General features: G+C 62.8%; 48 protein-coding genes (2 of these 48 cut by a window edge). 15 read left to right on the top strand and 33 right to left on the bottom strand.

What is annotated here, in order from left to right; genetic code table 11:
• The 6 genes from PPGU16_RS29300 to PPGU16_RS43420 all read right to left on the bottom strand — a co-directional run.
• Positions 1-552, bottom strand: the 5' portion of a protein-coding gene (locus tag PPGU16_RS29300) for a hypothetical protein (protein ID WP_180726258.1). The gene continues 363 nt to the left of window position 1, outside the view; only the first 552 of its 915 coding nucleotides appear in the window; it begins with the start codon at positions 550-552; the stop codon falls past the left edge of the window.
• Entirely contained in the window at positions 533-2,263 is a 1,731-nt protein-coding gene (locus tag PPGU16_RS29295) for a GspE/PulE family protein (RefSeq protein ID WP_180726257.1), read from the bottom strand. Before PPGU16_RS29295 ends, PPGU16_RS29300 begins: the two co-directional genes overlap by 20 nt.
• 14 nt (positions 2,264-2,277) lie before the next feature.
• Positions 2,278-3,480: a type II secretion system F family protein gene (locus tag PPGU16_RS29290; RefSeq protein WP_180726256.1), complete on the bottom strand. Its 1,203-nt coding sequence runs from the start codon at positions 3,478-3,480 to the stop codon at positions 2,278-2,280.
• A gap of 20 nt (positions 3,481-3,500) precedes the next feature.
• Positions 3,501-3,950, bottom strand: a complete 450-nt coding sequence (gspG, locus tag PPGU16_RS29285) for a type II secretion system major pseudopilin GspG (RefSeq protein ID WP_243460763.1) — start codon at positions 3,948-3,950, stop codon at positions 3,501-3,503.
• Between the two features lie 156 nt (positions 3,951-4,106).
• On the bottom strand, positions 4,107-4,799 hold the full coding sequence (locus PPGU16_RS29280; RefSeq protein WP_180726254.1) for a response regulator: 693 nt from the start codon (positions 4,797-4,799) through the stop codon (positions 4,107-4,109).
• Positions 4,800-4,822: 23 nt separating this feature from the next.
• Positions 4,823-5,413, bottom strand: a complete 591-nt coding sequence (locus tag PPGU16_RS43420) for an SCO family protein (protein ID WP_408430130.1) — start codon at positions 5,411-5,413, stop codon at positions 4,823-4,825.
• A gap of 703 nt (positions 5,414-6,116) precedes the next feature.
• Here PPGU16_RS43420 and PPGU16_RS29270 point away from each other — a divergent pair.
• Positions 6,117-7,250, top strand: coding sequence for a sensor histidine kinase (locus PPGU16_RS29270; RefSeq protein WP_180726252.1), 1,134 nt, complete (start codon positions 6,117-6,119; stop codon positions 7,248-7,250).
• Positions 7,251-7,292: 42 nt separating this feature from the next.
• Here PPGU16_RS29270 and PPGU16_RS29265 read toward each other — a convergent pair whose 3' ends face one another.
• A complete protein-coding gene (locus PPGU16_RS29265) occupies positions 7,293-8,084 on the bottom strand; it encodes a response regulator (protein WP_180726251.1) in 792 nt (263 codons plus the stop codon).
• Positions 8,085-8,638: 554 nt separating this feature from the next.
• Here PPGU16_RS29265 and PPGU16_RS29260 point away from each other — a divergent pair.
• Positions 8,639-9,277, top strand: a complete 639-nt coding sequence (locus PPGU16_RS29260; RefSeq protein ID WP_180726250.1) for a lytic transglycosylase domain-containing protein — start codon at positions 8,639-8,641, stop codon at positions 9,275-9,277.
• A 21-nt stretch (positions 9,278-9,298) separates the two neighbouring features.
• Here the strand turns inward: PPGU16_RS29260 and PPGU16_RS29255 are convergent, their stop codons facing one another.
• The 7 genes from PPGU16_RS29255 to PPGU16_RS29225 form a co-directional block, all read right to left on the bottom strand.
• Positions 9,299-10,957 (bottom strand): c-type cytochrome, encoded by a 1,659-nt coding sequence (locus PPGU16_RS29255; RefSeq protein ID WP_180726249.1) that lies wholly within the window; start codon positions 10,955-10,957, stop codon positions 9,299-9,301.
• Positions 10,958-10,962: 5 nt separating this feature from the next.
• Entirely contained in the window at positions 10,963-11,796 is an 834-nt protein-coding gene (locus PPGU16_RS29250) for a LolA-like protein (RefSeq protein WP_180726248.1), read from the bottom strand.
• Between the two features lie 24 nt (positions 11,797-11,820).
• Positions 11,821-12,630, bottom strand: coding sequence for an outer membrane lipoprotein-sorting protein (locus PPGU16_RS29245; RefSeq protein WP_180726247.1), 810 nt, complete (start codon positions 12,628-12,630; stop codon positions 11,821-11,823).
• A gap of 32 nt (positions 12,631-12,662) precedes the next feature.
• On the bottom strand, positions 12,663-13,151 hold the full coding sequence (locus tag PPGU16_RS29240) for a hypothetical protein (RefSeq protein ID WP_180726246.1): 489 nt from the start codon (positions 13,149-13,151) through the stop codon (positions 12,663-12,665).
• The gene (locus PPGU16_RS29235) at positions 13,148-21,319 is read right to left on the bottom strand and encodes a cadherin-like domain-containing protein (RefSeq protein WP_180726245.1); all 8,172 of its coding nucleotides are present in this window, start codon (positions 21,317-21,319) and stop codon (positions 13,148-13,150) included. Before PPGU16_RS29235 ends, PPGU16_RS29240 begins: the two co-directional genes overlap by 4 nt.
• Positions 21,320-21,338: 19 nt before the next feature.
• Complete coding sequence (locus tag PPGU16_RS29230) at positions 21,339-22,928, bottom strand: multicopper oxidase family protein (protein WP_180727084.1); 1,590 nt, start codon at positions 22,926-22,928, stop codon at positions 21,339-21,341.
• A 79-nt stretch (positions 22,929-23,007) separates the two neighbouring features.
• The gene (locus PPGU16_RS29225; protein ID WP_180726244.1) at positions 23,008-24,567 is read right to left on the bottom strand and encodes a multicopper oxidase domain-containing protein; all 1,560 of its coding nucleotides are present in this window, start codon (positions 24,565-24,567) and stop codon (positions 23,008-23,010) included.
• 544 nt (positions 24,568-25,111) lie between these two features.
• Here PPGU16_RS29225 and PPGU16_RS29220 point away from each other — a divergent pair.
• A complete protein-coding gene (locus PPGU16_RS29220; RefSeq protein WP_180726243.1) occupies positions 25,112-25,648 on the top strand; it encodes a hypothetical protein in 537 nt (178 codons plus the stop codon).
• 194 nt (positions 25,649-25,842) lie between these two features.
• Here PPGU16_RS29220 and PPGU16_RS29215 read toward each other — a convergent pair whose 3' ends face one another.
• A complete protein-coding gene (locus tag PPGU16_RS29215; protein WP_180726242.1) occupies positions 25,843-26,211 on the bottom strand; it encodes a hypothetical protein in 369 nt (122 codons plus the stop codon).
• Between the two features lie 328 nt (positions 26,212-26,539).
• Positions 26,540-27,454, bottom strand: coding sequence for a transcriptional regulator (locus PPGU16_RS29210; protein ID WP_180726241.1), 915 nt, complete (start codon positions 27,452-27,454; stop codon positions 26,540-26,542).
• Between the two features lie 549 nt (positions 27,455-28,003).
• On the opposite strand from PPGU16_RS29210, the gene PPGU16_RS29205 reads away from it, so the two are divergent.
• Both PPGU16_RS29205 and PPGU16_RS29200 read left to right on the top strand, forming a co-directional pair.
• Complete coding sequence (locus PPGU16_RS29205) at positions 28,004-28,834, top strand: YkgJ family cysteine cluster protein (protein ID WP_180726240.1); 831 nt, start codon at positions 28,004-28,006, stop codon at positions 28,832-28,834.
• A gap of 69 nt (positions 28,835-28,903) precedes the next feature.
• Positions 28,904-29,623 carry a DUF1223 domain-containing protein gene (locus PPGU16_RS29200; RefSeq protein WP_180726239.1) on the top strand — a complete coding sequence of 240 codons (720 nt, stop codon included), beginning with the start codon at positions 28,904-28,906 and terminating at the stop codon, positions 29,621-29,623.
• Between the two features lie 72 nt (positions 29,624-29,695).
• On the opposite strand, the gene PPGU16_RS29195 is transcribed toward PPGU16_RS29200, so the two are convergent.
• The 8 genes from PPGU16_RS29195 to PPGU16_RS29160 form a co-directional block, all read right to left on the bottom strand.
• Entirely contained in the window at positions 29,696-30,460 is a 765-nt protein-coding gene (locus PPGU16_RS29195; RefSeq protein WP_180726238.1) for a bestrophin-like domain, read from the bottom strand.
• Between the two features lie 16 nt (positions 30,461-30,476).
• A complete protein-coding gene (locus PPGU16_RS29190) occupies positions 30,477-31,763 on the bottom strand; it encodes an anaerobic sulfatase maturase (protein WP_180726237.1) in 1,287 nt (428 codons plus the stop codon).
• 67 nt (positions 31,764-31,830) lie between these two features.
• The gene (locus tag PPGU16_RS29185; protein ID WP_180726236.1) at positions 31,831-32,913 is read right to left on the bottom strand and encodes an HAD family hydrolase; all 1,083 of its coding nucleotides are present in this window, start codon (positions 32,911-32,913) and stop codon (positions 31,831-31,833) included.
• Positions 32,914-33,003: 90 nt separating this feature from the next.
• Positions 33,004-34,689 carry an arylsulfatase gene (locus tag PPGU16_RS29180; protein WP_180726235.1) on the bottom strand — a complete coding sequence of 562 codons (1,686 nt, stop codon included), beginning with the start codon at positions 34,687-34,689 and terminating at the stop codon, positions 33,004-33,006.
• Positions 34,690-35,006: 317 nt separating this feature from the next.
• Positions 35,007-35,993, bottom strand: a complete 987-nt coding sequence (locus tag PPGU16_RS29175) for an NAD(P)H-dependent flavin oxidoreductase (protein ID WP_180726234.1) — start codon at positions 35,991-35,993, stop codon at positions 35,007-35,009.
• Positions 35,994-35,996: 3 nt separating this feature from the next.
• Positions 35,997-36,575, bottom strand: coding sequence for a cytochrome b (locus PPGU16_RS29170; RefSeq protein WP_180726233.1), 579 nt, complete (start codon positions 36,573-36,575; stop codon positions 35,997-35,999).
• A gap of 44 nt (positions 36,576-36,619) precedes the next feature.
• A complete protein-coding gene (locus tag PPGU16_RS29165) occupies positions 36,620-38,293 on the bottom strand; it encodes a cation acetate symporter (RefSeq protein WP_180726232.1) in 1,674 nt (557 codons plus the stop codon).
• The gene (locus PPGU16_RS29160; protein WP_180726231.1) at positions 38,290-38,604 is read right to left on the bottom strand and encodes a DUF485 domain-containing protein; all 315 of its coding nucleotides are present in this window, start codon (positions 38,602-38,604) and stop codon (positions 38,290-38,292) included. Before PPGU16_RS29160 ends, PPGU16_RS29165 begins: the two co-directional genes overlap by 4 nt.
• Positions 38,605-38,866: 262 nt before the next feature.
• On the opposite strand from PPGU16_RS29160, the gene PPGU16_RS29155 reads away from it, so the two are divergent.
• The 3 genes from PPGU16_RS29155 (at position 38,867) to PPGU16_RS29145 (ending at position 41,868) form a co-directional block, all read left to right on the top strand.
• Complete coding sequence (locus PPGU16_RS29155; RefSeq protein ID WP_180726230.1) at positions 38,867-39,877, top strand: TIGR03571 family LLM class oxidoreductase; 1,011 nt, start codon at positions 38,867-38,869, stop codon at positions 39,875-39,877.
• A gap of 977 nt (positions 39,878-40,854) precedes the next feature.
• Entirely contained in the window at positions 40,855-41,565 is a 711-nt protein-coding gene (locus PPGU16_RS29150; protein WP_180726229.1) for an SDR family NAD(P)-dependent oxidoreductase, read from the top strand.
• A gap of 66 nt (positions 41,566-41,631) precedes the next feature.
• Positions 41,632-41,868, top strand: coding sequence for a tautomerase family protein (locus PPGU16_RS29145; protein ID WP_180726228.1), 237 nt, complete (start codon positions 41,632-41,634; stop codon positions 41,866-41,868).
• Between the two features lie 789 nt (positions 41,869-42,657).
• Here the strand turns inward: PPGU16_RS29145 and PPGU16_RS29140 are convergent.
• The 3 genes from PPGU16_RS29140 to PPGU16_RS29130 form a co-directional block, all read right to left on the bottom strand.
• A complete protein-coding gene (locus tag PPGU16_RS29140; protein ID WP_180726227.1) occupies positions 42,658-43,320 on the bottom strand; it encodes an MOSC domain-containing protein in 663 nt (220 codons plus the stop codon).
• Between the two features lie 27 nt (positions 43,321-43,347).
• Positions 43,348-44,448: an NAD(P)H-dependent flavin oxidoreductase gene (locus tag PPGU16_RS29135; RefSeq protein WP_180726226.1), complete on the bottom strand. Its 1,101-nt coding sequence runs from the start codon at positions 44,446-44,448 to the stop codon at positions 43,348-43,350.
• 224 nt (positions 44,449-44,672) lie between these two features.
• Positions 44,673-45,422, bottom strand: coding sequence for a creatininase family protein (locus tag PPGU16_RS29130; RefSeq protein WP_180726225.1), 750 nt, complete (start codon positions 45,420-45,422; stop codon positions 44,673-44,675).
• Positions 45,423-45,826: 404 nt separating this feature from the next.
• On the opposite strand from PPGU16_RS29130, the gene PPGU16_RS29125 reads away from it, so the two are divergent.
• The 4 genes from PPGU16_RS29125 (at position 45,827) to PPGU16_RS29110 (ending at position 49,579) form a co-directional block, all read left to right on the top strand.
• Entirely contained in the window at positions 45,827-47,179 is a 1,353-nt protein-coding gene (locus tag PPGU16_RS29125) for an acetamidase/formamidase family protein (RefSeq protein WP_180726224.1), read from the top strand.
• A 106-nt stretch (positions 47,180-47,285) separates the two neighbouring features.
• Positions 47,286-48,197, top strand: coding sequence for a LysR family transcriptional regulator (locus PPGU16_RS29120; RefSeq protein WP_180726223.1), 912 nt, complete (start codon positions 47,286-47,288; stop codon positions 48,195-48,197).
• 33 nt (positions 48,198-48,230) lie between these two features.
• Positions 48,231-49,148, top strand: a complete 918-nt coding sequence (locus PPGU16_RS29115) for a LysR family transcriptional regulator (RefSeq protein ID WP_180726222.1) — start codon at positions 48,231-48,233, stop codon at positions 49,146-49,148.
• A gap of 119 nt (positions 49,149-49,267) precedes the next feature.
• Positions 49,268-49,579 (top strand): hypothetical protein, encoded by a 312-nt coding sequence (locus PPGU16_RS29110; protein ID WP_180726221.1) that lies wholly within the window; start codon positions 49,268-49,270, stop codon positions 49,577-49,579.
• An 11-nt stretch (positions 49,580-49,590) separates the two neighbouring features.
• Here the strand turns inward: PPGU16_RS29110 and PPGU16_RS29105 are convergent, their stop codons facing one another.
• The 4 genes from PPGU16_RS29105 to PPGU16_RS29090 all read right to left on the bottom strand — a co-directional run bounded on the left by PPGU16_RS29105 (position 49,591) and on the right by PPGU16_RS29090 (position 52,545).
• Positions 49,591-50,013, bottom strand: a complete 423-nt coding sequence (locus PPGU16_RS29105; protein WP_180726220.1) for a BspC domain-containing protein — start codon at positions 50,011-50,013, stop codon at positions 49,591-49,593.
• A gap of 128 nt (positions 50,014-50,141) precedes the next feature.
• Positions 50,142-50,564, bottom strand: coding sequence for a rubredoxin (locus PPGU16_RS42730; protein WP_243460714.1), 423 nt, complete (start codon positions 50,562-50,564; stop codon positions 50,142-50,144).
• A gap of 540 nt (positions 50,565-51,104) precedes the next feature.
• On the bottom strand, positions 51,105-51,305 hold the full coding sequence (locus PPGU16_RS29095) for a hypothetical protein (RefSeq protein ID WP_180726219.1): 201 nt from the start codon (positions 51,303-51,305) through the stop codon (positions 51,105-51,107).
• Positions 51,306-51,492: 187 nt separating this feature from the next.
• Positions 51,493-52,545, bottom strand: a complete 1,053-nt coding sequence (locus PPGU16_RS29090) for an FUSC family protein (RefSeq protein WP_180726218.1) — start codon at positions 52,543-52,545, stop codon at positions 51,493-51,495.
• Between the two features lie 126 nt (positions 52,546-52,671).
• Between PPGU16_RS29090 and treF the strand changes: the two genes are divergently transcribed.
• The 3 genes from treF to PPGU16_RS29075 all read left to right on the top strand — a co-directional run bounded on the left by treF (position 52,672) and on the right by PPGU16_RS29075 (position 55,633).
• A complete protein-coding gene (treF, locus tag PPGU16_RS29085; RefSeq protein ID WP_434064441.1) occupies positions 52,672-54,480 on the top strand; it encodes an alpha,alpha-trehalase TreF in 1,809 nt (602 codons plus the stop codon).
• A gap of 184 nt (positions 54,481-54,664) precedes the next feature.
• The gene (locus PPGU16_RS42725; protein ID WP_224028822.1) at positions 54,665-54,904 is read left to right on the top strand and encodes a hypothetical protein; all 240 of its coding nucleotides are present in this window, start codon (positions 54,665-54,667) and stop codon (positions 54,902-54,904) included.
• A 252-nt stretch (positions 54,905-55,156) separates the two neighbouring features.
• Entirely contained in the window at positions 55,157-55,633 is a 477-nt protein-coding gene (locus PPGU16_RS29075; RefSeq protein ID WP_180726215.1) for a hypothetical protein, read from the top strand.
• A 60-nt stretch (positions 55,634-55,693) separates the two neighbouring features.
• Here PPGU16_RS29075 and PPGU16_RS29070 read toward each other — a convergent pair whose 3' ends face one another.
• Together PPGU16_RS29070 and PPGU16_RS29065 are read right to left on the bottom strand one after the other, a co-directional pair.
• Positions 55,694-56,404: a lysophospholipid acyltransferase family protein gene (locus tag PPGU16_RS29070; protein WP_180726214.1), complete on the bottom strand. Its 711-nt coding sequence runs from the start codon at positions 56,402-56,404 to the stop codon at positions 55,694-55,696.
• A 391-nt stretch (positions 56,405-56,795) separates the two neighbouring features.
• Positions 56,796-57,671: the 3' end of a putative bifunctional diguanylate cyclase/phosphodiesterase gene (locus PPGU16_RS29065; protein WP_180726213.1), read on the bottom strand. Its footprint extends 1,209 nt past the window's final position; only the last 876 of its 2,085 coding nucleotides appear in the window; its start codon lies beyond the right edge, outside the window; the stop codon is at positions 56,796-56,798.

Raw genomic sequence — 57,671 nt, 5'->3', positions numbered from 1 at the left:
CGTCCGGTTGAGCATTTCAGGCAGGCACAGTTTCAACGCCAGCATGCGGGCGCCGGCCGACGCACTCGCCTCGCCCATGCCATCCACCAGCGCACGCGGCAACGCGCTGGCAAACATGGCGCGTCCGCCACGCTGCATGCATGTGCGCACGGCGACGGTCTCTCCATCGACGCCATAGATATCGACGAAATGCGCGCGCGCGATCTCGTCGACTTCGCGCGCGCGCAACGTGCGGAAATCGCCACGCAATATCGCGTGATTGCCCCAGAAATCGTCGAGCACGATATGGGCGCCGCGCGTTCGCGACGGCACGCGCGGCGCTTGCGGCGCATCGCTATCCGGCGCGGGCTCGAGCGCTGCGCGCAGTGCGTCGAACACACCCGCTTGCGTGAACCATTGCGTTTCGGGCATCGGCACACTGCGCGAGCCCGCGGGTGAAGCGGGCTTGCGCGCCGGCATCCAGCGCGGCCTGCACGGCCCTACGGCGACCTCGCGTGTGCCGATGCCGATGTTGAGGTCCGCGCCGCGCGAATCAATCGACCATGGTGACACGGTTGATCTCCTCGAGAGTCGTTTCGCCCTGCCGCACGAGCTTGACTGCCGCACTTCGCAGCGTCTTCATGCCCTGCCGGAATGCGGCCGCCTTGATCTGCATAAGCGGCGCGCGTTCGGACAGCAATTGCCGCAGTTCGTCGTCCATCCGCAACGCTTCCGCGACGGCGCGCCGTCCGCGATAGCCGCTGCCGCGGCAGGCTGCGCAGCCCATACCGCGCCGGAACAGATAGCCGCCCGCCGTGTCCGGATCGATGCCCGATCGCGCGAGCGCATCGGCATCGACGGTATCTTCGGCGACACAGTCCGGGCAGCACTGGCGCAAGAGCCGTTGCGCAATCACGCCGTTCAGTGCCGATACGAAGCTGTAAGGGTCGACGTCCATGTTCGTGAAACGGCCGATCACGTCGAACACGTTGTTCGCGTGCACGGTCGTGAAAACCTGGTGGCCCGTCAATGCCGCCTGCACGGCAATCTGCGCGGTCTCCGGATCGCGGATTTCACCGACCATGATCTTGTCCGGATCATGGCGCAGGATCGAGCGAAGCCCGCGCGCGAAGGTCAGCCCTTTTGCCTCGTTGACGGGAATCTGCAGAATGTCGCCCAGCTGATACTCGACGGGGTCTTCGATGGTCACGATCTTTTCGAGTCCGTCGTTGATCTCCGTGAGGATCGCGTAGAGCGTCGTCGTCTTGCCGCTGCCCGTCGGCCCCGTGACGAGCAGCATGCCGTAGGGCATCGCCGCAACCGTGCGCATGAAACGCGTATCTTCCTGCTGGAAACCGAGCGCTTCGAGCGTGAGTCCGCCCGACGCCTGCGACAGCTGATAACGGTCCAGAATGCGCAGCACCGCGTCTTCGCCGAACTGGTTCGGCATGATCGACACGCGAAAATCGATCTCGCGGCCCGCATAGACGGCCTTGAAACGGCCGTCCTGCGGCACGCGGCGCTCGGCGATGTCGAGCTCGGAAATGACTTTCACGCGCGACAGCACCTGATCCGCGACGTCGCGCCCTTCGACGCGCCCCACCACCGTCAGCACGCCGTCGACGCGGCATTTGATCATCAGCCCATGCGCGCGGCATTCGAGGTGGATGTCGCTCGCCATCATTTTCAGGGCGTCGTAGATCGTCGAATTCAGCAGGCGCACGACGGCGCTGTCGTCGTTGCTGATGCCTTGCAGCGTCAGCGCGAGCGACGCGGGATCGGCGGCATGCTGGGTCGTCTGATCGAACGCGAGCGAGTCCATCGCGCGCACGTCCTTCTCGCGCACCGCGAGCCACGCGGTGATGTCGCCGATGCTCGCGAGCGCCCAGCGATACGGCACGGCAGGCCGCGCGCGCATGCGTTGCTCGATACTGCCGCGCGTGCGCCGGTCGAGCGGATCGGCGATCACGAACAACAGGCCGCGTCCCCCGGCGGAATCTTCGGCCTCGCGAAAGCAGATGCACAGGCGGGTCGTCGCCTCGACGAACGGTACGACGTCGAAATCCGGTTGCAGCGCGTTCAGCGCCTGCATCGTGACCGGCTGCATGTGGCATTGCACGGCGAGTTGCGCCAGCGCCTCGTCGGGGCTGATGGGCATTTGCGTAAGCAGATCTTCGAGCGCGCGCAGACCCGAGCCATGACGCTCGGCGAGGGTGCGCAGCGCGTCGCGCAGGTCGACGCCGCCCGTCCCGCCGATGCCGTTCGCCATGCTCGCCGTGTCCATGACATCCTCGCCTGCTATTGAACGCTCGATGCGATTTCGAAGATCGGCATGTACATCAGCACGACAATGCCGCCGATCACAATGCCAATGAAGATCATCATCGCGGGCTCGATCAGCCGTGAGATCAGATCGATTGCACGCGCCACCTGTGATTCCTGAAACGCCGCGATCCGGTCGAGCACGGGGCCGAGCCCGCCCGTTTTCTCCGCGACGGTCAACAGCCGATACGTGATCGCATCAGCCAGCGACGCCTGCTGGAACGCGTCGGAGATCTTTGCGCCGTTGCGCACCTGGTCGAGCGCACCCGCAAGCGATGCCTGATCGGAACGACCGACGAGTCCGCGCGCGAGATCGAATGCACGGATGGCCGGGATGCCGCCGTCGACGAGCATCGCCGTGGTGCGGAAGAATTGCGATTGACGGAACACACGAAAGTATTCGCCGATGCCCGGCAACGCGAGCATGCGGTCGGCAATCCAGTCGCGCGCGGAAGGACGGCGCAGCACGATCGACGCAACGAACGCGAACACGGCAAAGCCGATTGCGAGTTCCTTGCCATGCGCGTGAACCATGCTGCCCCACGCGATCAGCAGTTGAGAAAGAAGCGGTAGTTCGCGCCCGCTATGTTCGAGCAGCGTCGCGAAGCGCGGGACGACGAAGCCCAACAGAAAGAGCACGACTACCGCGCCAACCACGAGCAGCACCGTCGGATAGATCGCCGCGGACACGACCCGTCCTCGCAGTTCATGCAGCATCGCGCTGTTGCGCGAATAGCGCGTGAGACTGTCTGCAAGACCGCCCGTCTGCTCGCTCGCTTTCACACAGGCGACGAGCACGGCGGGGAACACGTCGCTGGCCTGTTCGAGCGCCGCCGACAACGACTGACCTTCTTCGAGCCGTCGCAACAGCCCGCGATACACGGCGGCGGAACGTTCGCGGCGCTCGTTGCTCGCGAGCGTGCGCAACGCATCGACCACACCGACGCCCGCCGAAAGCAGCGCCGCGAGTTCGCGCGCGAACAGTTCGACATTGAACTTGCCGCGCGCGAGCGCAGGCGTGCGCAGGCGCAACCGCGCGCGGCCGCGCTCGCCGCGCACCGATACGACACGCAGCCCGCGCGCGCGAGCGAGAGACGCGGCCGCCGCCGTCGAATCGCTCTCGACGTGCACCGTCTGCACCGCCCCGTTCGTATCGAAGACCCGCAGCACATACTTCACGTCGCTTCTCCTCGCACCGTTCACCAGGACGTCACGTCCGAGTTCTCGCCCGAGCCGCCCGGCTGGCCGTCCTTGCCGTACGAATACAGGTCGTAGTCGGCGTGTTCGCCGGGCGCGCGATACTGATAGGGGCGGTCCCACGGATCGGGCGGCACGGCCTTCTGCAGATAGGGGCCGCTCCAGTGCGGCGCATCTTGCGGCTTTGTCATCAGCGCCTGCAGGCCCTGTTCCGTGGTCGGATACGCGCCGACGTCGAGCCGGAATTGATCGAGCGCCTTGCCGAGCGATTCGATCTGCGCGCGCGCGATCTTCGTGTTCGACTTGCCGATCTGCTCGAAGTAGCGCGGAGCGACGAGACCCGCCAGCAGGCCGATGATGACCATGACCACCAGCAGTTCGAGCAGCGTGAAGCCTTTCTCGCGCACTGCTTGCCGTGCATGCGTATCGATGGATCTGCCGCATGTGGACATGAACGGGATGTCGCTCACGGTGTGGTCCTCCCTGTGGAATGCCGCGCGTGTCGCGCAGGCCGGACGCCTGTGAGCATTCTTGTTCAGGCCCGCATGGGCGCGAAGTAGGGAGACTCGTGCAAACAGATGGGTAAAGACCCTCCAGTTCTTTGCCGTTCAAACGAAGTAGTTCAACCCATTGCCCGTATCCTCGGGCAGCGCGAGCACGCCGAGATCGAGCGCCGCGTGCACGAGCCCCGTCGCATTCGATACGCCGAGCTTGCGCATCAGGCTGGCGCGATGTTTCTCGATGGTTTTTGGACTCAGGCGCAGTTGCTCGCCCACTTCGCGATTGGTGCAGCCCTCGGCAACGAGACGCAGCACGACGCGCTCGCGGCAGGTCAGCGCGCTCCACCTCTGCGCATGCTGCCCGTCCGGAGGCTGGCCACGCGGCTCGCGCTGCCGTGCGCCGTATTCGTCGAGCGTGGCATTGCGCTGGCCGAGCATGACCAGACGCATCGCCTCGACAAGCTCGTCGAACGCCGCGTCCTTGAGCACATAGCCATCGACACCCGCCGCCAGCGCCTCGCGCATATGCATATCGCTCGCGTGAATGGTCAGCGCGATGATCCTGATCTGCGGCGCCTGCCGCTTGATATGCGCGATCGCCTCGACGCCGCTTCTGCCGGGCATCGACAGGTCCATCAGGATCAGGTCTGGCATCAGCGTCGCGGCGAGGCTGCACGCCTCGACGCCGTCGCCCGCCTCGCCTGCGACGCTGTAGTGCTGCAACGCGCGGACCATCGAGCACAGCCCTCCGCGCAGCAGCGGCTGGTCTTCGGCGATCAGCACCCGGTGGATCTTCTCCACGTTGACACCTCCGCGCGGCGGGTTCACGAACCGTTGCGGGCGACGATTTCGTGGTAGGCGCTCAACAGTTCGTCGGGAGTCGCGAGACCGTCCAGGCGCAGCCACGGCTTGCCCGGCGCGGCGCGGAAGAACGCGACGGCCGTGTGGTTCATCTTGTCGCCGCGATAGACGTTGAAGGCGCGCTGCGCGGCGACGCTCGCTTCCACCGTGCCCGTGTAGTACTGCCATTCCGGCCCCGCACCGAAGCGCTCAGCGTAGGCCTTGAGGCGCGCGGGCGTGTCCTCTTCGGGGTCGATCGAGATCGACACCATATGCACGTTGTCGCGCTCGCTGCCGAGTTCCTCCTGCAATTGCTCGAAAGTCTGACTGACCATCGGGCAGATCGTCGTGCACGACGTGTAGATGAACGTCAACACCACGGGGCGGCCGTCGTTCAGTTCGTCGACCAGCGAAACGGACTCGCCGTCGTCGCGCACCAGCGTGACGGGCGGCAACGCGTAGTCCGCCGTGGTGCGTGTCGTGCCTGGCGCCATGTCGTGATGATGCGCATGCATCTCGTGCTCGCCGGACATCGAGTGAAGCTTGTCTTTCGACTGTTCGTCGTGCGTGGGCATGGCGTCCGCGGGCGCGGCCGTGTCATGCGCGGCGGGCATCGGCATGTTGTCCATCGGCATGTCTGCCGGCATTGCGTGGGCCTCGTGCGCGGCGGCGGCGTCCGTCGCGATGTCTTTTTCTTCTGTGGCTTTTGCTGCTGCCTGCGCCGCTGCCGCTTCCTTCATCACGCGTTGCTTCGCCGTCATGCCTTGTAGCGCGGCACTGTTCGGCGCGTTGTCTTGCGCTGCCTTGTCTTTGGCAACCGTCCCGGCGATCGGGTCATCGCCTTTCGCCTCGTCCATGTTCATCGAGGCATCGTGATGTTGCGCCGTCATCGCCGCATCGGCTGCGGGCGCCTGTTCTTCCCCGGCGCTCAACACGGGTAGCGCCGTCAATCCCGCGCCCGTCAGAATGAGCGCACCGATTACGAGCCTGTGGGTGTTCATCGCGACCTCCTCTTCATGAAGCAACGGGCTGCGAACCAGGGCACGGCGCGCAATTCGCCCTTGCTCGACCAGTCTCGTCAATCGTGTGGGGGACGTCATTGGATGAAGCTCCCCAAAGCACAGTAGGAGAGTTCTACCAGCGTAATACCCCGCGTAAGACGGTGCGGGTGTTCCCCGTACGAAACGCAGCACGTGCCCCGTTGCCGCGGGCGTGGCGCGCGGCCTACAATCCGATGGCGGCTTCAGAGTTTTTCAGGTCAACCAGACGGGAGCGCCCATGCATGCCACTACGTCGCCTGAACCGCCCCTCAAGCTGCGTGATCTGATCGACGCGATGCGCAAGCTGGGCAACGCCATGCGCCATACGCAGCAGACGGCGCACGTCAGCGACGCGCGCGGCGCCGCGCTCGCCCTGACGACCAGCGAAGGCGCGATCGTCAGCACGAATCGCAGCGCCGCCGCGCTACTCGGTTATGCGAGCGCCGATCTCGCCGGCAAGCGTCTCGCGGACCTCGCGCATGAAGAAGATTGCGCGGCCGTCGAAGCGCAGATGCGCGACAGCGCGGATCACGTGTTCCGCACATTCGACGTCACGCTCACGGGCCGCACCGGCCATCGAATGCCTTTGCACGTGTACCAGCAGACGTTTGCACCGAGCCAAGGCGGTGCGCTGCTCCGGCTGATGCTGTTCGCCGAGCCGCTCCCGTCGCTGCGCGGAGAGAAGTCCCGAAGCGCCCAGCCGCCTGCCGACGACGCGCGCCAGCCCACGACCTGGCTCACCATGGGACAGCAGCGCGAACGCGAGCGTCTTGCCGCCGAGCTTCACGACGGCATGGGCCAGGCGCTGACGCTGATCAAGCTGATGGTGGAAGACGCGCGTATGCGTTTGCGCCGGGGCCAGGCCGACGACGCAGCGCAACTGCTCGACGCAACCGTCCTGCAGATACGCGACACCATCGGCGAAATGCGGCAGATATGCGGAGAACTGAGGCCGCTCGCGCTGGAGCGCCTCGGCCTGCCTGCCGCGTTGAGTGCGCTCTGCCGGCGTGTTCAGCAAAGCATCGAAACGCTGCGAGTGATGTTTTCATGCGGCATCGAAGACGGCGAAATTCCCGATCATCTCAAGGCGGATATCTTTCGCGTGGTGCAGGAAGCGCTCAATAACATCGTCAAGCATGCGGCTGCTTCGGAGATTCGCGTCGAGCTGCAGCGCAACGCATCGCACCTGCTGCTGACCATACGCGACAATGGAACGGGCTACGACGCACGCCCGCTTCGCACGGACGACGCCCGCTCGAACGGCCTGGGTCTGACGGGCATGCAGCATCGCGTCGAAACGCAAGGCGGCACGTTCGCCGTGAACGCCATCCGGGACGACGGCACCGAAGTCTCGGCATGCTGGCCTCTGTAGCGCCTCGCGTGGCATGCCGCGTGAAGCGCACGCATGTCCCGGCTAGCCCGCCGCCGTGCCGCTCATGTGCGGCAATGCACCTTTCTCCGCTTCGCCCGCTGCGCCGTCCGTCTGTGTGCCTGCAACGGGCAAGCGATACAGCCCGCCGTCCGTCTCGGGCTCCGCGCATTTCGACGCGAGTGAAGTCAGCAGGCCCATGCTGATCGCCGCAAGCACGAGCTCCGTCACGTTCTCGATCGCAAGCTTGTGCATCACGCTCGCGCGATACTTCTCGATCGTTTTCGGACTCAGGTTCAGATACTGGCCCACCTGCCGGTTGGTCCGCCCTTCCGCGATCAGCTTCAACACGCTGCGTTCGCGGGCCGTCAACAGGTCCCATGCTTTCTTCGGCGCGGCGATCTCGCGACCCGTCACGAACGAATCGACCATGAAGCCATAGACGTCCGCGCTCAGATGTTTCTTGCCCTGCATGACCGTGCGCATCGCGAAGAGCAGTTCGTCGAACGACACATCCTTCAGCACGTAACCGTCGACACCCGCGCGCAACGCCTCGCGCACGTATTCCTCGCTCTGATGCACGGTCAACGCGATGATGTGCACGAGCGGCGAGCGACGCTTGATCGCTGCCGTCGCGTCGATGCCGTTCATGCCGCGCATCGACAGATCCATCAGGATCAGGTCGGGTGCCAGCGACATGGCGAGCTGACACGCTTCCTTCCCATCGCGCGCCTCGCCCACTACTTCATATTCGCTTTGCGCCGACAGCATCGAACGCAATCCGTTGCGCAGCAGGTCGTGGTCCTCTGCGATGATCACGCGATGTTTGATGTTCACGGTCGGCTCCTCGTCTGGTAAGTGTGCGTGCCATACATAGCGAGCACAAAATTCTTCTTCTTTCGATTGTTACTTTCTCGAACATTACGTATATATTTCGTTATGCTAACGCATGCCGGCAATACCCTGTCAGGCCTGCGCCCGGCTCAGAAAGAGCAAGGAGCTTGCCATACGCGCAGAACCTGCATGCGTGCCTGACTATTTGAAAACCGTCAAAGATCGGTAATTTTTGCGCGCAAAAACGTTTCAATCCTGATCAATTTCTTTCCGTTTCACGCGCCCGTAATACTTTGGAAAAAGTCCCGTTCAGCAGTGAGATGCGAGTTAACAGGTAGTTTTCACCCCAACGGTATGCTCCGCTTCGGGTTTCTTTCTTTGCGCGCCCATGCGCGCCAAAACTCCCGACGAATTCGCCCTTGCGGCAACCGCCTCACCTGTAACGTTTCTGTACAGTGGGTGAAAGCCCTCCGCGTTCGCCTCAGAAAAAGGGGAGATCGCCCCATTGCTGGCGTCTGGACTGCGCACCACAATCAGAGCACGAGCGGAGATCCATCATGCGCGTGCACGCAGCGACACGACCGGCACCTATGGCATCCGCGCCATTCGTTTTGTCGGCCGTCGTGCTCGGTCTGGCTCTGGCGCAGTCCGCGCACGCCGATATTTTCGGCAAGGTCGACAGCACGGGCGCAATCGTGCTGACCGATATGCCGGGCAAGACGGGCATGTCGGTGATCGTCGCGTCGCCGCCGTCACCGGGCCGCGCGAAACAGCCCGTGCAATCGACGCATGTCGATGCCTCGCAATTCGAACCCGTGATTGCCGAAGCCAGCGAAACCTTCCATCTGCAGCCCGAACTGTTGCGCGCGGTCATCGACGTCGAATCGCGCTACAACCCCAACGCTGTCTCCGACAAAGGGGCACTGGGCCTCATGCAGTTGATGCCGGACACGGCGCGCCGCTTCTCCGATGGCGACATGTTCAATCCGCGCGACAACGTGCTTGCGGGCGCCCGCTATCTGCGCTTTTTGCTCGATCTCTTCAAGGACGATATGGAACTGGCGCTCGCTGCGTACAACGCGGGCGAGAACGCGGTGATACGCGCGGGCTACAGGATTCCGTCGTTTCCCGAAACGCGTTCGTATGTGCCGCGCGTGCTCGACAAATACCGGCGGTTGCTGCCTGCGAGCAGTTGAACATCGCCACTGCGACCAACGCTACGGCACGATCCAGTCGCTGTCCGCGACCACGCGCAGTCTGTCCGGCTCGGCAAAGCGCACGATGTATCCGCCCTTCGATGCATAACGCTGCCCAGGTGCGAGCGTGAGGCGCGGATAGTAGCCGGTGAGAATGCGATGTTCGAGCATGTCGTCGATACGTTCGACGAGGTAGTCGCGTACGAAGGCATCGACCATATGGCTCAGCGTTTCGGCGAGCAGCCCGCACGCCAGATAGGTATCGGCCTGCACACGTTCGTCGACGACGGGAATATGGCGTATCGCGAACCAGCCGAACGCATAGTCGACGCGCACGCGCCGGCCTTGCGGCAGATCGACGGGATACGCGAGCCTTGCGTTGTCGCGCCAGTGCGCTGGCAGCGGTACGCGGTCGAGCCCGCCCATCAGCCCGGACACATACACGGCCACCGAGGCAGCCGGCGCGTCGCCGAGCGCGGCAAGGTCGGGCGGCCTGAGCCATAGCACGAGCACATCCGCGTGCGACGCGCTTCGCAGCGCCGACGCTACGTGCGCGTTCGCTGGCATCGCGCGATTCTCGACGGCGATGCCCTGCTTCTTCAGATCCGCGGCAAGCGCCTGCGCCGCGGCCTCGCCGCTATCGCCCGCGCGATACACCTGCAGCACGGCCTTGACCGGTCGCGCCGCAGCAGAACTGGCGGGCTCGCGAATCCGCTTTGCAATCAGTTCCGCTTCGAGCAGCACGCCTCGCGAGAAATACATCGAATAAAAGTCGTGTTCCCTTTCGACTGGCACCTCGACGTTCGGAAACAGACACGGCACCTGCTCGCGCTCGCAGAAATCATGGACAGGTGCCCAGTTCCTGCCACCGAGTCCCGACAGCACGGCGAACACCGGCTGCTTCGCAAGATACTCCCGCAATTGCGCCTGCCACGTCTCGGGCGGCCCGTGGAGTTCCCATACATGCAGTTCCCAGCGCCGGTTGACCATGAACATCATCTTGCGCGACGAGCGCAACGCGGGCGTCGCACCCAACGGCGCAGCGTTCTTGTCAGCGAAGTAATGTTCGAGCACATCGAGCATGCCGCGCCGCTTCACAGGGTCGGCGTCGGGCGTGATGATCGTTGCGAAGTGCAGCACGGTGTCCGTGACGCCGAGCGCCCTGCGTCTGTCCAGTGTTTTCAGATAGCCGATCAGCGCATGCATGTCCGCATCGCTCAGATCGAATTGCGGCATCAGATAGCCGAGCGGCTTGCCTTCGGAATCGATGCCTTCGCGGATTGCGCGCGCGAGTGTCGCTTCCGTGTACGGCTCGCGACTGGTACGCATGCCGTCGATGAACGGCACCGTCAACTCATCCGGGTTGTTCGTGGCTGGATGAAACAGATACTGCGCGGCAATGGGCGGAATGACCGTGTTGCCTTCCTTCGCGCCAAGCCCGCTGCGTCGATGGCAGTTCATGCAGGCGGCCGTTGCGCCTCGCATCGCGAGTTGCCCCTGATGCGTCGCTTCGACGGGGCGGCCGTCGCCGGCAATGCCTTCCCGAAAGATCGCTTCGCCGGCGTCGACGGGCGGCGCCCCGAACGCGTGATGTGCGGACACCAGCAACGCGGCCGCCAACGCGCTCGCAACGAGCAGCCGCCGTGCAAACACAGTGGCCGTTGCGACGAGGCCGGGCATGATCGTTACTGCGCCGGAGCAAACGCGGAACGCGGCGCAGGCATACCGCCCGCGCCGACTGCCACCGACGCGCGCCGCCCCGGCACCAACGGCTTGACGAACATCGCGTCTTCGAGCGGCGGATTCAGGGACACCCGCTCGAGCACGAGCCGGTCTTTCTTCGCCGCGCCCGCCACACCGCTTTCGATCGCGAACGGCACCTGCACGCCGTCGACCTCGCGATAGTCGCGATACGTCACCTCGATCTTCACAGGCGCGCCCGACAGACCCGGCGCTTCGCGATCGTACCTGACGTCGAGAAACGAAGCGGCGTCGACCCATACATGGCGATGCGCGCCCGACGGCAGCGTGACGGCAAGCCGGTAAGCGTCCTTTCCTTCGATGGCATCCATGCCGTCGAGCGATACGGCAATGCCCTTTGCCACGTGATCGAGCAGCGGGCCGTCGATCACCTGTTCGTCGCGCGCATAACGGACTTCTGCGGGCGCGTAGGGCTGCACATCGGGCGCGCCGCCCGACGACGGCCGGATCTTCCACCCTTCCTTGCCGTCGAACACGCGCACGATCCGCTGGTTCATCGCCGTGATCTCGAAGCGCGTGCTGTTGGGCCGTCGCAGCGCCAGCATGAACGGCGCATTCGGTGTCGGCGCATTCGCGCTTTCGACATGCCCCATCCAGATCATCGTGTGGACCTTGCGCCATGCGTCCACGCCGCCGCGCGCGGCCGCATTCTTCACGATGATCTCGTCGACCGTAAGCGGCTGCGCGGCGGCAGGCATCTGCGCCCACGCGAGCGCGGACACACAGACCGCCAGCAACCGTGAGGCGATGCGTTTCATGATCGTGACCTCATCGACGTGGCGTCATTTCGCGGCGACCCTGGCGGGCGCCGGTTGCGGCTGCGCGGGTAATTGCGGCTTCGCGAAGAGCGCGTCGTCGGCGGGCTGGTTCACCGTGACATGCTGGATCGTCATCTGATGCTTCTGCTTCACGCCCGTCACCTGTGTCTCGAGCAGATGCGGCACCATCAAGCCTCCCTCGCGCCGGTAATCGCGGTAGTAGACGGACACGACATGCATGCGTCCATCGAGCTTGCGCGGATCGCCTTCGACCTTGACTTCGAGAAAGCTCGACGCGTCGATCCACACATGCCGTTGCGCGTGATCTTTGGTGGTCAACAGGAGCTTGTAGGCACGGTGCCCGTCGATCGTTTCCATCCCCTGCAGCGTGACCTGACTGCCCTTGGCCGCATAGTCGACCAGCGGCCCGTCGAGATCGGCTGTTTCCGCCGCCGATTTCGCCTCGGCAGCCGTATAGGGTTCTGCGACGTTGCGGCCGAGGAATGGACGCACTTTCCACCCCTGGCTGCCGTCGTAGACCTGGTAGGCGATCTGGTTGTCGAAGTTCAGTTCGAAGCGGCTCTTGTGCGGCCGCTTCATCGTCATGACGAACGGCAGCTTGACGGGCTTCGTGCCACCCACGTCGATCTGTCCGCTCAATGTCATCGTGTTGACGGCGCGCCAGGCTTGCAGTCCGCCGCGCGCCGCTATGTTGCGTTCGACGACCTGCGTCGCGCTCATCCCGCCGCCGCCCGCCGCCAGCGCGGCGTGCGCAGCGAAGCTCGCGGCCACTACGCCCGCCATCGAAACAATCGTCCGAAAGCCCCGGTTCATGTCGATCTCCTCAATGTCGTGCCGCGCACACGTTATTGAACGACCAGCCCGTCGATATGGAACGAGCCGATCAGTACGTTGACGCGGTCCCCCGCCTTCACCAGATTGCCCTTGTTGGAAAACACCATCCAGTATTGCTGGCCCACCTCGAGCGCACCCGTCTGCCGCAACTGGCCGATGTTGTCCATCACGGGCACTTCGAGCAGCACATGATTGGCCTCGCCGTACAGATAAGGCGTCGTGCTCTTGTCGCCGAGCAGCTTCGCGAGCGCCGGGTCCGTCACGCGGTAACTGAAGCGCAGCAGATTGCCCGACGCAGTGCGGCGGACGCTCAGGCTGTCGATGCCCCGCACTGACTGGTAAAAGGTGCGCGCGTGCGCGGTGAGCTTCATCGGCTCATAGCGCGACGCGTGCGGCGCATTGCCATGCACTGCCGCCTGCTGTGCCTGCTGCGCCGCTGCCGGCATCGCCGGCAATGCGGCACAGCAGACCCAGGTCGCCGCTGTGACGACGCGTCTCATTGCACCGCTCCCGTCGAAGGCGCATTGGCCTGCGGACTGGCCGTGCCCGTTGCCCCACTGCCCAGGACCTGATTGAGCAGATCGAGCAGCGCGCCCGGTGCGAACGGCAGGTTGCCGCCTGCGAACAGTCCCGTGCGTGGCAACTCCACCGCGCCGATGTCGTAGCTGCCGCTCTGCGGACGCTGCGTGCCGAAGAAGTCGTGATTCGGTGCACCCGCATTCGTGCCCGCATTGACGGCAGGCGAACCCGTCTTGATCGAGTAGTTGCCGAGCGGCACGCCATAGTTCGTGCTGCCCGAACTCACCGTCATGTTGAACAGCGACAGCGGCCCGTACGACATGTTGATCCACTGGTTGCCTTCATCCGGCGTCGCCGACGGCAGCAGACCGAACAGCGGATTGGGCAGCACGGTATCCGCAATGCCGGGCGGCACCGCGAAGCCGTTGCCGCCGCCTTCGGGCGGTACCCGCGCGCCGTTGCAGTACTGGCTCACCACGTTCGGATTCGCCGAGCTGTTGTGCGCATTCGGATAGTCACCCGCATCCGTGATGATCGAATACTGCGGTGCGAGCCTCATGCCCGACGAGTGGTCCGACGGCTTCGTATCGCCATAGGCGCCGATATCCCAGTACACCGCCTTCGGATCGCAGAAGCCCGTCTGATGACCCGCCTGGTTCAACGTCGGGTTCAGTGTGACGATGTTCTGCAAGCCGGGGATATTCGGGTTCAGCCCGCCCACGGTGATAAAGAACGTGCGGTTCTGCCAGAACACGTCGTTCCTGAGCACAGGGAACGAGTAGTGGCTGCAGTCCTCGCCAGCAGGACAGCCCGCGCCGCCCGCCGTGAACGCCGTCAGGAAGTTCTGCGTATGCTTCGCGGTTTCGAGGCCGGAAGGCTGCATCGTCGACGTCGTGATCGGGCTGCAGGTCGTTTCCGAGCCGACCGTCGTGCAGTTCGGCGGACCGACGTTGGCCTGCGCAGCGAGCGCCGTGTTGAACAGCACGCCCGCCGATGCCGTGGAGTCGTTCGAGATCACCGTGTTGTTGATGAAGTTCACCCGCACGGCATCCTGCACCGACACACCGCCGCCCGACCAGCCCGCCACGTTGTTCGCGATGATGTTGTTGATCACGCTCACCTCGTACCAGCGGTTGCGGTTGCGCGGGCTGCGCTGCACGTCCGTGCCATTGATGTTCTGCAGACGCAGGCCGCCGCCCTTGCCGCTTTCGGCCGTATTGCCGACGATCAGATTGCCGTCGATCACGAGACCCGGCCCGACGCCGTCCGACAGCTGCGGCGCGCAGTCGATATCCACGGTCGAGTTCTCGCAGAACGTGCCGTCGGGCGGAACGCCCTGGGCGATCAGCCCGCCGCCGTAAGTTGGCAGCGTCGGGTTGTTGCTCTGGTTGAACAGGATCCAGTTGTGCGACAGATCGCCGTTGTAGCTGAAGCCGAAGTGCGCGACACCGCCGCCGTCGCCGCTGCTCATGTTGCCGCAGACCCAGTTGTAGTTGAAGTGATAGTTGTCCGCGCCCGAGCAGAACGTCACGCCCGCTGCCGACGAAGGCGTCGTCGAGTTGATCTCGTCACCGTACGCAGCATTCGACGTCACCGAGTTGTGGTGCACGTTGACATGCGTGTTGTACGCGAACGGCTCCTCCGTGAAGCCATCGTTGGCGATCGTGCCGTCGGGCACTTCCACCTGACCGATCGTGATCCCGCCTGTCAGCGTGCCTGCGTTGCTGAACACGCGGTTGTTCGACACCTCCGTGTAGTGGTTCCAGCCGTGCAGGAAGATGCCGCCGCCGCCCTGCGAGCTGTTCGTGAAGGTGATGCCGTCGACACGCGACGGGTTGCACAGGAAGTTGCTCGAGTAGGTGTTGCAGTCCGCGTTGCTGGCCGTCAGCGGCGTGCAGATACCGTTGGCCGTGCAGTTCGGATCAGGCTGCAGCTTGCCGCCCACGCGCACGTCGCGCACGCCCTTCGCGAGCACGGTGATAGCCGCGCCTTCATACGCGCCCATCAAGGTCGGCTCCATCAGCAGTTCGCCGAGGTTCCCGTTCAACGTGTTGTCCCAGCCGACGGTCGGTTCGAGCGGAATCGCGTCCACCTGGCGCTGCATCGCGGCGGAGCACGCATACGCGCCGGACGGATCGTACGCATTGCCTGACGAGATCAGGCCGCCGTTGAGCGCCACGCCGAACAGGCAGTCGACCTGTCTGCGCCACGGGTCGAGCTTGCCCGACGGATGCGTGTTCGCATTCACGACCACGGCAGGCGCGCCCACGCCTTGCAGACGAACGGGCTTCCACATCAGCAGCATTTCGCTGTAGTTGCCCGGCCCGACGATGATCAGGTCGCCAGGGGTCGCCTTGTCGATGGCCGTCTGGATCGCGTTGTTCGTCCCATTCTCGCCGCCGACATAGGCAGGTGCCTTGCCGCCGATCGTGACCGTCACGGTATCGATCGATTTCTTGCCGTTGTTCGACGTGATGACCAGTTCGCCGCAGCGCGTCTGCGTATTGACGCCGCGCTGCTGGATCGTGCAGCTCGACTGGTTCGCGGAGAGCGTCGGCACCGTGATGTTGATCTGGGTATCCGACCACGCGTTCACGTGCGCATTCACGCCGCCGACCGTCACCGTCCCGGTGCCTTGCGATGCGCCGAAACCATAGTGCCGCGTGACGAACTTCTGGTTATACGGCGAAGTCGTCGCAGCGGGACCGCCGTACGCATGGTTCGGCACCTGCTGGTCGCCGAGCGCCTTGATGGTCAGCGTATGGCCGGCCTGACTCACCCACGGACCCGCACCGCCGTTGCTCGTGTCGCCCGTCACCGACGAGATCGCGGGCGTCGCGTCCGGATACGCGCAATCGGGTGGGTTGTAGCCGTCTGCGAACGCGGACACGGGCACGACAGGCGTATCCATGTACTGCGTCTGCCCGGGCATGAACGGAATCTCGTAACAGAACTGGCTGTACGCGGGGTTGAACAGCGGATCGCGGATCGTCTGCCCCGGATGCGCGGGGTCCGGCATGTCGGGATCGTTCATGCAGGCGACCATCATCGTCGGCGCATAGCCCGTCGGGTTCGGCGGGTTCACTTCCCACGTCGAATAATTCAATCCGTTGAAGATGCCCCACTGGTCCGAATAGATGCGGCTCACTTCGTTGCCCGCGAAATCCTTCATCGAAACAGGCACGTTCGGCACCGCAAACTTTTCGCCGAACTGCGGCGAGTACGGATCGAACTCCGACGAGAAATCATCGAGCATGAAGCCGGTGAAGTGCGCAGCCACGTGCGTCGAGCTGAACACCCAGAACTTCGCGAGCACCGACATCTGGTTGGTCAGCACGACTTCCTTGCGGTCGCACAGGTGCCGCGAAGCGCCCGCGAACGGCGCGACTTCCTGCGAGCCCGGGAACAGGCTGATGTAGTCCGGCACCACACGCAGCGCGCCGACGCACGGCCAGAACGTCTCGACGCTGCCCGTGTCGCCTTCGTGGCGCGGCGACGAGCCGAGATCCGTAGTCGGGTTCTGCGCGTTGTTGCGGTTGTACGTCGCGTTCACCGCCGCCTGGTCGGGCAGAATGAAGATGTTGCCCAGTCCGCCGAACTGCTGCGTGACAGGCGCGATGTAGTTGTCGCCGATCAGGATGTTCTTGTCTTCTTCCTTCACGAGCTCATAGCCCGGCGGCACGATGATTTCGACCACATACTTGCCCGCAGGCAGCATGTACGAGCCATCGGCGAGCTTGCTGCAGACCGTGCAGTTCGAACCCTTCGGCGTGCCCTTCTGCGGATCACGGTCCGTCACGCTCGGGAACTGGTACATCCCGTCGTACGGCGCGGGCTGCAGCTGGTTGAACGCGTGCATGCCGTCATAGCACTTGAACTGCGCGTGCATGGGCAGCGTCCGCTTTTGCGGGTCGAGCCATTGCGGGCTGTCCTTCAGCGTAAAGAAGAACGGATCGGTGGTTTCCTGGCCCGGGCAGTTCATGTTCGGCACGCCATCCGAACGGAAACCCTGGGCCCAGTCGTCCCAGCTGCTGGTCTTCGTCGTATCGACGAGCGTGAGGCTCTGCGTGCCGTCGGCGGCCGTGCCTTCGGCGTACAGGTTGACCGTCACGTTCGGCACGTCGGGCGTCCAGCTCGTATGGATCAGCAGAGCGGGATCGTCGAACGGGCGCGTCGATGCGTAGATCACTTCGCCATGAATGCCGCCGTTCTCGTTCGTCCCATACGGCGCCTTGCCGAATTCGATGAACGAGTTCTGGCCCGAGAAGCCTTGCCAGCCCATCGTCGTGACCCACGGCGGATCGATGCGACCCGTCGACGGATTCGTGCCCGTGCGGTCATTGCAGTCCGCGTCGTTGCAGTAGATCGCGCCCGGCACGCGCAACGCGTTCGGCAGATGCGCCGTCGACGATTCCAGTGTGTTCGCGTAGTTCGCCGCGATCGACGAGCCCCCGCCGCCAGGCGTGCCGTCAGGCGGGCCGCCCGCGTCGTAGACCACATGCACGCCCGTCTGCTTGTAGCGCGTCGTGTCGGCCTCCGCGATGTACCAGTTGAAGAGCGGGAACACCTCGTTGAACGACGCGTAACCGTTCAGGTCCGTGTTGTTGAAGTTCGAATAGCTGCCGTCGCGGAAGCGGATATTGGTCGGCACGAGCGCGAGACCCGGCTCGCTGTCCTGCGACACGCCATCGCCGTTCGTATCGATGAAGCTGCGCGTGTAAAGGTTCGTGTGCCATTGCAGCACGGCCAGGTCGCCGACGTTCTGCGTCTGTCCGCCTTTGAGCTGCACCGCCGTCGCGAGACCGTCGACGATCTGGTCGTTCCACTGGTCGAACACCGTGATGCGGAACAGACCATCCGGCAGGCCGCTGATGCTGAACGTGCCGTCCGCGTTGCATTTCGTGAACGCGATGTCTTCGAGATCGGGATCGCCGACGCTCACGTAGCATTGCGTGAAGCTCAGCGAATCGCGCGAGCCGCTGCTGTAGAGGTTTTCGTTAGGCGGACGGCTGTAGTGCAGGTTCGTGATCTTGCCCGTGACGCCGTTGTTGCACGGCACGCCCTTGCAGACGCCCGGCAGCCGCGCGTTGATGATCTTCGGATTCGCGAAGCCGATCGTCACGTGAAAGCCAGCCGGTCCGAACTCCTGGAAGTAGGCGGGGCCGCCCACCTTGATGAACGCATCGTGCGCTTTCTGGCCGTCCAGCGTATTGGTCTGCAGCCACTCTTCGCCCTTCGCGATGCGGTCCGCGGCCGGCGTCGCGACGACGCCATAGCGTCCCGGCATCAGGTTCGCGATGATCGCCTGGCCCACCAGCGGCGACATCGTCTTGCCGTCCGATTCGAACTTCGGACAGGTCGGGATCATGCCGACCAGGCCGTCGTTCGCGGCCTTCGTGATCGGGCACGCGTCGAGGCCGGTGCTCGGGTCGATCGTGCCTTGCAGCGAATTGGACAGCGGCATGTTGAACATGTCGTAGGTCATCTGGCCGGTCGCGTCGCCCGTGCCGCCCGCGTCGTCGAACAGCTTGATTTCGAAGCCGCCGAGGCCCGGCTCGCGTGCCGTGCCGAATGCATCCGTGCCGCCGCTCACATCGACCTCGCCGTTGACGGGTGCATCGTCTTCGAACACGAACACCGAGATCTTCGCCGTCTGCAGCGGAGTCTGCTGCAGCAGCACGTTGACGGCATGTTGCGCGGGCGCGATCGGCGCGCCGCCCATGGCGTGGCCGCAGGTGCCCGTGCCGGGCGCGAAGTCCGCGCCGCCCGGACCCGACGGACAATCCTTCGCAATGTCGAACTGCCGTTGCGGACCGTCCGGATTGCTCGGATTGACCGGCTGCGGCGCGCCCGCGCCGTTCGTGAAGGTGTTGCCGGCGTCGCCCGGAAGGATCGACAGGTAGTAGTGTTTCGTCGGATCGAGCGCGACCTGCGATGGATCGACAGCCGTCTGCTGGGCCGAATCCGTGCGGCACACGCCGTTGCCGACGTCGCACACGGCGGGTACGTGCGTATTCGTACCCGGATCGAACACGGTCTGCCCCGATTCGCACGACACCGTGCCGACGCATCCCGCCGCGACGACGGGCATGTAGCTCGTGTGGAAGCTCGTGCCGAGGCTCGGCACGGGCAGCGGCGGACAGGTCGCGGGCCGCGTCGACGAGTTCACCTGGCATGCGGGATCGATCTGGAAGGTACGGTCTTCTTCGATGATCCAGCGGTAGTCGTTGATTGTCGTCCCCGTCTTCGCATCCTTCACCGCGACAGCGAGACCGCTGCCGCCCTTGAAGCTCACCGTGACAGTCGCGGCCCCGCTCGCCGTGTTCTGCGAGTTGACGGCCTTGTACTTGAACGTGACCGTCGACGTCGCATTGCCGACGGGTGCCACGCTCGGCACAGCGTTGAACGAGCCGTCCGCGTTGAGCGTCACCGTGCCGCCCGACGCACCGCCGACGATCGAAGCCGTCAGCGGCAGCCCCGCCGGATCGCGGTCGTTGCCGAGCACGCCCGGCGCGCCGATGTGCAACTGCGACGCGATGTTGCTGCTGAACGCGTCATCCGATGCGACAGGCGCCCCCGACAGGCAGTTCGAGCCCGCCGAACATGCGGCGAGCGTCACCGTCGCGGTCAGCGAGGCGTTGCCGTTTGCCTGATAGGTGAAGCTGTCCGATGTGGTGCCCGCATTCGGTACATACGTGAAGGTGCCGTTCGGATTCAGCGTGAGCGTGCCGCCCGTCGGCTGTGTCTTGATCTGCACGCCGTAGACGCCCACGTCGTTTGCGATCAGCCCTTTGCCGGGGTCCGAGACCGTCAGCGTGTTACCCGCGACGAGGAAGTACGAATCCGGATTCGCCTTCGCGTTCACGTTGCCTGCCGCGGAAGTCGGCAACGCGCCGCCGTTCACGCTGATGTAGCCCTGCATGCCGCCGTCGCGCTGGTTGTTGGTCGACAGGCTCAATTGACGGTCGAACACGGGCAACGCGAGCGCGCCCGCAGGGACCGAGTTCATCAGCACGTCGTAGGTTTTGCCGGCGGCCAGAAACACCGCGCTCTGCACGCGCGGATTGCCGGGCAGCAGGTTGCCGTCCTCCGCGATCAGCGAGAAGCCGGACACGGGCGGCAGGCCCGTTTGCGCGCCGACCACGGATGGCACGTGCATGCGCAAACCGGCGTTCACGAAACGCAGGAGTATCTGGCCCGTCGAACTGGGGGTTGCAGCGGGCGCCGTGACAGGGAACGCGGAGCCATTGGCATTCGACCGGTCGAATGCGACACCGTTGATCAGGTAGTAGCGCGGATCGTAGTTCACCGCGGGTGGATAGCAGGTTCCGTAGGTCGCCGATGCGGGATCGCCGCAGCCGCCCGAGAGACCGGACCACACGCGTGTTTCGCTGAAGCCCGGTGTGGCCACGGCCGTGGCGACGGCCTGGTTCTGCACCGGGTCGATTTCGCCGAGCACCAGCGGCAGATCCGCGTCGTATCGGATGCCGGGGTAAGCCTGCCCTTGCGTCGAACCGGCCGTGGGAGGCGTCGTGACGACGAGCACGCCGTACAGACCCATCGGCCCCTGGATGGACGGGTGCGTGCCCGATTCGATCAGATAGGTGCCGGGGCGCAGATTGTTCCAGGTCAGCGCGCTCGAACTGCCCGTATTCACTTCGCTCGAGAACGACTGCACGCGCGGGCCTTGCGTCGGCGGCGTGAAGCTCGCGCCGCTGCCCGTGCCGGCGATCGGCCAGGTCGTTGCCGTCTGGGTCGCGTGAACGGGACTTGGCGACGTGGTCGCCGTGTTGCCGAGACCGCCGCCGAGCTGCCCGACGATCACGAGCGACGTCGGCACCTGCGCGGGCAGGCTGTTCGTGAGATTGATCGTCAGCGAGCCGGGCGGCGTCGTGATCACGACAGGTGACCAGTTCGCACCCGCGCCGGAATTGGTCGCCGCGCAGGTGGCGGGCGCGACGGCCGCGGCCGAGCAGCTGTAGCCCCACATCGGCACGACCTGTCCATCGGGAAGTGCAATCGTCTGGGCCTTGGCCGTCAGCGTCACGCTCTGCGCGCAGACCATCGTGCTCGCCGTCATCAGCATCGACGCCACGACACCCGCCTTCACGAGGCCGGCAAGCGTCCTTTTGAAATCGCAGGCTCTCATCGCGATTCTCCCCGTCTCGTTAATTGCCTTCGTTGATCGTGAACGCCTGCGGATCGACGAGCATCATCATCATCATTCCGCCTGGGAAGATGTTGTTCGTCGTAATCTCGCGCTCATTGTGCGAATGCCACATGTAGGCGAACCCGGCTTCGGATGTCGGCGAATTCGCGATCGTTCCGCTCGGCGGCGTGGTGCCCGTGAACGAGGTCGCGCGAATCGTCGCGTCGGGTCCGAGATAGGGACTGCCGCCGTACCACGGGCCGTTCGTCAGCAGACGCGCATCGGGCAAGGTCACGGGACCGCCGCTGCCGACATTGCCGAACGGATGCGCTTCGAGCGGCTTGTTGTGATCGGCGCACCACTCGTAGTAGTTCGGCGCGTTCAGCGGCGCGGGCGGATTGCTGTTGACGGTGTAGTAACCGTTCGCATCCGGAACGCAGACGCTGCCGTCGCCCGCCGTGTGTCCGTAGACGTCCCAGTTGAGCCCCTTGCCCGTCCAGTAGAAGATGCCGTCCATCGCGAGGCCGGGCGTCGTGGTCGTCGTAAAGAGCAGCGGCCCGGCGAGCTTCGTCGCGTCCATTTTGCTCAACAGCAGATTGCCGTCGCGCGCGAGCACGCGCACGTGATTGCCGTGCTCGTGGAACGGATGCTGCCAGCGGCCCGAACCGATCACGCGCAGCAACACGAGTTCGCCCGGATGCATGTGCGGATTGCCGTTGTATGGCTGATGCGGATACTGCTGCGCATAGTTCGGGTCCATGTCGTCGGGCATCGAGCGGCCATTGATCATGAAGTACGCGGGGCGGTACGGCTCGGTTTCGACGCTCATGCAACCCGTCGCCTGCGAGCACGGTTTGGCCGCTTCCTGCTCGGCCTGCGTATGAATGCGCGGGTCCATCTCGGAGAACTGGAACAGGTACTCGCGGTCGTAGCAGGCCAACGGATGGTCGTAAGCGGCAGCAGCGTTGCGAAAATCGGGCTGGCCGTCGGGCAGTGTCGACTGAACCGCGCGACAGCCAGCGGGGACGGCGAGCGCGCCGCCCGACGTGGTGGGCGTCGATGTGGGCAGCACGATGATCGCGCCCGACAGGCCCATCTCGACCTGCAGGTCGCTCTGCGTGCCGCTGTAATAGCTGTGCGTGCCCGGTGTCGACGCGATGAAGCTGTAGGTCACGCTGTTGCCGTGTGTCGCCTCGCGCGTGAGCAGCCCCGGCACGCCCGTGAGCGTCGTTGGACACGTGCCGTCCGGATTCAATACGGCGGCGCAGACCTGGAAGCCAGGAAACAGGATCGACGTATTGCCCGCCGCTTCGGGCAGGTTGTTCGTCAACGTGACGGTGACCTTGTCGCCTTGCCTCACGATCAACGTCGGCCCAGGCACCTGCATGCTCGGGCAGTTCGCGCCCGCAACGGTGGCGGGAGAAAAGCCCGAGGGCGCGGTGCGGCAGCCGTAGCCCCACGCGTAGACGCTCGCGCCGTCAGGCTGGCTGATGCGGTTGGCCTCGGCCGACAGATCGAAGTTCGTGCCCGTGATGCCCGGCGCGGCCGCGTGCGCGTTGACGCAGTAGAGCAGCGCGACGACGGCTGCGCAGAGCAGCGCGTGGAACAGCGTAAAACGCGGCGCCGAGCCACGCCGCGTGTAGCGTGTGCGTCGGAAGTTGTCGATGATGTTGCCCACGGCTCATCTCCTAGGTGCAGGACTTCGTGGTCGGGTCCACCGAATGGCAGATGTGGACCTCGGTCATCAATCCGCCGAAGTTCTCGGCATCGTTCGACAGGTGGTCGAGGTTCGGCGTGTACAGATAGAAAATCTGGCCCGCCGAGTAGCGGGTCGTGTCGCTCGCATCGAGAATCACGTCGATCGACTCGCCGCCGCCGAGCGTGATCGAGTTGGTCAGATAGGTCATGTCGTTGCCGGCAAGATCGCGCAGGAGCCGCGCGTTGACGCCGATCACATGCATCGGAATGCCAAGCGACGCAAGCGTCTGAAACTCGCTGACGTCGAGATCCGAAATGCGCAGGAGCGCCTTGCCGCCCGCCGGGATATTGATGAGTGCGGGCAGCGGCTGCGAGAAATGCTGCGAGCCGTCGGCAACGGGCGTCTGCATCGGCCCTTGCGACACGGTGTCCGGATAGCTGCGGCCGTTGAGCATGAAGTACTTGTCCTTCATGTCGGTGAAGGGCTCCGGATTGAACGTCATGCCCACGAAGTGGAAGTTCGGATCGAAACCGTGAATCTGCACGGGATACTCGACGTCATACGCCGTCGAACCGTCGCCGTCGTTGTAGGCATAGAGCGTCGGCGTGTTGCTCCTGTTCTTCACATGCAGCACGCTGTTCTGCGGCGGCACGGGCGTCGAGCAGAGAACATCGCTGCCGCAAGCCGTGCGTGGATCGCTCTGCTGCTGGATCAGCGCGTGATAGAGCGTGCCGTTCGTCACGCGGTTCTGACGCGGACGCACGAAAATCTGGCCAACCATGCCCATCTGCAGATGCTCGGGCGGCGTGATGTGGCAGTGCCAGAAGTACGTGCCCGCATCGGGCGCAAGGTAGTAGTACGTGAAACTCGCGCCGATGTTGATGGCCACCGACGCATCCGGCACGCCGTCATAGAACGCAGACGCATTCGGATAGCCGTGAAAGTGCACCGTGTGCTGCTCGAAAAGATCGGGGCGCATGATCATCCCGACGTTGGTCAGCGTGAGGAAGAACTCGTCGTCTTCGTCGATGGCCATCGTCGGCGCGGGCATGTTGCCGTTCATCACGCCCACGTCCATGATCTGGCGTGGATCGACATGCCCCGTCAGCTGACCGGGCGGCGTCGATTCCGGATCGGGCACGAGGCCGATTGCGCCGTTGTAGTTCGGATCGGCGGCCGTGCCGACGACATTGAACACCGACGCGAACTCCGTCCCCGGCAGTCCCTTCTTGATATCCGCCAGACCTGACAGCGGACCGAACGCAAACAGATAGGTCTGCGTGCCATCGCCCATGGTGGCGTAGCCGTCACCACCCGAAATCTGCTGGCATTTGATCGCGCCGTTCACCACGCCCGTCGCCTGCGAGTTCGGTCCGGTGACGGACGGCCCCGTATAGGCAGGCTCGCCCGCGCCTGCCGGCAGGGCCTTTGGATGCAGCGTGGTAGTGGGTGGACACTGCACCCGGAACGATTGCGCGAACGACGGCAACGCGAACAACAACAGCAACAGAGCCGCTACGCCGTTGCGGTATGCGAGGGTACTGGACATAGGACCTCCGCTGAGGAGTCAGTCAGCGCGGGGGCGCGCTGCCGTCGGGCGCTGCGATGAAGAGAGTGGGTTCGCCGTCGCAACTTCCCGTATTTGAATTTTGCAGACGAGGATCGGGCAACGGGATGGGGCACCTCCCTACACTTGCGGTAGGGTTGACCCAACAGGGACGGGGAGTCGCGTAGCGCGGAGGATGCCCGCCGAGGGCGAACGCGGGCGAGCGCGTCATCTTCGCCCGAGCGGCGACCGGAAGCTGGATTGCGGAGATGCAGTTGGGGCGGTTTGCGAAAAGGAACGTGCCGGCGAAGTCAGACACATCAATGCACGGCGACCCGACTGCCATGGTCAAGCTGTCGCGTGTGGAGGTCGCACTTCAACGGTGACGTGCGACAGCCCCTTGAAACGATGACGCGATGGTGGCCCCGTCGTCGAATTCAAGTTTTATTGACTCGAAGCCGATATAGAAAGCGCGAACTTTCAATACTCAGTCACGCTGGTTATTTCGCCTCAAGCGCTCGCCTTCATTCTTCCGATTACACACCCAATGACACGTCATACTTCCACCCTGTTCGTTTCAATTGTGAGTTCAGTGCTGCTGTGCGCCTGCGCGGGGACGCCGTCTCAGACTGCGGCGGACTATCACCCGCAAACGGAAGCTCGCGTGCGTGTGTATTGGGGAGCGAATGTGACCTTTTATTTGAACACTGCGTGCGTGACAGGTGAGGCCAGGCACTTCGTCGCGTCCAAACCCGGCTTGTCGAGCCTGTCTAACAAGACTGTCGGCATGCCCGTGCCGCCCGACGCGGCTCGTTATTTCCACGAGTACATTGTCCCAGCTGGCCAGCCAATGACGGTTCATGCGCGAATTTCGAGCGAACAGATCATCAACGGGAAGCGGTACAGGGTGACCGACGCGGCAAAAGCTAGCACCTTCGTACCCGAGCACGGGCATGACTACGAGATCCTGGTCCAGGACAATGATGGCCCTGACGAGATCTTTGCGCGCGAACTTGTCTCGAGTGCAAATGGCACCTCCGCCGTACCGTATCCGCTCAGGTCGACGAGCGCCTGTAAGTCCTAGTTCGCCCGGTATGTTCGATAGGCGCGAGAGGGAGAGCATCGAACTGGTCGCGTACCCATCCACACGACGCAGCTTTTTGCAGACGCGTTCAACGTAAAACTTCGCTACGTCATCAGAACCGATCAGTAGCAGCGGCGGGTGGACCCGCAATCATCGACGACCTGGTGGCATTCGCGTCCATGTCGGCGAGTACGCTATTTCGACGGTGTCTGACCGTTCCGCTCTGCGGTTTCTTCGGGCGGCGCCGTCGATGTGCAATCCTGAAGCGCGACCATGGCCTTTCGTGCAACGGCCAGCGTTTGCTGACACGCATTCGGCTCTTCAGCTTTGGGACATCCGCCCGCGGCTGTCACTTGCGCGAGTGCAGTCCGAATTTTCTGCAGTGCGAGCTCTGGAGAACCCGCGTCTGCAATCAGACGCGCCAGATTGAAAATGCTGCCCGTCGGAAGCGATACATAGGCAGGACAAACCGATTCAGCGCCAGCGTCGATCGACGACATCAACAGCACGATAAATACGCTGATCGGTTTTTGATGACCGAAACCGTTGTGAACGACTTGCATTCTCGGCTCCTGGTGTCGCGCGGCGAGCGTAGACATGTATCGCGTCTTCTCTGCGTCGCCAAGTCAACCACACAGTCTGCATGACCGTGGCCATCTGAGAGTGGTTATAGCCGTAGCTCCTTAAGGATTGCTTAGGCCGTCAACATCCTGTTGCCCCCGGTGATTCACCACACTGTTTCAAGCCCGATAAGACGCCGACTCGAACAAGTCCGCTTCCAATGAACGCCCCCAAAGAAAAAGCCCTCGTCTTCACGAGGGCCTCGGAAATCACGCTGCAGAGCCGATTCAACGACACCGATTCTCAACAGATCACGCAACCCGTTTGAGACTAACGGCCTCGGTGCAAAGCCGACCTGATAGCTCGCTGTGCGGCATACGCCGTCGAAAACGCCATGGCCTTGGCTCGATCCCGCACCGCACTTTGTCCAGGCGGACTGGGATTGATGCCAAGCTTCCTGAGGTAATAGTTGGCGCGATAGATATCCTTTCGCACCGAATCAATGAACTGGAAGTTGACGCTCAACGTCACCGAGATATTGTTATCGTTCTTCAACCAGTGGGGGCAATTAACAGGAACGTGAACGCCGTTTCCCGGCGCCAGTCTGTACAACCGCGACCGGTCCTGCAGTTCGGGGCGATAGTTTGGCGCGTTGTTATCGATCGTCCAGAACTGCTCGATTTCCGCTTCCGGAAGAACCTGCCGATCTTCCCGATCGAAGACGTACAAATCCTTTTCCCCGTGTATCTGAAGAATGAAATTGCATTCACGATCGATGTGATATGCCGTCACCCGCTTCGGTGACGTGATGAAAATGATGATCTCTTCCTTGCTGATCTTGGATTCAATGCCGCCGCCGATCATATCCTTGACTTCTGCAATCGCATGACTGTACAGCTCGGTGTAGGCCGGATCTCTTTGCGCATCTCTCAAGATGAACCAGGCGTTGGAATCTTCCAGCTGCCCTAATGCGTCCATCGGTGAGAACGCATGGTTCGTATCTTTCCATTTTTGACCGGGCGCGACGTCACCCATGTCGTAGTAGAGATCGGATGGGCGCGTTTTCAGGGTTCGCTCGGTCAACTCCATCAACTGCGGAATTTGAAAGCGCGGATGAGATGCCAGGTGGTGGGAGACCTCGAAGCTTTTCCGTTCGAAACGCTCTCGAAACACTGAAGAATCCACGTCGATGCACTTGTTTGGCAATACCGCTTCAGGGACGGGGGAATGCGTGGAGATATCCATGCAATCGCTCCTTATAGACTGATAGCCGTTAGGAAAACGAAATCTTTTGGCGCCAAAGCTGAACGCCGCCCAATTGCTTGAAATCTGCAGAAATCGTACACCTGAGGCAAAGCCGATCAACCCCGGTTTCCCGGGTTCGGTGCGCTAACGCACCAACAACTGCGCGGTCGCGGCGGGCATGCGCTGTCGCCGCGGCTAGATTCCCGTGAAGCGACATAGCGGCGTTGGGCTTGTGCGGTCAGCACGTGGACTTGCGATGATGTACGCACTTCACGAACGACGCGACAGCGTGCTCTCACGCGACCCACTTTCGAAACTGAATGTATGGTGAGGAAAGGAACTCGAAAGAAATGCGATCGATGTGTTGATCCACTCGACAAGAAGAAAAAGCGGATGCGGCTTGCGCTCGAAAAGCGATTGCCTCACCCTGTCGCGTGGTGCTTGTTAGCGACGAGTGCTTCAAGAGCAAGCCGGCTGCCGAGGTGTAACCAACGCCGCGCGGTCAACGAACTTACCTGACCAGCCACTCCGACGCGAGTCGATCACCGAATGTCCATTCACTTTTCTTGCACCCTGTGCGGCCGTTGCTGCCATGATTTGCGTCTGCCGCTCGACATCGACGAAGCGCTCACATGGCTTAGGCACGGCGGCGACGTGCAGTTGTTTTGCGACGCGATCGTCTGGCCGCAGGAGCCGCCCGAAAGCGATGCGCTCGCTCAACACCGGCGGCGTCGCTCGTTTGCCGCGTACAGCGGGACGCTGCCAATCCGCGTCACGGTGACGCTGGTCGCGGCGTTCGCGGGTGCGTGTCCAAACCTTCGGCCGGACATGACCTGCGGCGCCTACGATCGTCGCCCGCGGGTGTGCCGGATCTATCCAGCCGAAGTCAACCCGTTCTTGCCGCTCGATCCCGCCGCAAAGGCATGTCCGCCCGATGCGTGGTCCGACACCGGTCCGTTGCTGATGCAGACGGGCAAGATCATCGACGCCGAGACTGCCGCGCTCGTCGCGCAATCACGCGAATCCGATGAGCGCGACCGTTTCGCGAAGACGTACCTGTGCGCTCTGCTCGGGTATGACATCGCCGCCCTCGCGAACGAAGGCTTCGCTATCTATGCGCCGGAGCGCGTCCGTCTCGAAGCGTCGCTGCGAGCGGCACAGCGTGCAAGCACGCAGCTTGACGATCAGCAGCCGCATTCAACGCATCCGTGGCGCTTTATCACGAATCGCGCGAGCACGTCGTCGACATTGGCATCGATCGGTGCGATCGCCGGGCTGACCGGGCATGCCTCTGCCTCCGCACAATCGCCGGCATATCTGGGTTTCTTCGATGCCGAAGCCAGCGATAGCAGCCAGCCCCCTTCACCAGAAGCGCCGTGAACACGCCGCCTGTAACCTTGTCGCCCCGGCGAGCGAACTACTGATAACGTCGTCATCCGGAGTCAGGACATGTTCACCCGTTTTCTCGCTGTCGTTGGCGCCAGCGCTGCGGCGCTGCTCCCGTTGCAGACGTTCGCTGCCGCACCGCGTCCCGTCGTCGTCGAACTCTTCACGTCGCAAGGCTGTTCGTCGTGCCCGCCGGCCGACAGCTTTCTGTCCGAGTTGAGCGAGACACGCACGGATGTTCTGCCCCTTGCTTTTCACGTCACGTACTGGAATCAGCTCGGCTGGAAAGATCCGTATTCGTTCGATGCCGCCGATGCGCGTCAGGCGCAGTACGCACAGCGGTTCCATGACTTCGCTTACACGCCGGAAATAGTGATCGACGGCAAGGCCGCAATGGTTGGCTCGAATCGCAGCGCGGTCAATTCGGCCATCGGCCACGCGAAGTCCACAGACGCCATGGCCATTACGCTCGACGCCTCGCGCGGAGATGGGCGCGTTTCGGTGTCCATCGGCCCCGGCAACGGACAGGCACGCGTGCTGCTGGTCGGCTACGACGGACGCCACACCACTCCCGTCGGGCGCGGCGAGAACGCAGGCCATACGCTGACTGAATCGAACGTGGTGCGTAGCTTCGAGCCAATCGGCGAGTGGTCTGGCACAGCGCTCACGCTAAAGGCCAACGTCATCGCCGGGGAGCATCTGGCGGTGCTGCTCGAAGCGCCCGATGGCGCGATCGTCGGTGCCGCGCGCGTCGAGGATGCGCGTGCTGCGCCTGCACATTGAAAGCGGTGTACGGTCAGAAAGCAATCAACCGAAACCGCTCGTCGAGACGTACATTGTCGAAGCGATCGGTGGCTACTTCTCCAACGACTGAAGCAGCCTTGTGAGATTCTGTGGCTGTACCTTGATGATGCCGCCTCGCGGACTATCGATGTCCGCAATGAGCGTAAGTGACAATGCGACCGTCACCGGCAGGATCGTAATGAGGAAGCCCCATCGAAGACTCCCCTTCGCCCCGTAACCCTGTATTACGCAGCCGAACAACCCGATCAGGATCATCAGTGCCCATGCGCCAATGGGGATGTGATTGATCCGTGCCGCTTCGGAATAGTCCTGCGAATTGAGGACATCGTTCATACCCGTGGCAATGATGGCGGATATCGGCGTGGGCTTGTCCTTCGCAACCTGAGTCGCCAGTTGCCATAGCTGCGCCTGAAGATCCGCTGTCTCGCTGTTGATGCGTGTGAGTTCCACGGGGTCCCGCGTCCGAAAATCCGCCAGCCGCACTTTCACATAGCGAACCAGCAGGCTTTTCATCGCGGCACTTGTCTGGGCATCTGCGAGATCGGCTCGAACGTATTCGGTGCCTATTGCGTTCGCTTCGCCTTCCTCCAGATTCTTGCGCGTGTCATAGCGATTCACGGCCATTGAAAGGCTGAAGCCAATCAACAGTGCGAGCAAGGTGAGCGTCGACCCCTGGATCAGGTTGAAGTCTTCCCGGCCCCTGTCGTCGAGCACGACCATGCGCCTCAATATGAATGCGCCAAATGAGACTGCCGCGGCAAAGAGCACCAGCAGCACAATAAGCACGTAGGCCGGGTGGTCGATAAATGTTGCCATGCGATGCCTCCAGGACCTACACGCATTGTCTTGCGAGTTGCCGGAGCGCCGGCGCCGCGTGATCGTGAAAGCGGCGAATGCCGGAACACAGATAGTTCAGTCCCGGCTCGCCATCAGGGCTAAGCACGAAACGATTTTTCGGGCATTCTCCCCAGCACAGTTTCAAGTGCTTGCACTGGCGGCAATACGCAGGCAAAGACTCCCGCTTTGCGTAGCCGAAGCGTTGCTGCTGCGACGAGAAAGCCATGGTGCCGAGATGCGTATTGCGGATGTTTCCGAGCGACCAGGCCGGGTAGACGTAGTGGTCGCACGAATAGACCTCGCCGTCGTGTTCAATAGCGAGCGCCTTGCCGCAAAATTCTGCTGTCACGCACGTCTGGGCCGGTTGTCCCATGGTTTGCACCACTGCCGTTTCGAACAGGTTGACCAGCACGCGGCCAACGTCTTTTCTGTACCACTCGTCGAAGGTTCGCGACAGGAAGTACCCCCAGTCATCCGGATCGACCGACCAATCCGTGACGACCGAATCCTCGCTACCCGGCTTCGCGGCACGGCTTCCCAGCATCGGCATGTTGTCCTTCGGCCAATACTGCGGGGCGACAGTATGGAAGTCCTTGGGTTCGACACACGGGATAAACTGGATATAGGTGGAACCCAGTTCGTTGCGCAGGAAGCGATAGACGTCCAGCGGACGTTTCGCGTTCAACCGGTTCACCACCGTCAACGTGTTGAATTTGACGCCGTGCTTTTTCAACAGGTCGATGCCGCGCATCACCTTGTCGAAGGTCGGTTGACCCTTGCGATCGAGGCGAAACGCGTCATGCAATTCGCGCGGTCCGTCGATGCTGATACCCACCAGAAAATCGTTCTCTTTCAGAAACGCACACCATTCGTCATTCAGCAGCGTGCCGTTGGTCTGGAGATCGTTCGAGATCCGGCGGCCATCCGGTGCATAGCGTTTCTGGATCGCCACGATGTCGCGGAAGAACTCGATACCCAGCATCGTCGGTTCACCGCCCTGCCAGGAAAAGATAATTTCGGCACCGTTCTGCGCCTCGATGTACTGGCGAATGTAGCGCTCCAGCATCGATGTCTCCATGTGTCGACCGCGATGCTGATTGAGCAGATGTTCCTTGTGCAGGTAGTAGCAGTACGTGCAGTCGATGTTGCAGGTTGACCCGATGGGTTTCGCCATTGCGTGGAATCGCCCCTTGCGCTCAGGAGCGACGGGTTCCAGCGCACCCGGCCGTTCCTTGAAGAAGGACACCGGGTGCTCCACCGTATTGCCGCCGACATCGTGCATATCGACTCCTGTGTCGCCGTTGCAGTTGGGACGTTCGTCTTCAGCTCATCCCATCCGGCATGGCGCGTTATGACTTCGGGACGGGATAGATCGTCTTCCAGTCGTTTTTCATGCTCACGACAATCCATTTCCGCGCGATGGCTTCGTCCCACGCCTTGTCGAGTCTCGCGAGCGCTGATTGCCGGTCGTATGCAAACTCGCGCCCGGCGTCGTCGTGATGAACCAGCACGGCAAGCGTTTCGCCCGGCCCGCTCGCGGTGTATTCGAGCATCTCTCTGTCGCCGTCGGAGTTCCCGACCGCCATGATCGGGCGACGGCCGATCGCGCGGAATATGCCGACGGGCTTACCGGGACCATCATCGACAAAATCGAAACCAGGTTCGCGCATCAATGCAGGCTTGCCGTCACGCGTCATGTATTTGAGCTTTTCTTCGGTGCCCACCACGCGTTCCGGAGGAATGCCATATGCCTTGTCGACCCAAACGCGCATGAACTCCGCCGTGCCGCCGGACACGATCCAGATCTGAAAGCCATTCGAACGCAACAGATCGAGTAACTCCAGCTGAGGCTGATAGACGAGTTGCGTGTAAGGCCGCTGGAGCTTCGGATGCTTTGCCGTGGCAAGCCAGTCGCGTATGGACTGGTCATACTCGTCGGTGGTCATTCCACTATTCGCCACGGCAAGCAACTGCAGCAACGCTTTCTGGTTCTTCGCGAGCGCTGCGGTGTCGTTCGCAAGAAGCGCCCTGTACGCAGGATTCTTTTGCCACTCCGGGTGTTGAGGCGCGGCGGCCTTCAGCTGATCGATCATGAACAACAACTGGAACGGCATGGGTTGCTCGCTCCAGAGCGTGCCGTCGTTATCGAACACTGCGATGCGCGCTTCGGACGGGACATACGTGGATGCACCCTCGCGGGTAACGTCGGCGATGAATTTGAGGATCGCCGCTCGGGCGGCGCCATCCTGCCACGACGGGAGTACGGCTGCCGAAGGCTGGCTGGCAGCAAGCACGGGTTGCGCGCTCGCTGTCCCGGCAGTTGGGCCGCCGTGATCGGCGCAGGCGGCCAACGCGACACACGCGCTGACCAGCAGACCCGTCAGCCGACGCAAGGTCCGATATGAGCGCATATCGCGTTCGACAAAGCGCATTCTGATCCTCTCCCATCGCGATTGGTCGAGAAACGAGCGTCGAGACTTTCCGGCAACCGGATGAATCGGCTGCCGGGAGGTCTTCGGCTGTCAGTTTCCGGTCGGCATCGGGATGTTGAAGCCCTCCTTCTGCAGTTCGTCGCGGATATATTTGAACCGCTCGTACTGGCTGAGGGTGATCGGGCCCGCGTACGCTTCGCTTTGCGCCTTGCGCGGCGGATACTTGACATAGGACTGCATCAACTCTTTCACTGCGGCACCGAAGGTCGGAAGCGTCCAGGTGTGCTCCGTATAGTTGTTCATGAAGATGTCGTAGCGCTCCTGCGGATCCTGATACAGGTCGAACACCTGCGGAACCGTCGCCACGTATTTGTCGGGCCCCTTCCAGCCGAGGTTCGTGTCAACCGCGAGCGCGCCTGTCGGCGTTCCCGCATCGCCGCGCAGGTTGAACACAGCCTTGAACTGTCCGACGCGCACGGCACCCGGCGTCAGTTCGTTCTCGGTGAAATAGAACCATGCGTTGCGCTTGCTCTTTCCTGTGCCGAACAGCACAGGTGACATATCGAAGCTGTCGAAAACGATCGGCTTGCCATCACGGTCGTTTTTCGGCAGATCGACACCCGCCACCGCGGCAAACGTGGCCATGCAATCGAGACCGCCGAGGATGTCGAAGTTTCTCGAATGCGGTTTGATCTTTCCAGGCCACCACGCGATGGCCGGAACGCGAGCGCCGCCTTCGCGATCGGTACCCTTGGTGCCACGGAACGGCGTATAGCCCGCATCCGGATACACGTCCTGCCAGGCGCCGTTATCCGTCGTGAAGAACACCAGCGTGTTCTTGTCGAGCCCTTTCTCGCGCAGCTTGTCCATGATGTGCCCGACACGCGCGTCAAGCTCGACGAGCGAGTCCGCATACTTTGATTTCGACAGGGACTTGCCGACGTAGTCCGGATGCGGCAGGTTCGGCTGGTGAACCTTCATGAAGTTCACGTTGATAAAGAAGGGCTGGCCGCGCTGCGCAGCATCGTCGATATCGTCGAGTGCTGCCTTCTCGATGTACGCATCGACATACGGAATACCGACAATGCCCTTGTCCGGCTCGTTCTGATACTGGCCGTTCACCTTGAAATCTTCGTGGGCCTTTTCGCCCGCCTTGCCCGAGAGCATGCCTCTCGTCACTTTGGCGAACATGTCCCGGGTCTGCTGATCCATGTCTGGAAACCATTTTGGATCGGCATACGTATAGGCGTTCAGGTGATACAGGCCGACGTACTTCATGTCGTCGTAACCCTGCGCATTCGGCAGCGCATAGTCGGCCTCACCGAGGTGCCATTTGCCCGTGAAATAGGTGTTGTAGTGCGCCAGTTTCAACACCGACGCGAGGGTCCATTCCGCGTGCGGCAGCCCGCCGCCCTGGCCCTGGAACGCAACCGTGGTCATGCCGCTGCGATTGGGGTTACGACCCGTCTGCAGTGCGGCACGGCCCGGTGTACAGCTTGGCTGGCCGTAGAAGTCATAGAAGGTCATACCTTCGTCGGCGAGTCTGTCCAGGTTCGGGGTGGGAATTCCCCGGCCTTCTCCACCGCCGTATGCACCGAGGTCGCCCCATCCGACATCGTCTCCGACGATCAGCACGATGTTGGGCTTCGACGGCTGCTGCGAGTCCGTCTGCGCGTGTCCGTTGATCGCAACACTCAACAGGCCGGCCGCCAGAAGCGCGAATGGCGCGCGCGCGACAGGTGCGGCCAGTCCTGCAAGGCAGCTCGCAAGTTGCATGGCTTTCCCCTAAACGTCGTTCACTGATGCGTTGGGTGGACCGTCTTACGACCCAAAAATGGCGTCGGAGCCCCTCGCTTCGCCGGGGCGCAGAGCAAGCTTAGTCACGAAGCGTTTAATCGGATATTGGACTTTGGTCCAATAGACTGTTCCAACGTAGGCGAATGGACGCTCCGCTATCAGCTTGCCGACCAGGCGCGTGCCGTTATGAACATTTGCGCTTTGTTCAGAGGAATTAGCGATCAGACTTGCAATCGCGCTGCATGCGATGGGAGCGCAACGCCGCCCCCAGCATCCAGCTGTCGAATCACTCCACCCTACGCATAGCGCAACCGCACTCCTTCGAAGCGCTCAACCGCCTCCCGTTCGCCATCGTCAGCGAGCCCCATCGCGAGTTCCTCCACACGCGCCGCCGCCGACACCACGCGATCGATCTTCCCGACACCTTGCCCCGCATACAACGACAGTTTCTGCGCCATTCGCGGCTTGTCGATCACGCGCGCGCCGCCGCCGATATGCCGCAACAGATTCCACTTGTCGCGGTTCGGGATGACACGGTGCGGCGTGCCGTATTTCCAGCCGAACGAATACCCCGTACGGTATTCGGTGTCGTCGACCGTCGCATCTACGATCTTCTGCTTGTAAAGCGGATGCGCGTTCGACTCGTCACACGCAACGAACGCCGTGCCGCATAGCACGCCACGCGCGCCCATGTTCATCACGGTGCGAACATCGTCGCGATTCGTGATCCCGCCTGCGGCGAGGACAGGACGGCCATCCGCCGCGGAGATCAGCGACGGCAGCAGCGAAAGCAATCCAATCGTGCCGCGGTTCAGATGCCCGCCACTCTCGCTGCCTTGCGCGGTGATGATATCGGCACCCTGGGCGATAGCCCTGCGCGCGAGTTCGACGGAACCGACCTGCACCATGACCACCATTCCCGCGTCTTTTGCGCGCGAGATCATATGCGGATAGTTCTCCGCATAGAACAGCGACAGCATCCTGGGCTTTTCCTGCAACACCACCTGGAACTGCGCCTCGAATACGTCCGGGCCGCCAAACGAAGGAACGAGATTGACGCCGAACGGTTTGTCAGTGAGTTCTTTCGTTTCCCGGATCCATCGCCGCAACGCAAGCGGTGCGAGACGCAATCCGCCTACGGTTCCCATCCCGCCCGCATTGGCGACGGCCGCAACGAGCTTCGGCCCGGAGATCGCGGCCATGCCGGCGAGGAAGATCGGATATCGGACGCCGCAAAGCTTCGTGACGGCGTTGCCACCAAACTCAAAACCTGTTGTGCTCATGATTCAAAGCTCCACGCGTTTGCCAAGCATGCGTTTCAACGCATCGTTCTTCAACACGAAATGATTCTTGCAGGCACCGAAGATATGCAGCGCGAGGCCGAGCACGAACGGCGTTGCGCCAATCCTGAAGAGAACCTCGAAGACCTGCGCGGCCTGCGGGTTCGGATGCATCGGAGACGGAATGATCCATCCGCCGGGCAATTCGACAAGTTGGCCAGCCGCCGATTTCGCCAGCCACGCGGCGACAGGCAGCAGCACCATCGCCAGCGCCAGCGCGGTCGCAACCGACCGGCTCACGATCACCTCGACAGGATTCGGTGTGCCGAGCGGCAGCGGATGCCACGACGTCACGCGCGCCCAGAACCGATAGACCGAGATCGGAAACAGGATCGCGCCGAGCAGATTCAAAACCCTCGCTAGCTCGACATTGGGCGAAGCGACAAGCGCGATCTCGATTCCGATGATCGAGAGCACCAGCGCCGCGACGATCCAGTGCAGCGCGATCGTGACGGGCGAAAAACCCAGGCCGTTATCGCGCCACTGAAAGTGAGCGTGCGCGGGAACATCGTGTGTGGATGACATAGGCGAGTTCGACATTTTCATTCCCTATCGATTGCTGCGGTTCTCTAGTGACTGGCGGCACGCGACGAACCGATGCCCGTCTGTGCGCGAACGAATTGCTCGTCGAATTGCTCGCGTTCGTTCGCCGCTCGCGCGCCCTGATCGGTGACCGATCCGATCCATGTGAAGAAGAAGGCGATCGTCATCGAAATGATGGCGGGGTAGTCGTACGGAAAGATGGGCGTCGCGTGTCCGAGCACCTTGACCCACACGGCGGGCGACAGCACGACCAGACCCACCGCGCTGACGAGCCCCGCAATGCCGCCCATCAGCGCGCCGCGCGTCGTCAGGCCTTTCCAGTAGATCGCGAGCGTGAGGATCGGGAAATTCACCGACGCGGCCACGCTGAATGTCAGCGCCACGAGGAACGCGACGTTCTGATCCTTGAACACGATGCCGAGCACGATTGCCACGCACGCGATCGCAATCGATGCGATTCTCGACACGCGTTTCTCCTTCACGTGATCGGCGCGATTGCGCTTGATCACCATCGCGTAGAGATCGTGCGAAATGGCCGATGTGCCCGCCATCGTGAGACCCGCCACGACGGCGAGGATCGTGGCAAAGGCGACGGCGGACAGGAAGCCCAGCACGAGGTCTCCACCCATTGCCTTCGCCAGATGCATGACGGGCATGTTGCCGCCGCCGATCAGCTTGCCGCCGACCACGCCGCCCTCGTAGAACATCGGATTGCGGCCCACGATGACAATCGCGGCCGTGCCGAGCACCATCACGATCAGGAAGAAGTACCCGATAAAGCCCGTCGCGACGAACACGGATTTGCGCGCCGCCTTTGCATCCGGCACCGTGAAGAAGCGCATCAGGATATGCGGCAGACCCGACGTGCCGAACACCAGTCCCACCGACAACGACAGCATCGCAAACGGATCGGCGACGAGCTTGCTCGGCAACATGATGCCGGCGCCGCTCTTATGCGTGGCGATCGCTTGCGCGAACATGTCGTCGATCGAAAAGCCGAAGTGCCTCAGCGCGAGAACCGCAAGCAGCGTCGCGCCGAACAGCATGAGCACGGCCTTGATGATCTGCACCCACGTTGTCGCGACCATGCCGCCGAAGGTCACATACACCGCCATCAGCGCGCCGACCACGACGACCGCATAGTTGTATTGAAGTCCGAACAGCAACTGGATCAGTTGACCGGCGCCCACCATCTGCACGACGAGATAGAAACACACGACCGTCAGCGAGCCGAATGCCATCAGCGTGCGTATTCTCTGCTGGTCGAGTCTGAACGATGCGATGTCGGCGATCGTGACCTGCCCCAGATTTCTGATGCGCTCGGCGAACAGGAACATCAGCAACGGCCACGCGACGAAGAAGCTCACCGCGTAGAGCATGCCGTCGTAGCCGTTGAAGAAGATCATGCTCGTCACACCGAGCAGCGCGGCCGCCGACATATAGTCGCCCGCCAGCGCGAGTCCATTCTGAAAACCGGAAATGCCGCCGCCCGCGTTGTAGAAGTCCTTCATCGACTTGGTCTTCGACGCGGCCCAATACGTGATGCCGAGCGTCGCAACGACGAACGCGAGGAACATGACGATGGCCGTCGTGTTGAGCGGCTGCTTCTGTGCTTTTTCGAGCACTTCCGCTGCGGCCATTGCGTCGCAGGCAATGAACGCGGCGAGCATGCCGCCGATGAGTTTGACGCCTCGTTTCATTGCGCATCTCCCGCCAGGACCTGAGCGGTCAACGCGTCGAACTCGCCGTTTGCGCGTCGAATATAGATGCCCGTCAGGATCCACGTGCCGACGATCAGCGCGACGCCCACGGGCCAGCCAATCGTCATGACACTGCCCGGAAACAGCTTCAGCGCGAGCACTTTCGGCGCGAAGCCTGCGATCAGCACAAAGGCGTAGTAAGGCAGCAAGGTGCCGAAGGTAAGCAATGCGACGAGCCTGCGCCGCCGCGCGACGAGTCGTACGAACGCCGGCGACAACCGGACGTTGTGAAGTGCAGTCGTTTGGACCACGATGTCTCCTGTATTTCGTTTCGAAGTAGGCGCATTTCGGGGGCTACCCGACACGCTCTTCTGTTTTCCTCAACGATAGGAGCGACGATGGATCAAGTAAAATGATGATTGATGATGCGTACCATCATCGTGAGTGAAACAGAGTTTTTCACGCGCTTCCCTGCTGTCCATCTCTATTGACGCCGTGTATCAAGTGTTGTTAGCGGCGCTATGTTTTTCCCGTCGACGCATATCCGTAATCTGACGTCACTGGAGGAACATCATGGACATGCCAATCGCTTTTCCCCAACCGCAAGTCGAGCGCGCTCCGTTCCCTTTGCAAGGTCATCGCGGTTACGACCGCGTCTTCCGGCGCGACGCGCTCACGGTCGGGCTGATCCTGCCGCTCGAAACACACGCCGCCTCGCCGCATCCGTCGATGGCCGACCATCTGCAGATGGCGCAACGTGCCGAACAGGCCGGCGTCGCCGCGTTATGGGCGCGCGATATCCCGTTCTACGATCCGCAGTACGGCGATTCCGGGCAGATCTTCGAACCGCTGATCTACATCGGGCATCTCGCCACCGCGACCGAGCGCATCACGCTCGGCACGACGGGCATCGTGTTGCCGATGCGCGAGCCGCTGATGCTCGCGAAGCAGATCAACTCGCTCGACCGGCTGACGGGCGGACGCATTGTGATAGGGATGTCGTCGGGTGATCGGCCTTCCGAATATCCTGTGTTCGGAATCGACTTCGAGAGTCGTGGGGAGCGTTTTCGCGACGCGTATGGCGTGTATCGCAGCGTGAGCGAGCAGAACTTCCCGCGCTTCGAATCCGAGCGTTTCGGTCGAGGAGATGGTTCGTTGACCATGCTACCGAAGCCTGTGTTCGGGAGGGTGCCGACTATTGCGGTCGGGCGCTCGCAACAGAAGCTTGGCTGGATCGCCGGCAATATGGACGGGTATCTCGGGTTCGTGCCGGAACCTGCGAAGTTGCAATCGTTCGCCGATGAGTGGAGAGAGACGAATCGTCAGACGAACCCTGATGGCGAGGCGAAGCCGCTAGCGTTTGGTGGGTTTTTGTATCTGCATCCGCGGCGGGATTTTCCGTTCAAGCGGATCGGTGGCGGGTTTGCGATTGGGAGCCGCGCGCTGCGGGATTATCTCGATCTGGCGCGGGAGCAGGGGGTGTCGCATGTTGCGTTGAACCCTCGTGTGACGCCGCGGGATTATCGGCAGATACTGGATGAATTGCAGGAGGATGTGCTTGGGGAGTTTGCGGCTAATGAGTAGGTTGGTGTTTCGGCCTTCGCGCTGGCATCCGCGGGTGAGCCTTCGTGGCGCGGGCGTTGCCGGTCGGTATTTTTGGTCTTTGCGCTGGCATCCGCGTTTTGTTACTGGTGCTTTAAGCGTCGCCCCTGTGCGGGGCGGCACCTACTTTTCTTTGCCGCCGCAAAGAAAAGTAGGCAAAAGAAAGCGGCTAACACCGCCTGTTCTTGTGTTTGCCTGAGGGCCCCCAACCGGTCCTACACTTCACACGGCAGCATTTCTGTTTGCGTGCGTTGCCAACGCTCCGAACAGAAGCCTCACCCGCTTCAGACACCCACACAAGGGCCGACGGTAGCGAATGGTTGCTGCCGCCCAGGTGGCAAACGGTGTGTAGGTTGTCATGACGTACAGGTTAATGCTCTTGCCAGAAACACCAATCTTGCTACCCAGTCCAGAGTGATGCGCGTAGGGCGCGAAAGCCGACACACAGTTTGCCACCTGGGCGGCCGTGGACTGTATAGCACGGCGTGCTGTAACGCGGGAGCGTGAAGCGGGTGAGGCGCACCGCAAGAGCGCTGGCAACGAGCGTCGGTCACGTTGTTGCCGTGTGAAGCGTAAGACCCTGTGGGGGCCCTCAGGCAATCACAAGAACTGGCGGTGTGAGCCGCTTTCTTTTGCCTACTTTTCTTTGCGGCGGCAAAGAAAAGTAGGTGCCGCCCCGCACAGGGGCAACGCTAGCGAACCAGAAGCAAATCGCGGATGCCAGCGAAAAACCCAGAACACCGACCAGCAACGCCCGCGCCGCGGAGGCTCAAACCGGATGCCAGCAAAAAACCAAAAACCCGCCCCAGCGTCGCAGACAAAAGAACCCCATTTATTCCTCCCAATCACAACAGTTTGTCCAACCCGGGTGTTCGCAACAACGCCGAGGAAGCCTAGATTTACGACCTAACGGCACTGTCAATTCCGACACACAGCCGAACAACGTTTCGAGGTCCATCATGAGCAATTCGCAAAAAGTCGCAATCGTCACAGGTGCATCGCAAGGCATTGGCGCCGAGATCGTCAAGGGCTTCCGTGAGCGCGGTTATCGCGTCGTCGCTGTCGCACGTTCGATCAAGCAGTCGGACGATCCGAACGTCGTGGCGATCGCCGGCGACATCGGTGACCGCGCAGTCGCGCAGCGCGCCGTTTCGGAAGCAGTGGCACGCTTCGGCCGTGTCGACACGCTGATCAACAACGCAGGCATCTTCATCGCCAAGCCGTTCACGCAATACACGGCCGAAGACTACGCTGCCGTGCTGAACGTGAATGTGAACGGCTTCTTCCACATCACGCAGCTCGCCATCGCCGAGATGGAAAAGAACAACAGCGGCCACGTCCTGCAGATCACGACGAGCCTCGTCGATCACGCGATCTCGGGCGTGCCGTCGGTACTCGCATCGCTGACCAAGGGTGGCCTGAACGCCGCAACGAAGTCGCTCGCCATCGAATACGCGAAGTCGGGCATCCGCGCGAACGCCGTTTCACCCGGCATCATCAAGTCGCCGATGCACGCGCCGGAAACCCACGAAGCGCTGGGCTCGCTGCATCCTGTCGGCCATATGGGCGAGATGAGCGACATCGTCAATGCGGTGCTGTATCTCGATTCAGCGCCGTTCGTCACGGGCGAGATCCTGCACGTCGACGGCGGCCAGAGCGCAGGTCACTAAGCTGCCACCCGGCACGGCGAGGCGTCGGAAACGACGCCTGTCCCACACGACATTACGGAGATTCTGATGCCTATCGTGACGATTCAGGTTACGCGCGAAGGGAACACGCCCGGCACGAGCGCAGTGACGCCGGAAGAGAAGGCCCAACTCATCAAGGGAACGAGCGAGCTGCTGTTGAAGGTGCTGAACAAGCCGCTGGAAGCAACGTTCGTCGTTATTCAGGAAGTCGAGAAGGAGAATTGGGGATGGGGTGGGTTGCCGGTTGATGAGTATCGTCGGCTGAGAGCCAGTAAGAACGATTAAACGCGGGGATTTCGTGGTCGCGCATTCGCGGCGCAGGCGGTTTGGTTTTGGTTTGGTTTGGTTTGCTCGTGATTTCGCTCGCATCCGCGTTTTGTTAGCGTGCTTCACGCGTCGCCCCTGTGCGGGGCGGCACCTACTTTTCTTTGCCGCCGCAAAGAAAAGTAGGCAAAAGAAAGCGGCTCACACCGCCAGCCCTTGTTCTTGTCCACGGGCCCCCAACGTCCCCAACCTTCACACGGCAGCATTTCTGTTCGCGTGCGTCGCCAACGCTTCGAATGAGCGCCTCACCCGCGTTGAATCCCCGTACCTGGGCCAGCGGCAGCGAATGGCATATGCCGCCCAGGTGGCAAACTGTGTGTAGGTTGTCGCGCCGTCCAGGGTGGTGCTCTTTCAGCGTGGAACGCGTGCGCCATCGGTTCGAAGTGAGGCGTGCGGAGCACTACGGCCTACACACAGTTTGCCACCTGGGCGGCGGTGGACTGTGTGGCGCGGCATGCTGCGACGCGCGCAGATGAAGCGGGTGAGGCGCACTGCAAGAGCGCTGGCAACGGACGTCGGTCACGTGGTTGCCGTGTGAAGTGTAAGAACCTTCGGGGGCCCTCAGGCAAATACTAGAACTGGCGGTGTGAGCCGCTTTCTTTTGCCTACTTTTCTTTGCGGCGGCAAAGAAAAGTAGGTGCCGCCCCGCACAGGGGCAACGCATGCGAACCAATAACATCACGCGGATGCCAGCACAAAAACCAAAACACCGACCAGCAACGCCCGCACCGCGAAGCCACCCACACCCCTTCACGGCTCCCGCCGAGCCTTCCCCCGCTGCCGTTCGAGAATATGACTCACCGACTCCTCCCTACGCCCCGGCACGACTTCAATCCGTGCGCCAGCCTGAATAAACCCCGTCTGCTGAACGCTCAGATACACCCCAGCAAACCCACTCAGATACATATGCTTGACAGCTTTCCTGTATCCCATCGCGGCATTGAGCTTGAAACACGGACTACGCGGCGCCTCCACCCGTAACCGGACCTGATCGATCACGAGCATATCGCCCACCCAAAGATCCGACTCCAGCAAACCCTGCGTCGTCAGATTCTCGCCCAGCATGCCGAATGCCAATGGCTCTCCCGCATCGGGCAAATCCGCTTCGATGCGCCGCTGTCGCCACCACGCATAGTGTTCGAACGGGTAGAGATAAACGGCCTTGTCGAGGCCCCCGTGAACGCTCAGGTCCGCCTGCTCGTCGCCCACGAGCCCGAGCTTCTTCACCTCGACCACCGCGCCTTCGCTCGCGCTGCTCACCGAGCGCTTGCGGATCGCCGACTCGACAGTCAGACCTTCGGACGCAAGCCCGACGTCGAGCGGCTGGCACACGCCGATGTTGATCGAAAGCAGCCTCGCATCGGTCGCCCGCGCGGTGCTGTCGGTTTCTGTATGCGTTGTCGGTTCATCCATCGGAGGCCATTGCTAATATGAATTGTGTCAGCGCGCGAACCGCTGCAATCGACGGATCGCTTCGTCGAGTTCCGTCTCGAGCCGCGCGACGAGTTCCGCCGCAGGCATCGAACGCGCCAGCGCCGCCGCCTGGCCGGCCCATTGCGCGCCAAAGCCGAACTCGCCCTGCGCTTTCGCGGCTGCGTGCAGCGCCTTGCCTGCATCATAGGTGACGGGGTAATCGGGTGTCGCGGGACGATCCCCAGCGCGGCCCAGTTCCGTAAAGCGGTTGACCATGCTGCGCGCCTGACGGCCCGAAATCGCCGACGTCATCGTCGTGTGAAGCGCGGCATCGCCGAGAATCGCGCGACGGTAGCCGTCGTCGATCGACGTCTCCGGGCACGGCACGAATGCCGTTCCGAGCTGCGCGGCCTGCGCGCCGAGCGCGAGCGCCGCGGCAATGCCCGCGCCGTCCATGATGCCGCCCGCCGCAATGACGGGCAGATCGAATTTCTCCACGAAAAGCCGGGTGAGCGCGAACGTGCCGAGGCCTTCATCGAAGGCTTGCGTGTCGAACATGCCGCGATGGCCGCCCGCTTCGATGCCCTGCGCAACGATCGCATCGACACCCGCATTGACCACCTGCTGCGCTTCGTCCAGATTCGTCGCCGACGCCAGTAGCGTGATGCCTGCATCCTTCAGCGCCTTGATGACTTCTTTCGACGGCAAGCCGAAATGAAAACTCACGACGGCCGGCTTTTCCTCGACGAACACGTCGAGCATCGCCTTGTCTTCGACAAAGCTCGTGTAGATTTCGGCGAGTTTTTCAGGTGCGCTTGCGCCGTACTTCGCGAATTGCGGCGCGAGCCACGTCAGCCATTCCTGTTCGACTTTTGCATTGGCCGTCGCGGGCACGTGGCAGAAGACGTTGATGTTGAACGGCGCGCTCGTCAACGCGCGCGTGTCGCGGATCGTCTTGCGCGCCGCCTCGGCTTTCATCGCGCCCACGCCGAGCGAGCCGAGGCCGCCCGCATTCGATACGGCGGCCGCCAGCGCCGGCGTGCTGACGCCTGCCATCGGCGCCTGGATGATTGGCTTGCTGATGCCCAGCAAACTCAACAGCGGCTTGCCTTCGGAACGAGTGCTCATGTCATGTCCTCATCAAACGGTTGGCGCATGGACGCGGCTCGCAAACGGAAGCTGGACGAGCGGTCAACAACCGCCTCCCCCAAATTGCAAACGCTCTCACCATGCAATCTATACCCCAGATCATCTTTTTCAGCGGACGATGGGTCAACCATTACGCGGGCAATTCACTCTTGAGTGCTGGGAACAGGTGAAAGGCGCGGCGAAACTCCGCGCCCATCCACGCATCAGCGGGGCAACGGCTCGCTGGCGAACGCGTTCAGCTCGCGCACGAGGCTCGACGCCGCCAGCCGCACCAGTTCGCCGCCTTTTTCCGGCGATGCCTGTGCCGGGTCCGAGCCCATGCGGCCATCCGGGTAGCGCGCGCGGAAATCCAGCGCTTCGCGGATCGGGCCGGACGGCGCGATCTTCGGCGAGTAGTCGGCGGATTTGATTGCGTCCGGGAAAGCCCACTGCGTGATCGCGATCTCGGACGGCGTAGCGTGAACGCCGTGTCCTTCGGGGAACTGCTTGCGTGCGAGTTCGCCGACGCCTTCCAGATCCCACCAGTTGCACAGCTTCATCGCGAAACCTGCATGACGCTTCGCGAAGCTCGCTTCGACATAGACCTCGGAAAACGCCGCCTCGATCGACGCGATGTTGCCGCCGTGGCCGTTCAGAAACAGGATCTTCTCGAAGCCGTGGGTCGCCAGCGAGCGAATCCAGTCGCCGATCGCAGCGATGAACGTGGACGGCCGCAGCGAAATCGTCCCCGGAAAGCCGAGGTGATGCTGCGCCATGCCGATGTTGAAGGTCGGCGCGACGAGGATATCGGCCGACTTTTCCGCTTCACGCGCGATGATCTCCGGGCACAGCCAGTCGGTGCCGAGCAAACCCGTCGGACCATGCTGCTCGTTCGATCCGATGGGAACGACGACTGCGCGGCTACGTTTCAGGTATTGCTCGATCTCGGCCCAAGTCGAAAGATGTAAAAGCATTGACACTCCTGTTTTTTCCGCCTCGCGCCGCACGCGGCGTGGCTCGTTGATCGTGGGGAAATCCGGGGTCCGCTGCCGCAGGCTCGAGCGGCAAACCCTGATCCGCACAAGCGTACAGGCAAATCGGCGCCCTCACCAACAGCAACAAGGTTCACGACTCGTTGTCCGCAAGGCAACGACATGTCGCGCGACGACTGTTGACCAGCGCGCCCAAATGCAGCGTATCGATTCCACAACGGAAAGATGCCACGAACGCGCGCAATGGCGCTGCTTCCGTGACATATACGTCGCACGCGATTTGATCGCACAGGATTGACACAGCGAGAACTCCGCGTATGATTCGACTCGCCCGCTTTAATCGCATGCGATCTATATCGCGCCCCACTTCCAGTCAGGAGACAAGATTGACCACCACGACCGTCCACTCCGACACAAAGGCCGACGCCCAGACCCACAAGACACCCGTCAGCCAGCTTCACGTCGATTCCTATACCAACGGCATTCTCGGCCCGAGTCAGGCAATGCTGGGACCGCTTGCCGACGGCGGCACGTTGTTCGCAGGCACGCCGCCCGGATGCTGGGGCCCGATGATCACGCCCGCGTTCCAGGGCGGCCATGAAGTCACGCAGCCCGTCGCCATCGAAGGCGCGGAGGTCGGCGATGCTGTCGCGCTGAAAATCCAGCGCATGCGCGTGACGTCGCATGCGACGTCGTCCGGCGTGATGCAATTCGTCGAAGGCCGTTATCACGGCGATCCGTTCGTCGCCAAGTTCTGCTCGTCGTGCGGCACCGAGCACCCGGCCAGCCATGTCGAAGGCATCGGCCCCGAGGCGATTCGCTGCGACCATTGCGGCGCCGAAGTCAGCGCGTTCCAGTTCAAACACGGCTACGTCATCGTGCTCGATCAGGACAACGGCGTCAGCCTCACGGTGAACCAGGAAGTCGGCGACCGGCTCGCGGGCAAGGCATCGGCGATGTCCGCGCTGCCCGAACTCGCTGCGCAACATTCGATCCTGTCGCTGGCGCGCGCCGACATGCCCGGCCTCGCCGCGCATATGCGGCCGTTCCTCGGCAACATCGGCACGACGCCGTCGCGCGATCTGCCCGACTCGCACAACTGCGCGGACTTCGGACAATATCTGGTCGGCGCGCCGCACCGCTTCAACATGACGACGGAAGAACTGCACAGCGCGAAGACCGACGGACACATGGACACGAACTCGGTGCGCGAAGGCTGCATTCTGATTTGCCCCGTGAAAGTGCCAGGCGCAGGCGTCTATCTCGGCGACATGCACGCGCAACAGGGCAACGGCGAGATCGCCGGGCATGCAACGGATGTATCGGGCGAAACCGAACTCAGCGTCGAAGTCATCAAGCACCTGACGATCGAAGGACCGATCCTGCTGCAGAACCTCGACGACCTGCCGCCGATGGCGCGCCCGATGAGCGCCGAACAGCGTCAGAAAGTCGCCGAACTCGGCGCGCGTTATGGGCAGCACGAGATCGAACAGAATGGGCCCGTGACGTTCATCGGCAGCGGCATCAACCTCAATGCCGCGACCGAAAACGGACTGCGCCGCGCCGCCGCCGTCACCGGTCTGAGCTACGAGGAAGTGCTCAATCGCGCGACGATCGCCGGCTCGATCGAGATCAGCCGCCTGCCCGGCACGGTGCGTGTGACCCTCCTCTGCCCGCTGGAAATTCTCGACAGGATCGGCATTGGGCATCTGGTCCGTGAGAAGTATCAGTTGGCTTGAGACCTGCTATCCTCTGCGGACACGCGGCGCGGCACCCTGCGCCGCCTCGCGTTGTTCGTCCTGAGAGCATGCAACGCGAACGATATCCGCCGACCACGGAAAGGACATGCAGCGTCAATTCGAAGACCTACTTCTTGGCAGCATCGAACTGTTCTGTTTCGCCGCCGAACTGGAAAGCTTCACGTTGGCGGCGACAGCTGCAAGCGTGACGCCCGCGGCCGTGAGCCGGTCGGTTGCGCGCCTGGAGGAACGGCTCGGCGTGCGGCTTTTCGTGCGCACGACACGGCAGATCCGGCTCACCGACGCAGGAAGCCGTTACTTCGAGCAATGCCGTCAGGCGCTCGCCCAGCTCGCCGACGCCGAGCGCGAAGCGACGGGGCAGCAGAGCACGCCGTCGGGCGTGCTGCGCATCAGCATGCCGACGCCGTACAGCCACTATCGCGTACTGCCGCTGCTCGCGGCATTTCGCAAGCTCTATCCCGACGTCACGGTCGAAACACACCTGAGCAACCGCAACATCGATTTCGCCGATGAAGGCTTCGACCTCGCCATCCGGGGCCGCGCGCCGGACGACTCCGGCCTGATCGCGCGCAAGCTCGAAGACGCCGAACTGGTGGTGGTCGCTTCGCCCGCCTATCTGAAATCGGCGGCCAGGCTGGAAACGCCCGACGATCTCATTCACCACGAATGCATCCAGTTCGCGCTGCCGAGCACGGGACGCAACATTCCCTGGCTGTTCCAGAACGAAGGCGAAGAGATCGAAATGATGACGCGCGGCGGCAACAGCACGTCGGGCGACGTGCTCGCAGGCGCCACGCTCGCGCGACACGATGCGGGGCTTTTCCAGACCTATCGATTCGTCGTCGAAAAAGACCTGAAGGACGGCACGTTGCGCGAAGTGCTCACGCCGTACGGCGGCCGCACAAGGCCCTTCGTGCTGCTGTATCCGCATGCGCGGCATCTGTCGTCGCGCGTGCGCGCCTTCGTCGACTTCCTCGTCGACAAACTCAGAGCCTGAACGCTCGCTCCCGATCTCCTCTCTTTTTCAAACATGCTGCCGAACGTCGATTCGATTGTCGCCCGTCTGCGGCTCAAGCAACTGCGTCTGCTGATCGCACTCGACGAACACGGCTCGCTGCATCGCGCCGCCGATCAGATGGCGCTCACGCAACCGGGCGCGACCAAGGCGCTGCGCGAGATCGAAGCGACCTTCGGCGCGACGCTCTTCACGCGCTCGCAACAAGGCATCCAGCCCAACGAATTGGGGCGCTGCGTGATCCGTTATGCGCGGCTGATTCATATGGACGTCGCGCATCTGCGCGAAGAGATGGAAGGCATCCTGCAAGGCTCGGGCGGCCGGCTCGCGGTCGGCGCGATCACGGGCGCCGTGTCGGGCGTGCTGGTCGACGCGTTGACGCGGCTGCGCGAGCGGCAGCCGACGTTGACCGTCGAAGTCGTCGAAGACACCAGCGCGCGGCTGCTGGCGCTGCTCGATCAGGGGCGGCTCGATCTCGCGATCTGCCGTACGACCGTCGCGCAACAGCCCGATCACTACGACTACGTCGAACTGAGCGACGAGCCGCTGGCGATCGTCGCGAGCCCGCTGCATCGGCTGGCCAAAGCGCGCAAAGTGAAGCTCGCCGATCTCGCGAAGAGCCGCTGGATCGTCTATCCGAGCATCATGCCGTTGCGCGGCCTGTTCGAGCGCGAATTCAAGGAAGCGGGGCTCTCGGTGCCGTCCCATCCCATCGAAACCGCATCGACGATCACTACCGTGCTGATGTTGCAGCGCGACCCGACACTGGTTTCGCTGATGCCGCGCGACATGGCGGCGCTGCTTGCCGATCACGGCCTGGCGCGGCCACTGGCAATCGAAGTCCGCTCGCGCACCGAGCCATACGGCATCGTGACGCGGCGCGGCTCCGTGCTGTCCCCGGCCGCGCGGCTGATGATCGACGAACTGACGTAGCGCGCGCTGGCGGCACCGCCTTGCGTTGCCGTCATTGCGTGACTAATATCCAGTCATGGCGCGAACTCGCGCATCGTGCGCGAACGACACGCCGAGATCAGACCGGCAGCCCGTCGCAGATGAAATCGTACGTCGTACTGCTCGCAGTATGGATGGCCGCGTTCGGCACAGCCGGGATCTATTCGGCTTACGCGGACGGCCCGGTCATCATCGCGCTCGCCAATCCGCTCTCCAATCCGTCTTCCGACTTCGACTCACCCGCGTTCGAATCCGATCATCACGACCGGCACCGGTCGAGCACGCCGTCGCCCGCCATCATCCACGGTCCGTCGTATCTTTCCGCGTTGCGCGAATACGATGTGCGTTCGCTAACGCGCAGGTTCTCATACGGCTCGCCGGTGGATTTCAAGCTGAACAACCACGGCGATTGAACCGCGTCTCGTCAGCGCACAACGGGCGTTTGCCCGTCGACCTGCTGCAACGACACGCCGACGACATGCTCATGCCAGACGCCGCACTGCGCGATCACGGGCAACCACGACTGCCGGTTGCGAACGCGTGCGAACGCGCGCATCGACACGGTCGATTCGACCGTCTGCGAGCCGTTGTTGCCGGAAAAGAGACCGCCCTCTTCATTGACCTTGGCCTTCAGCACGCGACGGTCCGGCGCGAGGAACATGTCATAACGTGAGGTAGTGCGAATCCAGCGGTCGAGCTCGGCGATGCAGTTGATGACGGTGGGACGGACGTGAAGACGCGCGAGGTATGCGTAGTCGTCGGGCACGTCGGTCTGGGATTGCGAAAACGCGCTGGTGCAGAACCAGACGAGGCTGAAGACGCCCAATAGGGCTGTGATGCTTTTCATTAGGAAGCGGTGCCCGGAAGTGCAGATGTGTTGCAAACGTTCAAGGCGCGAGAGTATACCCGCTTCGCCGGATGGCCATCGTTTGCGTCGTCTGTGGACTTCGTGCAGCGCTTCGTCAATGCACGCGATCAGAATTCGACCAGCGCGAAATCTTCCTTGCCGACATCGCACAGCGGGCAGCGCCAGTCTTCCGGCACATCGGCCCATCGTGTGCCGGGCGCAATGCCTTCTTCCGGCAGGCCGGCTGCTTCGTCGTAGACCCAGCCGCAGATCACGCAGACCCACTGCTTGAAGTCATCGGCGGATGTCGGGCTTTGCGTGGCGGCATTCGACCCCGTCGATTCCGCATCGCCCGCGCTCGCGGTCTTGTCGAGCGAGACGACGAGCGGCGCGGGCCGCGCGTCGGCTGGCGTGTCGAGATAGCGTTGCAGCGCCTGATGAAGCTCGACGGCTTCGGCATGATTCAGATCGATCCAGAACGGATCGCCCGCGCCATCGTTCAGGCGATCGGGCGAAAACTGGAGTTCGACGGCAGTGGCTTTCGTGTACATGTGAAGTGATAGCTGGACGAGCGCATGCTGTTGCCGCTCGCCGCGCTTAGAAAAAGTGACGCAGCAGCGCGCTGCACAGCGCGGCAGCGATACCGACCAGACCGAGGGTTTCGAGAAGCGTCAGCGAACGGCGAGCGTTGGCACGATTAGGTGTCGACATGGGCTTGAACGGAAAAATTGACGGATCGACCGGTGCGTTGCATCCGGTCCGAAAAAATACGAGCCCGGATTTTAAACGCTCATTCGCCCGGTAGCTTTCTTTTCGCTGTCGGCTTGCACGGATCGAGGTGTTGCATGCGGGAAGATTGACTTGCGTTGCGAGCCTGAATTATCGCTCGTGCGGAGGCCGTCATTAACGCTTCGTGGTTGATAGAGTCTTTCGCCGTCGGCGGGTTATTGGTGTCGGCGATCGACCGGGCGTTTGCATGCACTGCCCGATAACGAGCGCCCACGACGCGCCGCGGGCGCCTATGTGGCCCCACAGCGCGCGGTGCAAATCGACAGTCGATCTGCGACAGATGCAAGCGAGGCGCCGCCGCTTCACTGACCGACAGGCGCGCAGTCGCCGCGGCTTTGGCAATTGCTTTGCCGCATCGCTTCCTGCGGATCGTTGCCCGTATCATGCACGCGGTAGTCGGCGCGATAGTAGTCGGCGTTCTGATCGATCTTCGCAAACGACGCCAAAGGCGTGGCAAGCCCCGCCAAACCCGCGACAGCAAGAACAAACGCAAGGGTCTTCATTGTTCACCTCCTTGTTTGATCGTTGCGACAACAATCGACTGCGAGCGAGGCACGACGGTTTGCAAACGTCAACGGCAGTCGCGATCCGATTCGTCAGCCGTTTGCGTGCGACGCACTAACCGGCCTCATCGAAAAGCATAGTCGCTGGCTCGCGCCGTTGTTAGTTTTGGTGAGGCGTAGCCAACATTCACGCCGCCTTCGTTTTTCCCGTGGGCGTCAACACCTGCACGAGCCCGTCCGTATCCTTGACGATCAGCGCCATCACGAGGTCGATGCCTGGCGCGGGCGTCGGGTGAGCGCTATCCACACGCTCGTTGATCCGCTTGAGTAAGGGATCGAGCGTTTTGCGCGCGTCCTGCAACTTCGGCGTGTTCAGCGGAATCGCCCCGACTGCATCGGCGAGCTGCGACAACGCGCGCGGCACCGCCGACCACGCCTGATCGAGATGCGGCACTTCGTCGCCCACGCATGTGTGCACGAGCGCCTGGCCGAACACCAGCACGTCGCGGTGCAAGCGGCTCAGAAACGGCGGCACCTTGTCGATCGCGTCGGCACTGCCGCGCAGGATCGGCACGAACACATGCTCGCGCCCCGCCTCTTGCAGCGCGTCCGCAAGCGCCGTTTGCGCCGCAAGGCTGCGTTGCTCGAGACGCTGCATCTGCGCATCGTCCCGCGAGAACGCGAGCTTGTGCTCGATCATCTGTGCAAGCGCTTCCAGACAGTCGCGCGCATTCCGATGCGCGCCTTTCAACGCGCGGTTCGGCCACATCACCGTCGCGACGAAGGCCGCCGCCGCGCCGATCAAAATTTCCGCCACGCGATGCGCTGGCCGCACGAACGCCGAGCCGCCATCGCCCGGCACGAGCACCACGATCACCAGCGTCACGCACGCGAGCCGCAAGCCGGGCCGCGCGGCGGCGAGCGCCGCCAACGGCAGCAGCGCGACGGAGAACACCGTCAATGGCTCGATGCCGCGATCCATCACGACCAGCCCGATCCCACCCACGATCCCACCGATGCACGCGCCGATGATCTGGTCACGCGCAGTCGTGATGGCCTGCGTCAGACTGGGTTGCGTCACGACGATCATCGTCGTGATCAATGCCCAATAGCCTTCGGGCAATCCCGCCAGCCTCGCCGCGCCGTAGCTGAGCACGCAGCCCGTCAGCGTGCGTCCGAAGCGGCGCGCTTCGGGCGCGCGTATCAAGTTCGTAAGCCAGTCCTGCTGTTGAACGGTCATTCGGGTGTTTCCATCAAAACGCATGAACATTGGGCGGGGCGACTGCAATTTCCGCTCGTTGGGGAACATGCCTTGCGTCCGTGACTCCCTTGTATTCGGAAGCCCTTACTACGGAGCGTCATGCCGATGCAGCAAGCCCATGCCCGCCGCTTTCTTTCGACTACCCTCTGTGCCGCCGCGCTGCTCGCCGCTGGCGTGCAACCCGCCGCTGCGCAGACTCTATCGGTCAATCCAGCATCCAGCGCCGCGACGGGCATCGCCGACGCCAACGCTTCGCCCGTCGTACCCGTGCCGCCGTCCGAGCTGTACGGCGCGCTATATCGCGATGTCGAACTCGCGCATCTCTACCCGGACAGCAAGACCTTCGCCGACATGGTGCCAAACGCGCCGCCGCAACAGATCGTCGCCGATTATGCCAGGCAGAAGGACGACGCGCAGTTCGCGCTGAAGTCGTTCGTCGCGCAGCGCTTCACGCTGCCCGCGCGCGAGACGAAAAACTACGTGTCCGATCCGAACCAGAGCATCACGGCGCACATCGACACGCTCTGGTCCGTGCTGCGGCGCGATCCCGATGCCAGCGCGAGTCCGTGGTCGTCGCTGCTGCCGCTGCCATATCCGTACATTGTGCCCGGCGACCGCTTCGACGAAATTTACTACTGGGACTCGTACTTCATCATGCTTGGATTGAGGCAAAGCGGACGCGAAGATCTGCTGAAGAACGAACTCGACAACTTCGCGGTCTTGATCGACCGGTACGGCCATATTCCGAACGGCAATCGCACGTACTATCTGAGCCGCTCGCAGCCGCCGTTCTTCGCGCAGATGGTGCGTCTCGCCGCCGATCGCGAAGGCGATCAGGTCTATCTGCGCTATCTGCCCCAGTTGCGCCAGGAATACGCGTACTGGATGGACGGCCATGACAAGGTCGCGGCGGGCGGCGCCTACCGGCATCTCGTGCGTCTGCCCGACGGCACGCTGCTGAACCGCTATTGGGACGAGCGCGCCACGCCGCGCGACGAATCGTATCGGGAAGACGTCGCCACCGCGCAAGCGACGCCGCAGCGCAACGCCGAGGACCTGTGGCGCAATCTGCGCGCGGGCGGCGAAACGGGCTGGGATTTCAGCTCGCGCTGGTTCGCCGACGGCAAGACGCTCGCGACGATCGAAGTCACATCGCTGGTTCCCGTCGATCTCAACTGCCTGCTCGTCGATCTCGAACGCACGCTGGCCAAGGCGTATCGCGTGCAGGGCGACGCGTCGCATGCGGAAAATCTCGAACGGCGCGCTGCCGCGCGCGCCGACGCGATCCGCCGCGTGCTGTGGGACCCGCAACTCGACGCCTTCGGCGATTACGATTTCGTCGCGCATCGGCTCACACACCGGCTCAGCGCAGCGACGGTCTATCCGCTGTACGCGGGCGTCGCGACGAAAGCGCAGGCCGCCGCAGTGGCCGCGACCGTCCGCGCTCGACTGCTGCGTCCTGGCGGCCTCGCGACCACGACGGTCGACACGGGCCAGCAATGGGACGAACCGAACGGCTGGGCGCCGCTGCAATATCTCGCCGTGACGGGCTTGCGGCGCTACGGTCAGACGGACCTCGCGCAGCAGATCGCCACGCGCTGGATCGGCACGAACGTCACGTATTACCAGCACACGGGCAAGCTGGTCGAGAAGTACGACGTCGATGCGAAGGCAGGCACGACGGCGGCGGGCGGCGGCGAGTATCCGTTGCAGGACGGCTTCGGCTGGACCAATGGCGTGCTGCGCACATTGATGGCGATGTACCCCGGCGCGGCAGGCCCATCGACCCGTCCCGCCGATGTGCCTGCGGGTCCGGCGGGCGTATCCGAAGCGGCCTCGGCAGCCGCCGCCGCGCCGAAAACGACGCACCGTCTGCGCGCGACGCCTGCGCCTGCCTCTTCGCCCGCGCGCTGATGCGCGCACGCGGCTGACGCGCCGTCTAACTGCTTGTTACGAAACTCGCACACATGTTGCACCTTCGGCATGGGCCGCCACGTACACTGCGCTCACAGTATCCAGCGCGATTCGATGCACGACGCTATTGAAATCGGACGCGCTGGCGCAACATCGGTTCGATCAAAACAAACGGGGTATCAGCATGACCGCTTTCGGGAAAGCCACACTCGCCGCCGCAACGCTCTTTCTTGCCATCAGCGGGACGGCGCATGCGGCGGGCTGCATCAAAGGCGCCGTAGTTGGCGGCGTCGCGGGACACTACGCGGGCCATCACGCCGTGGTTGGCGCGGTGGGCGGTTGCATCGTCGGGCGGCATCTTGCGAAAAAACACGCCGACGAACAGGCCGCGCAACGCGAGGCCGTTCACGCCCAGTACCAGTAGCACCGGCAAGCCAGCGTGCGTCGCTCGAAATGGCCTTCGCGATTTAAGTCTGTCTTAATTGTCCCGGCTCATTATTCGTTCGCAGGCTTGTCGTTGGATCCCTGCCGACGGGAGTTACGCCTCAGTGCTGACTTCCGTTCCATGTAACACCAGTCATCCCCTGTAGTGCCGCCAGAGCATCGGCGGCACCTTTTTCCTGCCGACCACAAGGCCCCCGCCCGCGCAGGAAACGAAGAGAAGAGGTACATCACCATGTCGAACAAGTCGAGAAGCCGCAAACAGAACCGTCCCGCTCCCGCCATGTCGCCGCTGCTGCGCGCACTGACCTTCAGCCGCGCCGCACACGAGCCGATCACGCGGGCCATGCTGTTGCAAGCCTACGCAAGTCTCGACGCGTTCCGCCGCGGACAAGGCTCGCGCGAGCTGTTCACGACGCTCGGCCGGCAACTGCTGATCGCCGAAGAACTCAGCCGTATCGGCCACCTGCCCGAAGCGATCGACGATATCGCCGAAGCGCAGATCGCGATGACCGACATCGACGGCGCGGAAAAAGCGCGCGGCGAGTGGAAGGTCGAAGGCGACAACTACGCGTGGCTGACCATCGCGCTCGATACGTTCGACCGCCAGCTCGCGGTTGCTTCGCTGGAAGATATCGCCAAGGCCGAAGCGCGGATGATCGAAGGGCTGATGCGTACCGAGCAGGAACTCGCGCACCCCGTCGCCGCCTGAGCACATTGCCTGGCGCGCCGCCCTTTCAGGCGGCGCGATGAAAAGCGGAAGCCGCGAAAGCTACAGCTTCAGCAGTTCGGCCTGCATCCAGTCATGCACCTGATGGCTGAGTTCCTGCGGCGACCGCTCCACCGGCGACAGCGTCGGACCAATGACGACGCGGATTTCCCCTGCGCCCATCGGCCAGCCTTTCGCGGGCCACACCTTGCCGGCGTTGTGCACCACGGGCACGATCAACGCGCCCGTCGCGCAAGCCAGACGCACGCCGCCCGACGTGAGCTTGACGGGCGCGCCGTGCGGCACGCGCGTGCCTTCCGGAAAAATCACCACCATATCGCCTTTCGCGAGACGCTCTGCCGCTTCACGCGTGACGGCGAGATGCGCCTGACGCGGCGAGCCGCGATCCAGGCTGACCATATCCAGCCCCTTCAGCACCCAGCCGAAGAACGGAATGCGCAGCAAGTCCTGCTTGAACACAAAGCTGATCCGGCGCGGAAAGAGCGCGAGGAACGCGAGCGTTTCCCACGTCGATTCGTGGCGGCACAGGACGATCGACGGCTCCTTCGGCAAATGCTCCAGACCTTCTATCGAGCAGCGAATGCCGAACGCCGCGCGCATCACGGCGACGAGCGCCCGGCACCATAGCGCCGCGAGCCGGTAACGCGCCGACCGGCTGATGAACGGATACAGCAGCAGCATCACCGTGGACCAGATGGTTCCGCTTCCCAGCAGATAGACGATGAACAGCCATTTTTTGAGCACAGCGAGCATGTTGTGTGACGTCGACGGAGAGTGAGAAGGCGCAAGCCAAACCCAGATACTACCGGCGATGAAAAAATCGCACGCGGCAAAGCTGCAGCTCGCCCCGGCTCGACCCAACGCGCGACGCGCGGCACGCAGAAAAGAAAACGCCGGCCAGGGCCGGCGTTCATGCTGTAGTTTTGACGGCCACGGTCGCCTGACGGCGCCGGAAGGCTAGACATTCGGCAAAGGTTCGCGCCGTGTGGCGCTCACGCTTTGCAGACGGTTCAACCCTTCGCCTCTTTCGATTTATCGCGTTACGCGCAAACTTCCCCCGTGCGCAAGCAGAGTATCGCCGAGCCGCACGCGTCGTTATGTGGTCGACCGAACGTTCAGACAAAACTCGCCGCGCAGCCGCGCGTCAGGACAGACTCGGCTGCGTGAATTCTCTCGACAGGACGTCCAGGTCCGCAGCCGGAACCGGCCGGCCAAGCAGAAAGCCTTGCAGCGAATTGCACCCGAGCCGCGTCAGAAACTCCTTTTGCGTCGCGGTCTCGACGCCTTCCGCGACGATGTCGATACCCAGCGTATGACCGAGCGTGACCACCGACGAGACAATCGCCGCATCCTCCGCGTCATGCGCCAGTTCCCGCACGAAGCCCCGGTCGATCTTCAGTTCGCTCGCGGGCAGGCGCTTCAGATACATCAGGCTCGAATAGCCGGTGCCGAAATCGTCGATGGAAATGCGCACGCCCATTTCGTGCAGGCTTCGCAGAATGCGCAGGCTCGCGTCGACATCGCGCATCGCCGCCGACTCGGTGACTTCGATCGTCAGACGGCGCGGATCGACGCGATGCCGCGCGAGCGTGTCGCGCACCAGCGACGTCAGTTGAGGGTGGCCGAACTGCACGGGCGACAGATTCACGGCGACGTTCCAGTCACAGCCGCCCGAATCGAGCCATTCGCGAATCTGGCGGCACGCTTCGTCGAGCACCCATTCGCCGATCGACACGATCAGCCCGGTCTTTTCGGCAAGCGGGATGAATTCGTCGGGGCCGATCAGGCCGCGCTTCGGATGCGCCCAGCGCACGAGCGCCTCGACGCCCGTAATCGGCCCATCGGGCGCGGCGAATTGCGGCTGATAGTGCAGCACCAGTTGCTTGCGCTCGACGGCCGCGCGCAGGTCCTGCGTCAACTGCAACTGGCCCTGCATGTTCTCGTTCATCGACGGGTCGAAGAAGCAGTACGCGTTGCGGCCCAGCGACTTGGCGTGATACATCGCGGCGTCGGCATGCGT

The organism is Paraburkholderia largidicola (assembly GCF_013426895.1).
GTDB lineage: Bacteria > Pseudomonadota > Gammaproteobacteria > Burkholderiales > Burkholderiaceae > Paraburkholderia > Paraburkholderia largidicola.
This window is presented reverse-complemented; position numbering and strand designations above follow the sequence as displayed.

Excerpts from the sequence above, each read along its gene's own strand:
- PPGU16_RS29295 (WP_180726257.1), bottom strand. The coding sequence starts at position 2,263 with ATGGACACGGCGAGCATGGCGAACGGCATCGGCGGGACGGGCGGCGTC.
- gspG (WP_243460763.1), bottom strand. The coding sequence starts at position 3,950 with ATGTCCACATGCGGCAGATCCATCGATACGCATGCACGGCAAGCAGTG.
- PPGU16_RS43420 (WP_408430130.1), bottom strand. The coding sequence starts at position 5,413 with ATGCCCACGCACGACGAACAGTCGAAAGACAAGCTTCACTCGATGTCC.
- PPGU16_RS29270 (WP_180726252.1), top strand. The coding sequence starts at position 6,117 with ATGCATGCCACTACGTCGCCTGAACCGCCCCTCAAGCTGCGTGATCTG.
- PPGU16_RS29260 (WP_180726250.1), top strand. The coding sequence starts at position 8,639 with ATGCGCGTGCACGCAGCGACACGACCGGCACCTATGGCATCCGCGCCA.
- PPGU16_RS29255 (WP_180726249.1), bottom strand. The coding sequence starts at position 10,957 with ATGCCCGGCCTCGTCGCAACGGCCACTGTGTTTGCACGGCGGCTGCTC.
- PPGU16_RS29250 (WP_180726248.1), bottom strand. The coding sequence starts at position 11,796 with ATGAAACGCATCGCCTCACGGTTGCTGGCGGTCTGTGTGTCCGCGCTC.
- PPGU16_RS29245 (WP_180726247.1), bottom strand. The coding sequence starts at position 12,630 with ATGAACCGGGGCTTTCGGACGATTGTTTCGATGGCGGGCGTAGTGGCC.
- PPGU16_RS29240 (WP_180726246.1), bottom strand. The coding sequence starts at position 13,151 with ATGAGACGCGTCGTCACAGCGGCGACCTGGGTCTGCTGTGCCGCATTG.
- PPGU16_RS29235 (WP_180726245.1), bottom strand. The coding sequence starts at position 21,319 with ATGAGAGCCTGCGATTTCAAAAGGACGCTTGCCGGCCTCGTGAAGGCG.
- PPGU16_RS29225 (WP_180726244.1), bottom strand. The coding sequence starts at position 24,567 with ATGTCCAGTACCCTCGCATACCGCAACGGCGTAGCGGCTCTGTTGCTG.
- PPGU16_RS29220 (WP_180726243.1), top strand. The coding sequence starts at position 25,112 with ATGACACGTCATACTTCCACCCTGTTCGTTTCAATTGTGAGTTCAGTG.
- PPGU16_RS29215 (WP_180726242.1), bottom strand. The coding sequence starts at position 26,211 with ATGCAAGTCGTTCACAACGGTTTCGGTCATCAAAAACCGATCAGCGTA.
- PPGU16_RS29210 (WP_180726241.1), bottom strand. The coding sequence starts at position 27,454 with ATGGATATCTCCACGCATTCCCCCGTCCCTGAAGCGGTATTGCCAAAC.
- PPGU16_RS29205 (WP_180726240.1), top strand. The coding sequence starts at position 28,004 with ATGTCCATTCACTTTTCTTGCACCCTGTGCGGCCGTTGCTGCCATGAT.
- PPGU16_RS29200 (WP_180726239.1), top strand. The coding sequence starts at position 28,904 with ATGTTCACCCGTTTTCTCGCTGTCGTTGGCGCCAGCGCTGCGGCGCTG.
- PPGU16_RS29195 (WP_180726238.1), bottom strand. The coding sequence starts at position 30,460 with ATGGCAACATTTATCGACCACCCGGCCTACGTGCTTATTGTGCTGCTG.
- PPGU16_RS29190 (WP_180726237.1), bottom strand. The coding sequence starts at position 31,763 with ATGCACGATGTCGGCGGCAATACGGTGGAGCACCCGGTGTCCTTCTTC.
- PPGU16_RS29185 (WP_180726236.1), bottom strand. The coding sequence starts at position 32,913 with ATGCGCTTTGTCGAACGCGATATGCGCTCATATCGGACCTTGCGTCGG.
- PPGU16_RS29180 (WP_180726235.1), bottom strand. The coding sequence starts at position 34,689 with ATGCAACTTGCGAGCTGCCTTGCAGGACTGGCCGCACCTGTCGCGCGC.
- PPGU16_RS29175 (WP_180726234.1), bottom strand. The coding sequence starts at position 35,993 with ATGAGCACAACAGGTTTTGAGTTTGGTGGCAACGCCGTCACGAAGCTT.
- PPGU16_RS29170 (WP_180726233.1), bottom strand. The coding sequence starts at position 36,575 with ATGTCATCCACACACGATGTTCCCGCGCACGCTCACTTTCAGTGGCGC.
- PPGU16_RS29165 (WP_180726232.1), bottom strand. The coding sequence starts at position 38,293 with ATGAAACGAGGCGTCAAACTCATCGGCGGCATGCTCGCCGCGTTCATT.
- PPGU16_RS29155 (WP_180726230.1), top strand. The coding sequence starts at position 38,867 with ATGGACATGCCAATCGCTTTTCCCCAACCGCAAGTCGAGCGCGCTCCG.
- PPGU16_RS29150 (WP_180726229.1), top strand. The coding sequence starts at position 40,855 with ATGAGCAATTCGCAAAAAGTCGCAATCGTCACAGGTGCATCGCAAGGC.
- PPGU16_RS29145 (WP_180726228.1), top strand. The coding sequence starts at position 41,632 with ATGCCTATCGTGACGATTCAGGTTACGCGCGAAGGGAACACGCCCGGC.
- PPGU16_RS29140 (WP_180726227.1), bottom strand. The coding sequence starts at position 43,320 with ATGGATGAACCGACAACGCATACAGAAACCGACAGCACCGCGCGGGCG.
- PPGU16_RS29135 (WP_180726226.1), bottom strand. The coding sequence starts at position 44,448 with ATGAGCACTCGTTCCGAAGGCAAGCCGCTGTTGAGTTTGCTGGGCATC.
- PPGU16_RS29130 (WP_180726225.1), bottom strand. The coding sequence starts at position 45,422 with ATGCTTTTACATCTTTCGACTTGGGCCGAGATCGAGCAATACCTGAAA.
- PPGU16_RS29120 (WP_180726223.1), top strand. The coding sequence starts at position 47,286 with ATGCAGCGTCAATTCGAAGACCTACTTCTTGGCAGCATCGAACTGTTC.
- PPGU16_RS29115 (WP_180726222.1), top strand. The coding sequence starts at position 48,231 with ATGCTGCCGAACGTCGATTCGATTGTCGCCCGTCTGCGGCTCAAGCAA.
- PPGU16_RS29110 (WP_180726221.1), top strand. The coding sequence starts at position 49,268 with ATGAAATCGTACGTCGTACTGCTCGCAGTATGGATGGCCGCGTTCGGC.
- PPGU16_RS29105 (WP_180726220.1), bottom strand. The coding sequence starts at position 50,013 with ATGAAAAGCATCACAGCCCTATTGGGCGTCTTCAGCCTCGTCTGGTTC.
- PPGU16_RS42730 (WP_243460714.1), bottom strand. The coding sequence starts at position 50,564 with ATGTACACGAAAGCCACTGCCGTCGAACTCCAGTTTTCGCCCGATCGC.
- PPGU16_RS29095 (WP_180726219.1), bottom strand. The coding sequence starts at position 51,305 with ATGAAGACCCTTGCGTTTGTTCTTGCTGTCGCGGGTTTGGCGGGGCTT.
- PPGU16_RS29090 (WP_180726218.1), bottom strand. The coding sequence starts at position 52,545 with ATGACCGTTCAACAGCAGGACTGGCTTACGAACTTGATACGCGCGCCC.
- treF (WP_434064441.1), top strand. The coding sequence starts at position 52,672 with ATGCAGCAAGCCCATGCCCGCCGCTTTCTTTCGACTACCCTCTGTGCC.
- PPGU16_RS42725 (WP_224028822.1), top strand. The coding sequence starts at position 54,665 with ATGACCGCTTTCGGGAAAGCCACACTCGCCGCCGCAACGCTCTTTCTT.
- PPGU16_RS29075 (WP_180726215.1), top strand. The coding sequence starts at position 55,157 with ATGTCGAACAAGTCGAGAAGCCGCAAACAGAACCGTCCCGCTCCCGCC.
- PPGU16_RS29070 (WP_180726214.1), bottom strand. The coding sequence starts at position 56,404 with ATGCTCGCTGTGCTCAAAAAATGGCTGTTCATCGTCTATCTGCTGGGA.